Consider the following 42,601-nt stretch of genomic DNA (forward strand, 5'->3'; position numbering starts at 1 on the left):
CATGAAAGTGTCATAAACTCACACAGTTTCACATCTGCAGCCCTTAATTCTTGGAGTTGTCAGTTGTTGTGGCTAAGTAGCAAAAATGTGCCCGCCAGCGATACGCCAGGCGGACACACTTTTGCTGCCTTCCCCTCCCCCCCTGCTCAGGAACTTTCTGATCTTACGGTTTGTCTACTCCTTGCGCTTCTTGTTCTGGTAGACGATTGCGCCGGCAATGCCGATAAACACGGCGACCACTGCTACAACGGTGCCAATGACCAACGGGCTCATGCCCTCATCTTCCATGTCCGACGAGGATGCGGATGCCTGAGAATCCGTATCCGAGGAGTCAGATTCATTCGACGCATCTTCTGACGAGTCCTTTGACGATTCCTGTTCCGACTCTCCCTTGGCCAGAATCGGCTTATCGGATGGAGTCGGGCCGTTCTTGTCAGTCGGTCGCCAGTCAGGCCCCTTAGTTGGCTTGTTGTCCAGGAGGAATGCGAGCTGGAACGGCTGATCGATGCCACTGACCTCTTCATCCGGGCGATAGTTAGCCATTCGGACAGTCGCGTAGTAGTAGCCGGCGTTGGCTACAGGTCGTCCTCCAACATTAGATTCTCGGTTGTTGTATTCGACCGGACGATCTGTTGACAAGTTCAGGTCCTCGGAATCCTGATAAAAGTGCATTGTTCCATCCGCCACGGAAACCTCGAATGGATTCAACAGCGCAACTCCCATGGAATCGGCATTATCGCGCTCCGAATTTCCAGTGCGGGCAGCAATCACTGGTCGCTGACCCCACTCGACAGGGATCTTGTAGAACTTCTGTTCACCGGGCACGATTGTGTCAGAGATGGTATCCCCAGATTTAACTTCCGGCGCTTGGGCTGCGTTATTGCCACCGTTTACGGGCTTGGCCTCTCCAAAAGTGGCCTTTTTGTAGGCTTTGTCGCCGGCCGAAGAAGACCGCCCCTCATTTAGTTTGTCAGCATCCTGCTTCTTCAGCACTGGCTCAAACTGGACGCTAACCTCGACCTTCACCGGTTCATCACGATAGTCCGCTACTGAATCACCGTCATAGACCCACACGTTATTTGCGACGAGCCACTTGGTTTGATCGCAACTGGATTCGATGCGGTCACTATCCCATGCAAGAATGCTTGCATCAGCCGAAGTTGGAGTCCACGAATCGGCACTAGCTTCGGCGCCAGTCAGCGACCCCATACGACCGTCGTCCTGGCATTTTCCGCCAGTTTCATTGATGATTTCGTCAACTTCAGTTCGGACATCCTGCTGGCCCTTACCCTCAGCATCGATATTCGCTAACACCTTTGAGGTAACAATCGCGTTGTGTCCCTTCGGCACTGCGATTCGGTAGTAGAGCGGGGTGCGATCGTGCTGGGCAACCTCTGGCACCAGCGTCGTCTGGTACTTGCCCTCGCCGAGCCATTTCGCGCCTTCCTTAGTCTCGGAGAACTCGAAAGGAGTACCCGTGGTTTCGTAGCCCTGCACTGACCGCTGAGTCAAGAACTTCATGTGGTCTGCAAGCTGGGTAGCATCGTCCGCAGTCATGCTCTGTCCACCGGATACCTGCGCAACACACTCCAGCTCAGCGCGAGCTTCTTCATCGACCTTGAAGCCCACTGTGTGAATCGTCAGGCCAACACCCTGCCCTGCCAGTTCCTTCGCAACCTCACACACCGGTGGCGGCGCGCAGGTGTCGATACCGTCAGAGACCAAAATAATTGACCGCTCACCGTCTGGGCCAAGCTCATCAGCCGCCTTACGCAGTGCATTGCCGATCGGCGTGTAGCCCTGAGCTTCCAACCCGGCAATCCTGCTCTTCAGGCCTTCTTTGTCGACCTTTTGGACAGGCGACAGCACCTCGATGTCCTGGCAACCACGTTCGCGGTTGGATTCATCACTGGATTCGCGCTGGCCATAAACCAGCATGCCAAGCAGCGCATCATCCGGGAGGGAGTCAATCAGCTCCGTGGATGCGCGCTTTGCCGCATCGAGGCGGGTGCCTCCGGCGTCGTCGGCAAGCATCGAACCAGACAGATCCATGATTAGCTCTGCTTTTGCTTCGCCCGTACCCCCTTCGCCCGTAGGAGCGGGCTGTTCCATCCCGGACGGCGAAGGCGAATCTTGGGCTGCCGCCACCGGAGCCGGAATCGCACTAAACCCAATCGTCCACGCAGCCAACAACAGAGTGACAACGATGGTTACCCTTAGGCGCTTTGAACTACTTGACGAAAAACTATCTTTAAAAAAGTCTTGAACTACCACCATCACAGCGCCTCAAACTGTTTTCCCAACTACAAAAATCAATCGTGTTGGTAGTTTTTCACAGTGACCCCGGTCACGCTAGAGGTGTTTTTAACGACTAAACAAATGCCGTCTGAACAATTCATGAACCATGAGAAAATCGCACAGCCGTTGGGGAGCCAGCAAAGCAAAAACGCAGCCCCTGACCAGCGAATACTAAACAGGGGCTGCGAAAGTACTAATTCTAGTAACCACTATTAAATTTTTCTTAGCCGACCTACGCCGAAACTAAGCCTCAACGAGCTTGTAAATCCAACCGTGGGTATCCTCAACCTCGCCGTGCTGGATACCGGTCAGGCGCTCGCGCAGCTTCATAGTCCACTCGCCCGTCTCGCCGCCGTTGACCTCAAACTCGCCCTCAGCGGACTTCACAAAACCGACCGGGGTGATGACTGCAGCGGTACCGCAGGCGAATGCCTCGCTCATAACACCGGAGGTGGCATCATTCTTCCATTCCTCGGTGGAAATGCGACGCTCCTCGACATTCATGCCCAGATCCTGAGCAGCCTGCAGCAGCGATGCCCGAGTAATGCCCGGCAGCAGCGAACCAGACAGCTCTGGAGTCACCAGCCGAACACCCGCGTCAGCATTCTCATCCGGGTAGATGAACGCCAGGTTCATGCCGCCCATCTCCTCGATGTACTTGCGCTCGACAGCGTCCAGCCACACAACCTGGTCGCAGCCCTTTTCCTCTGCCTGCTGCTGAGCCGCCAGCGAAGCTGCGTAGTTACCTGCGAACTTCGCAGCACCGGTACCGCCCGGCGCGGCACGCACGTACTCGTGGGAGATCCACACGGTCACCGGGTTAATACCACCGGAGAAGTACGCGCCAGCAGGTGAAGCGATGAGCAGGAAGGTGTAAGAGTTCGACGGGTGCACGCCCAGGGTGCTCTCGGTGGAGAACATGATTGGACGCAGGTACAGGGATTCTTCGCCACCAGCTGGCGGCACCCATGCTGCATCGGCTTCAACCAGCAGGCGGATTGCCTCGAGGAAGGTCTCCTCCGGCAGCTGCGGCATTGCAATGCGGTCAGCGGAGCGCTGGAAGCGACGAGCGTTCTGCTCCGGGCGGAAAGTAACAATGGAACCATCCGGCATGCGATACGCCTTCAGTCCCTCAAAAATCGACTGCCCGTAATGCAGGACCGAAGAAGACGGCTGCATTTCAATCGAACCGTATGCCTGCAGCTTGGCGCCATGCCAGCCTTTGTCTGCAGTCCAGTCAATTCGGACCATGTGGTCGGTGAAGTGCTTACCGAAACCAGGGTTGGCCAAAATCTCCTCGCGCTCGGCATCAGAGAGTGGATTCGGGTTACGTTCGATTGCAAATTCCAAAGCAGACATGTCTTTCATCCTAAACCGTCGAGGATCGAGTCGTATCAATACTCGCCCCCGAAAGACCGTGTTAGTCAGGGCAATGTCAGCGTCGCGGGCACTAGGCGCGGGTACATTCCAATAGTCGTGGCGCTGGCTCGTCAGTCCGCTGTCCAGGGGTGAAGGACACGAACCGGCAAATAGGGATACGGTGGTGTACCACATAGTACGACTACAAGGAGATGCAACTACATGTCAGTCCCCGCTAACAATGATTCGGCACAGCTCGGCGCCTCTCGCAACGCCGCTGTTTTGTCCAATTACCTGCCGGCTATCGGCACTCGCGTGGTCATCGCTGCCGACAACTCTCTGCCCGCGGACGCCGACGCGGTTCTCGTCGCGCTTATCGACGGCGAGGATGGCCTCGAGCTGGTCGCACCCGAGGCCATCGGTTCGGTTGCAGAGCAGCTGCTCGCCTCCTTTGAGGCAGTCTCCGCCAGCGCTAAGGCCGAGTCCGTGACCACCATCCCGGCTCCTGCTGGCCTGGATGTCGACAGTGTCACGGGCGTTGGCGTGGGTTCTGAGGACCTGGATGCCGAGGACATCCGCCGTGCCTGCGGCGCCGCTGCGCGCCGTATGACCAAGGCCAAGGTGGTCTTTAACACTCTCGGCGCCATCGATCCGCAGGCTGCAGCCGAGGGCTTTGCGCTGGGCGCTTACGCTTACTCCGGTCAGAAGAGCGACGAAGAAAGCAACGAGGCCACCCAGAAGGTGGTTGTGTTGGGCGCTGATGACGACGTCGTAAAGCGCGCTGCAGCGATTGTGGATGCCGTTGCCACCGCGCGTGACTTCGTCAATACAGCATCGTCGCACCTCTACCCCGAGACGTTTGCTGACGCTGCTGCAGCGCTAGGCCGTGACGCGGGGCTCGAGGTCGAGGTGCTTGACGACGACGCTCTGCGCGCCGGCGGTTTCGGAGGCCTCAATGCCGTGGGTGGTGGATCCTCGCGCGGGCCGCGCCTGGTGCGCCTGATTTGGAAGGGCGATGAGTCGGCAGAGAATTCGCTGGGACTGGTCGGTAAGGGCATCACCTTTGATACCGGCGGTATTTCGCTGAAGCCGGGCGCCAGCATGGAGAACATGATCTCCGATATGGGCGGCGCTGCGGCTGTTATTGCCACAGTCGTCCTGGCTGCTCGCCTAGGCGTATCCACCCCAGTGACCGCAACCGTTCCAATGGCGGAGAACATGCCGGGCGGTAAGGCGTACCGTCCGGGCGATGTCATCACACAGTACGGCGGTAAGACCATTGAGATTCTGAATACCGACGCAGAGGGCCGCCTCGTACTCGCAGATGCCATTGTCCGCGCCTGCGAAGACAATCCGACTCACCTGATTGACACCGCCACCCTGACCGGTGCGCAGCTAGTCGCTCTTGGCGAGCGCACCCCGGGTGTCCTGGGTAACGACGAGTTCCGTGACCGTGTTGCAGAGCTGTCTCAGAGCATTGGTGAAAATGGTTGGGCAATGCCGATTCCAGTTGAGCTAGCAGAGGCCCTGAAGTCGCCGGTAGCTGACCTGCGGAATGTCACGAACTCTCGCTTTGGTGGCATGAGCGTTGCAGCTGCATACCTGCGCGAATTCGTTGGCGAGGATGTTGAATGGGTTCACATCGACGTTGCCGGTCCGGCCTTCAACACCACCGGGGAGTATGGTTATACCCCGAAGCGGGGCACTGGTGTTCCGGTTCGGACGATGTTCTCTGTGATTGAGGATTTGGCAACGAAGTAGCCGGTCATCCGACTGCGTCCCGCCCGGCTGGAATCATGGCTGGAATGAGCTATTCCAAGCACCAGTCGAAAGCGGGCGCAGCCCACGGGGCAAGCAGAGTTTTCAACCTGTAAGCTAATTTGTAATAACCGTCTTAAAACGAGATTTCTTAACTTTTCGAGGAGTGCACAAACATGGCGACCTCTATTGAGATGCCGGAGCTCGGTGAATCAGTTACCGAAGGCACCATTACCACCTGGCTGAAGAAGGTCGGCGACACCGTCGAGGTCGACGAACCGTTGCTCGAGGTTTCCACCGACAAGGTCGACACCGAAATTCCATCTCCGGTCGCCGGTGTTCTCACCGAGATTCTCTTTGAAGAAGACGACACCGTCGATGTTGGCGAGGTCATCGCAAAGGTCGGCGAGCCGGGCGAAGAGCCGGAAGGCGCTGACGATTCCGCTGAGGAGACCGAGGAAGAGGCTCCGAAGGAAGACGCTGAAGAGCCAAAGAAGGAAGCACCGAAGGCTGCCTCCGGTTCCGCTACTGATGTTGAGATGCCGGAGCTCGGCGAGTCCGTCACCGAAGGCACGATTACCACTTGGCTGAAGAAGGTCGGCGACACCGTCGAGGTCGACGAACCGTTGCTCGAGGTTTCCACCGACAAGGTCGACACCGAAATTCCTTCCCCGGTCGCAGGCACCCTGCTCGAGGTCCTCTACGACGAAGACGACACCGTTGACGTCGGCGAAGTCATCGCTCGCGTTGGCGATGCAGACGCTGCTCCGGCTGCCAAGGAAGAGGCTGAAGAGGCATCTGCCGCAGTCGAGAAGGACGAGGAGCCAGTAAAGGCTAACGAGGAGACTGAGGAAGACTCCACCGACGTTGACGCTGGCGACGCAACTGACGTTGAGATGCCGGAGCTCGGCGAATCCGTCACCGAAGGCACCATCACCACCTGGCTGAAGAAGGTCGGCGACACCGTCGAGGTCGACGAACCGTTGCTCGAGGTTTCCACCGACAAGGTCGACACCGAAATTCCTTCCCCGGTCGCAGGCACCCTGCTCGAGGTCCTCTACGACGAAGACGACACCGTTGACGTCGGCGAGGTCATCGCTCGCGTTGGCAGTGGCCAGCCAAAGAAGGCTGCACCGAAGAAGGAAGCTCCAAAGGCTGAATCCAAGCCGGAGCCGAAGAAGGAAGAGCCGAAGGCAGAGTCCAAGCCGGAGCCAAAGAAGGAAGAGCCGAAGAAGGAGACTCCGAAGGCTGAGGCTCCGAAGGCTGAATCCAAGCCTTCCGCTAACAAGGACGTTCCTTACGTCACCCCGCTGGTCCGCAAGCTGGCTGACAAGCACGGCGTTGACCTGACTAAGGTCGAGGGCTCTGGAATCGGCGGCCGCATTCGTAAGCAGGATGTTCTGCGCGCTGCCGAGGGCGGCCAGGAGACTACTGCTGAGTCCGGCTCCAACTGGTCCACCAAGGGCGTTCGCCCTGAGCTCGCTGAGCTGCGCGGCACCACCCAGCGTGTCAACCGCATCCGCGAGATCACCGCTGCCAAGACCCTCGAGTCTCTGCAGACTTCCGCACAGCTGACCCAGGTCCACGAGGCCGATATGACTGCCATCTGGGATCTGCGCGCTACTAAGAAGGCTGAGTTCGAGAAGAAGCACGGCGCAAAGCTGACCTTCCTGCCATTCTTTGCAAAGGCAATCGTTGAGGCTCTGGTCAGCCACCCGAACGTCAACGCTTCCTGGAACGAAGAGACCAAGGAGATTACCTACCACGAACAGGTCAACCTGGGTATCGCTGTCGATACCGAGCGTGGTTTGCTCTCCCCTGTCATCCACAACGCTCAGGATATGTCCCTGCCGGAGCTGGCTGCTGCTATTGCGGACATCGCAGACCGCGCTCGCAACAACAAGCTGACCCCGAACGACCTGTCCGGCGGCACCTTCACCATTACCAACATCGGCTCCGAGGGCGCTCTGACCGACACTCCGATTCTGGTTCCGCCGCAGGCCGCAATGGTCGGCACCGGCGCGATTAAGAAGCGCGCAGTAGTCGTCACCGAGAATGAGGCAGATGCCATTGGTATTCGCGCCATGGTCTTCCTGCCAATTACCTACGATCACCGCCTGATCGACGGCGCTGATGCAGGTCGCTTCATGACGACCGTTGTTGATCGCCTCGAGGTTGCTAACTTCGAATCGGATCTGCAGCTCTAAGCAGCTTGCTCCCCTCCTGGGGTAGTAGCGCCGCGGGAATCTAGCTGGCTTGCTAACAGGAGGTTCTGCCTCTTCCCTGCCCGCGTTAGTCGCACTTTGCGGCTGACGCGGGTATTTCTTTTGCCGCATTCGTCCCGCAGTTGAACCTAATCAGCGATTCCTTCAAATGCGCAGGCCCCCTATTCTTGGCTAGTGCTCAGATTTCACGTAGCCACACATAGCTAGCAAAGGCTCCATCAGCACAAAGAATTAACGTGCTGTTATTGCGCCGTTAAGCCATTAGCAGACAGCGGGAGGGTCGAACCGAAAGCAAAGCTGCAAGTAGCAAATGTGCATACTTTTTGTCCTGCCGAAATGCGAGAACACCACACACCCCCGCACACAGTTCCGGCTATCGCTTTCAGCTACACCGACGAGAGCTGAAGATAGCGATAATTAAATTCATTATTTGTTAACCTCGCCGTCACCTAGTTAGCAATTAGCCTTTACCAATCTAAGAAATCATTAGACAGCAGGCTTCTTTGGCGTGCCTATTTTTGCTCTCTGTACGTAACTTAGAAAGGTGGAGCATGTCCTCGGCTCCAGCGAATACTAGTTCGTCGACCGGGACCACATCATCTGAGCAATCGAGCTCCTCAGATAAGTGGTGGCACCTCTTCTTCGGCGGGCTTCTCGCAATCAACATCGTAATTTTTGTCTTCTGGGCTTATGACTTTGTGGGCCCGCAGGCAAATACGGCAATCCTTCTGATTACCATCGCGTTCGCCGTCTTCATGGCGTTCAACATCGGCGGTAACGACGTTGCTAACTCCTTCGGTACTTCAGTCGGTGCCGGCACCCTGAGCATGAAGCAGGCGCTTGTTGTCGCTTCAGTCTTTGAGGTTTCGGGCGCCGTCCTCGCTGGTGGCGAGGTTACTGACACCGTCCGTTCCGGCATTGTGGACCTGAACGCAATCCACGGTTTGGACCCGATGGAGTTCGCCTTCATCATGATGTCCGCGCTTCTCGGCGCGGCAGTGTGGCTCCTCGTTGCCACCCGCATGGGTTGGCCAGTCTCCACTACCCACTCCATCGTCGGCGGTATCGTCGGTGCCGCACTGACGGTCGGTTTCATCACCGGCAAGGGTGGCTGGAGCATGGTCCAGTGGGATCAGATTGGTCAGATCGCCGTTTCCTGGGTCCTCTCTCCGCTCCTCGGCGGTTTGGTCGCGTTCCTCCTGTTCGGCGGCATTAAGAACTCGATTCTCGTCTACAACGACAAGGCTTCCAAGCAGCTGCAGGCCATCCACCAGGAAAAGGCGGACCTCAAGGCGCAGCACCGCGACGACTTCGAAAAGCTCCCTGAGCACGATCAGATCTCGTACACCAACGCGATGCTTCGCGACGCGACGACGATGCGTGACAACGACTGGACTCCGGATGACCTGGAGTCTGAGTACTTCCGCAAGCTCGTCCACATCGAATCCAAGGTTGATGATGTCCGCGCTCACCGTGCGCTGGAAGCTTGGGTTCCGGGTCTAGCAGCCCTGGGCTCTATTGTCATCTCCGCGATGATGCTGTTCAAGGGTCTGAAGAACCTTCACCTAGGGCTTTCCAGCCTGGACAACTTCCTGATTATGGGCATGATCGCCACCGCAGTGTGGCTTGCCGTTTACATCTTCGCGCGTACTTTGAAGCGTCAGGATTTGGATCGTTCCACCTTCCTGCTGTTCAGCTGGATGCAGGTCTTCACCGCTGCTGCGTTCGCTTTCTCCCACGGCTCGAACGACATCGCTAACGCGCTTGGCCCGTTCGTGGCAATTCTGGATGTTCTCCGTACCAACGAGATCTCTTCCGAGTCCGGCGTCCCGCTGGCAGTCATGACCACCATGGGTGTCGCTCTCATCTCCGGTCTGTGGTTTATCGGCCGCTTCGTTATCAAGACCGTCGGATCCGGCCTGACTGAGATCCACCCAGCATCGGGTTTTGCCGCAGAGCTTTCCGCTGCTGTAGTCGTTATGATTGCTTCCCTGCTGGGTCTGCCGGTTTCCTCCACCCACATTCTGATTGGTGCCGTTCTCGGTGTCGGTATCGTTAACCGTGCCGCTAACTGGAACCTGATGAAGCCGATTGGTTTGGCCTGGGTTATTACCCTTCCGGCCGCTGCAGGTATCTCGGCAATCACCGTTTCCATCCTCCGCGTCGTCTTCGGCTAAGCCCACAAAAGCACGCCACTTTTACCCCGGCGGTCACTTTCTAGTGACCACCGGGGTATTTTTACGTCTGGCGCTATCCAAGTAAGTTTGGCGCTATCCAAGTAACAAGTAATCTGAGGCCTACAGAATTTCGGCGTATCCTATAGGCCACCATGACTGCCCCAAGAAAACCTTTTACTCGCGCAGATAAATCCATTCGGGAATCAAGCTCCGACATCGAGATTCAACATCTCGGCCTTGTCGACTACGAAGAGACCTGGCACCTACAGGCAGACCTTGCTGCCAAGCGTGCGAAAGACCTAATTCCAGATCAGGTTCTCGTGCTTGAGCACCCGAGTCTTTACACAGCAGGAAAGCGCACCCAGCCGGAGGACCGTCCTACCAATGGGTTGCCGGTCGTCGATGTCGACCGCGGTGGCCGCATCACCTGGCACGGCCCGGGCCAGCTTGTGATGTATCCCATCATCAAGCTCGCTCAGCCGGTCGATGTGGTGGACTACGTCCGCAGACTGGAAGAAGCCCTCATTCAAACCGTTCGCCGAGCCGGCATCGCGGCTGCTGGCCGCATCGATGGCCGCTCGGGGGTATGGGTTCCCGCATCAAACGGACTGAGCGACCGAAAGATTGCGGCACTGGGAATCCGCGTGACCCATGGTGTAACCATGCACGGACTCAGTCTGAACTGCGACAACTCTATGGAGTTCTACAACTACATCATCCCGTGTGGCATCTCCGATGCTGGAGTGACCACCCTATCCCGGGAGCTTGACCGAAATGTTAGCGTGTCAGAGATGACAGAGTCGCTTCTGGCAGATTTGCAAGATGCTTTGGAAGGCCGTTTGACCGTTGCCGACCATTCCTTCGGCTCCGCGCCCGACCCCACGAAGGACCTGCCACACCGGGTGAAGCACAACTCCACCACCGGCATATTCGAGTACTCATCAACAAAAGAGTAGGATGAAACTGTGACTGTTAAGCCAGAAGGACGTAAGTTACTGCGCGTCGAGGCACGAAATGCCGAGACCCCTATCGAGAACAAGCCCCGGTGGATTCGCAACCAGGTTCGTCCGGGCCCCAGCTACAAGGACATGAAAAACCGTGTCTCGGGTGCCTCTTTGCACACGGTCTGTCAGGAGGCCGGCTGCCCGAACATTCACGAATGTTGGGAAGACCGCGAGGCCACCTTCCTCATCGGCGGCGATAAGTGCACCCGCCGCTGCGACTTCTGCCAGATTAACTCAGCCAAGCCCGACCCATTGGATAAGGATGAGCCGCGTCGTGTTGCGGAATCCGTCCGCGAGATGGGTCTTCGTTACGCCACTATCACCGGTGTCGCCCGCGACGATCTGCCCGACGGTGCATCCTGGCTCTACGCTGAGACCTGCCGCCAGATCCACGAACTCAACCCGAATACCGGAGTCGAGCTCCTTGTCGATGACTTCCGTGGCGACGAATCTGCAGCACAGCAGGTCTTCGATGCCAAGCCTGAGGTTTTCGCCCACAACGTGGAGACGGTGCCTCGTATCTTCAAGCGCATCCGCCCCGCATTCCGCTACGAGCGTTCCTTGGAACTCATCACTCGCGCTCGCGAAGCTGGACTGGTTACCAAGTCCAACCTCATCCTGGGCATGGGCGAAACCTATGACGAGATCATCTCCGCTATGCAGGATTTGCACGATGCCGGCTGCGATATTCTGACGATTACTCAATACCTCCGCCCCACTCCACTGCACCATCCAATTGAACGTTGGGTTAAGCCGGAGGAGTTCGTCAAGCTCTCCAAGACCGCTGAAGAGATGGGCTTTGCCGGCGTCATGTCCGGCCCGCTGGTCCGCTCTTCCTACCGCGCTGGACGGCTCTACGCCCGCGCACTGGCGCACCGCGGTCAGGAACTGCCGGCGCATCTGTCCGCGCTTGCCGACGACAACGACAACAACCTCGCACTTCAGGAAGCCTCGACTCTGCTCGACCGCTATGGCGCATCGGAGGATACGCCAGTCACTTCGGCTATTCCGGCTTCCTAGAGGCTGACGGCCGCAGCGCCGTCGTAAAGCGAAACGGCGCTACGGCGCGGTCTATTGCCTAAAACTACATCGCATGCCCTAAAGTTGGTGATTATGGCGACCAATGATGCGAAAGAAATGAAGAAGGCGAACCGCGCCGCCAAGCGCGCTCAGCGTAAGCAGACTCGTAGCCAGATGTGGCAGGCGTTTAAGCTGCAGCGCTCGCGGGACAACAAGCTCGTGCCTTACATGGCACTGGGCTTCTTCGGTCCGATCATCCTGCTGTTACTGCTTGGTCTGCTCATTGGTGGAGTCTGGCCCTGGATTCTGACGATTATTGGTATTTCGATCGGCTTTATGGTCGCGATGTACATCTTCTCCAAGCGTCTTGAGGCCTCCTTCTACACAGAGGCGGAAGGCCAGGCCGGCGCTGCAGCGTGGACGCTGGACAATATGCGTCAGGGCGTTGGCTATGTCTGGCACGTCAAGACCGGTGTTGTCGCTAATCAGCACATGGATGCTGTTCACCGTGTTATTGGTAACGCCGGTGTTGTGCTGGTCGGTGAAGGTGATCCGAACCGCGTCAAGCAGATGATTGCTCGTGAGAAGAAGTCGCTGGCACGCATTGCGGGCGAAGCGCCGATTTACGACATGATTGCTGGTAGCGACGAGGGCCAGGTCCCGCCGAAGAAGCTGCAGCGCGAACTCATGCGTTTGCCGCGCAACCTGAATAAGGATCAGGCCAACGCTCTGAATGAGCGCATCCAGTCGATGGACCGTATTCGCGATGCGCGCGCGAACATGCCCAAGGGTCCAATGCCGAAGGGCGCTAACCCACAGGCCGGCATGAACCGTCGTGCGCGCCGTGCCGCCAATCGCGGCAAGAAGCACTAGAGGTTTTAGCTAGGTTTCACCAGGGTCGGTTGCTCGGGCAACCCGCCGAGGGAAAACCTAGGTTGAAGCAGAAAAAAGGGGCTTTCGGGCCCCTTTTTGTGCTCTAACGCTTTAAAACGAAGCCTAAAGCCATGCCTTCAAACACAGTTATTGATGTCTTGTTGAAGTGATTGCTCTCACTTATCACGCTGTCAGCAAAGGTCGTATCCTTGCTGGAAACAATGCTTAATGAAGATTACTGCTAGTTGTGCCACCATGGGATATGTGCAACTCTTGGCTGAAAATGAACTCTTAGCGCTTCTAGTGATTTTGTTTCTTGGCCTGGCAATTGGCCAGATCAAGATCTTCGGCTTCAAGCTTGGCGTGGCTGCCGTCCTCTTCGTCGGCCTTATCCTCGCGACTATTGAGCCGGAAATTCAAATCTCCCCGTTGATTTACATCGTGGGCCTGGCATTATTCGTCTACACCATCGGGCTGGAGGCGGGCCCCGAGTTCTTCAGCTCGTTACGCTCGCGCGGCATCAAGCACAACCTGTTCGGCATTGGTGTGCTCGCAGTTGTCACCATCGAGTCTTTCCTGCTGATCAAGTTTTTGCCTATCGATCCGGTGGAAGGCGCAGGCGCCTTCACAGGCGCCCTGACCAACACCCCGGCTATGGCAGCAATCGTCGATGCTCTTCCTAGCCTCATTTCGGATAAGGGCGAGCTGGCCGCTGCGCACGATATGCCGGTGATTGGTTACTCCCTGGCCTACCCAATCGGCGTGCTGGCAGTGATTGCCTCTATCGGTATTATGTCGAAGGTCTTCCGCGTCGATCACGACCAGGAAGCTATTGACGCAGGTGTCGCCGCGCTTCCGCTACATACTCGGGACATCAAGATTCTCAAGGACGACCTGCCTTCCATCACTGACCTTCCGTCGAAGTTCGGTTTGGACATCACGGTTTCGCGCATTGAGTACAAGGGCCACCTCTACATTCCGTCTCCGGGTGACACTGTCTCCGTCGGCGATATTATTTCCGTCGTCGGTACAGAGGAAGAAATTGCTCGTGCCGCCGAGTACATTGGCGAGCTTATGCCGGGTGATCCGACACACGACGGTCGCCTGGACTTCCGCCGCATCTTCGTCTCTGCATCTGACGTGGTTGGCGTACCCATCGCGGAGCTTCAGACTCGCATGGATGGCATGATCATTACGCGTATCCGCCGCGGCGACCACGACATCGTCGCGGAACCAAACATGCGCCTAGAGCTTGGTGATCGCGTCCGCGTAGTTGCACCGCCAGAGAAAATCAAGGACGCAACAAAGTTCTTCGGCGACTCTTACAAGAAGCTTTCCGACGTCAACCTCTTGCCACTCACCCTTGGGCTTACGCTGGGTGTCTTGGTGGGTCTCATCAAGATTCCGCTTCCGGGCGGCAGCTCGTTAGCCCTGGGATCCGCTGGTGGTCCACTGGTTGTGGCGCTGATTCTGGGTGCTGTCGGCCGCACTGGCCCGTTGGTTTGGCCTATCCCCTACTCGGCCAACCTGGCGTTCCGCACCATGGGTCTAGCACTGTTCCTGGCTGGTATCGGCACCACTGCTGGTAAGGGATTCCAGGCTGCGTTGTCTGACCCGGCATCACTGACAGTTCTGGGTCTTGCCGCCATCATCGCGTTTAGCTCCGCACTGTTGACCCTCATTGTCGGTCACCGTGTGCTGAAGATTCCATTCGGCCAAACTGCGGGTATCCTCTCGGGCTTGCAGACTCACCCGGCAGTGCTCTCATACGTCAACGACCAGGCCAAGAACGAGTTGCCGGCAATGGGATACACAACGGTGTATCCAATGGCCATGATCATGAAGATTATTCTCGCCCAGGTCCTGGTCGTGTTGGTGCTATAGCGCTAACCCAAAATGACGGCCGTGCCAGTGGCACGGTCGTGCATGCCGCGCATATCCGAGTCGGTGATTGCTGGCGGCAGCAAGAAAAGAGTAAGCAAGCTGCGGAAGAAGGCACGAACAAAGCCAACTCGCTCGCCGGGCTTGTCCACGCGAGCGACACCCATCTTCATCATCCACTGGCCCGGAGTGCGGGCGAACAGCCAAACCGACACCGTGCCAATAATGAGGAAGACAACTGGCGAATAGGTCGCAAGGAATGACTGCCAGGCGATAAACGAATCCCCGAACTGGTCAATCTGCGCCTCGCTCGGGCCGAAGAACATCGAAAAAGCGCCGGCAATCATCAAGGAAATAATCCAGTCAATGAGAATGCCGCCGACGCGACGCATCAACGTCGCTTGCGATCCTGGGCCATCGGGGGCAAGACCCAATGCCTGGCCGGGATAGTCCGAGAGCTTGTCCGGATTATCGAACTCTCCCGGAATCTGAGGGCCATCTAGCCAACTGTGCTTTTCTTCCATGGGTTCATAGTCTAATGCAGCAATCCGGCTATCAAATCACGGGCTGGGACAGCCATTCAGCGCGTGCGGGGGTAATCCGGGGGCGATGTTGCGTCGCCTTTTCCATTTTCTTATCAGCATGGGAGCTAAAGGCTCGTCGTAAAGCGTGCGTAAAGCGAATGCGCAGGGTATTGCCTCGTTTCCATAAACAGATAACCCGCTCCCTATTTGCGTAACCCATTCCGTATTGGCGAATTTCTCACGCGCCATGCCAGAAATTCGTGGTTCTAATTCCAGAATGAATGCGTGGTTCGTTAAGCTTGAAGGCGTCAACCGGCCAGTCCTTGACAGCGCGGCAGGTGCACGAAACAGCGTGCAAGAATTCCCTGCTGCGTACTAAACAAGGCCAACTAAGGAGACCGCACATGTCCTTCAAAACTCCCGAGGAAGTAGTCGCGTATATCAAGGAAGAGGGCGTCGAGTTCGTAGACGTCCGCTTCACGGATGTTCCCGGCATCGAGCAGCACTTCACCATCCCGGCATCCGCATTTGACGAGGACGCGATGGCCGAAGGCCTGGCATTCGACGGTTCCTCGATTCGTGGTTTCACTTCCATCGACGAGTCCGACATGGCACTGCTGCCCGACCTGAGCACCGCGCGCATTGACCCGTTCCGCAAGGCAAAGACTCTGAACGTCAAGTTCTTCGTCCACGATCCGTTTACCCTCGAGCCGTTCTCCCGCGACCCGCGTAACGTCGCGAAGAAGGCGGAGGAATACCTCATCTCTACCGGCATCGCCGACACCTGCTTCTTCGGCGCTGAGGCGGAGTTTTACATCTTCGACAACGTCAAGTTCGAGACCGACACCAACCGCGGCTTCTACGAAGTTGATTCCATCGAAGGCTGGTGGAACCGCGGCAAGGACCAGAACCCGGACGGCTCTGCAAACCTGGGTTACAAGACCCGTCTGAAGGGCGGCTACTTCCCTACCGCTCCGTACGACCACTACCAGGACCTGCGCGACAAGATGTGCCTGAAGCTCGCTGACGCCGGCTTCGACCTGGAGCGCGCCCACCACGAGGTCGGCACTGGTGGCCAGCAGGAGATCAACTACAAGTTCAACACGATGTTGCACGCTGCAGACGACCTGCAGACCTTCAAGTACATCATCAAGAACACCGCCTGGGAAGAGGGCAAGTCCGTCACCTTTATGCCGAAGCCGCTGGCTGGCGACAACGGCTCGGGCATGCACGCTCACCAGTCGCTATGGAAGGACGGCAAGCCGCTGTTCCACGATGAGGCCGGTTACGCAGGCCTGTCGGACATCGCTCGCTGGTACATCGGCGGCATCCTGCACCACGCAGGTGCGGTACTGGCCTTCACCAACCCGACCCTGAACTCCTACCACCGCCTGGTCAAGGGCTTCGAGGCTCCGATCAACCTGGTCTACTCGCAGCGCAATCGCTCTGCCGCTGTTCGCATTCCGATCACCGGCTCCAACCCGAAGGCAAAGCGCATCGAGTTCCGCGCCCCGGACCCGTCGGGCAACCCGTACCTTGGCTTCGCTGCCATGATGATGGCCGGACTGGACGGCGTGAAGAACCGCATCGAGCCGCACGCTCCGGTCGACAAGGATCTCTACGAGCTCCCGCCGGAGGAAGCTGCCGACATCCCGCAGGCTCCGACCTCTCTCGAGGCCGCACTCGAGGCCCTGCGCAATGACCACGAGTTCCTGCTCGAGGGCGATGTCTTCACCGAGGACCTCATCCAGACCTACATCGACTACAAGTACGAAAACGAGATCGAGCCGGTTCGCCTGCGCCCGACTCCGCAGGAATACGAAATGTACTACGACTGCTAAAGTTTTCGCTTCACGACGGCCACAGCAAGCAGCACCCATTGCTCCTAGTGGCCGCCTAGCTGCTTGAAGTCAATAGCCAAAACCGTCTGACCACAGTAAATGTGGCCAGGCGGTTTTTCGTTGCGGCCATGCTGGCTGCGGGTGCCTGGGCCCTCATACGCGCGCGTATGTGAGCACGAATTTGTGCGCGGTTGCGGGCCACTTCCCTGAACAGGGCCATACACCACCACAAAAGGGCCGCGACTCCTGCACGAGTAGAGTTGCACACTCTCCGCCCCAGTCTTATCGATGCAGTATTCACTTGTCGATGCGCTATAGCGTGGCCATAAGTGAACAGCGCATCGACAAGTGACAGGGTGGGGAGGATACCGTGCGCATAAGTGCCGGAAAGTCGTCGATAAGTGATGAAAAATCGTCGATAAGTGAAGGAAAATCATCGATAGTGCCAGAAAACTGGCCATAAGTGCGAGGGGCGCTAGGGACAACACGAGGGACGGATGCGAGGGACACCGCAAGGGGGCGGACACCAAGAGCGGATGGGGCATGCTGCGAAGGTAGAATGCCAGGCAATCACGCCCGTTGAACCAGAAATGTGTCGCAACTTAATGACATGTGACAAAGTTCATAAACGTTGATGCGTGGGAGGATAATTCACTCATCTGTAATCGTTCTCAAAAAGTATCAATTGTGCATGTCGAAGTAGTTATTACGGGCAACTTATTGACGGAAATTGGGCTCTGTCGCTGTGACCGTCGTAAAGCAGAAATGGCGTGATGAAAACTGCGTAAACGCCCCCTACGCTGTGGTTTTTCCGTATGGTGGTACGACATACCCCTCGGAAATGGCGCCTCGAGAGCCCGCGCCGAGGCGTTTTGATTGATTCTGGAGAGCATGCATCTGGAATTTCTTAGCTTCGCTCCAGAAGGCTGTCAATTGGATTAAGAACGAGTTCCCACAGCTTGAAGAGGTCCGTATCGTCGAGACCGAAGAAGAGGCCATCCGCGACTTCTCACATCCGTGCCAGTGAAGCACTCATATGCTCTCTTGGCAGGGGCTTTCTCGTCCCCGGAGGATAATCAAAGTCGCCCACTCTATACACGCTCGGGCCACGCCATTTTCTGTAATCAAGCGCGCTGTGTGTTCCAGATCCCCGCGCACTTATGCGCCTTATACTCGGGTGAAAGTGCTACAGAATCGGAAGAGAAATTGGCTAAATTTAAGTCCTTGTCGAAGACGACCATTCCAGACTTAACCATCATCGCAGGTGTCGGCTCCCTCGGTGGGAGTCCGTCTGAAGTAAGTGACGATCTCAGGTTGATTCGATCAGGCCTCCTGTACGCAGACCACATTTCAGTTCTTTCGCTGGGAACTACCCTTTTGCATCAATTCTTGAGGCTCAATGACTTGGACGACACCATGCTCATTGCATTTTTCTTCAACCAAATGTTTGAGGCTGGTGCTCTGTCTGCCGAACAAATGGAACAGTTTGAACGTGTGTTTGACGTGTTGGAGCAAATCGAAAGCCAAAAAGAAAGTGTGAATAGAAAAACTTGGAGGAAGGGGCCCCAATTCGCTGAACAGCGCAAAGTGTGGAATCAACTTCATCCAATTCTTCGTGAAATGACCGAAGGCGTTCGTAGAAACTTCAACGACATGTGGAAGTCCGCGGGTGGCGAAGAAATCGACGCTGCCGAAAAAGCGGGCATCCTGACATTTGATGACGAATGGACGAACGAGCTTTATCAACTGTTCGAGTCTGACAACCTAAAAACCAAAGCGGAATTTCTTGCAAAATCCCTCAACACATCGGGTTCAGCGATCCTTATGGACCCCATGATGCACGATTTATACAAAGCAATGCACAACGAGGGGCATCTAAACATTCCCAAGTTCAGGAAGGACAACATCAGAACCACCAAGCTGGGAACTCAAATGACTATCTCTCTGCCAAACCTGTCGGAGGCACCAGTGCCCGTCATTCTCGACGTGCGAAATCAAATTGAACCTCGCCTTCATCAGTACCGACAAAGCGTGAAGAGTCTGAATACAAAGCTCCACGAAGAGATTTTCAGCGAAAACCTTGATGAAGAAATCGAACAACTGTGGTTCGACGATGTTTTACCGCATGTGCAGGAGCTGGAAATGGCGGTTTACGACAGTAGACTAGGTGCCGTCAAAGATGGAGTCATCGCAGCTTCCAAGGGGGCTGCGGGACTCGCTGCAAATGGTGCGTTGATGTTCACAGTCGCAAACATTGAACAATTGACAAGTTCACCACTCATGCAGGGCGCTAGTCTCCTTGGCAGTGCAGTAGCAGGACTCCCTCTTACCAAGAAGGGGATGGATTCTGGGATAAAGAGCTTCCAGGAACGACAAAACCGGAAGAAGGAAGCCAAAAAAGACGGCCTCTTCTATTTAGCCAATATTAACCGGGTTGGTGCCAATTTAAACTAGGTTGATTCTTGTCCTTCAAGTTAGCCATCGCAAGGGGCTTCGATTCAGTTTGGCGATGAGCGATCTAACGTGGCACAGGCCGCGGAAGACGGCCTTGAGTTCCGTAGCGGGTCGCAGATTAGGCTACGACTGGCTTGGGGCGATGCCCCACCGCGGGGTAGCAAACTTGATGCTACGGGGTAGGTTCCTGGAGGGGCTGCGCAGGTAGAGGTCAGAGAGTTTACTGCCCCCTGCGCCCACCCTCGCCAACCCCCACGCCTCCTAAACTTGTCTCCCATGACCACTAACTCTTTCCCTCCCGCGACACTCACCGCACTAGCCAAGGCCATTGGACACACTGAGCACGGACTCACGGGTAGTGAAATCGGACATCTACTCCAACAGCTCAACATGTTCGACCCCGGTGAAATCACGAAGTGGAAACGCCTGGAAGCCTCTTTTACCCACTCCCAAAACACCCGAAGAAACGCTGACCGCATAGTCACGTTTCTCACTCATGCTTTCGACCCCGCCCGCTACGTGAGTGACCCGGAACTGTTCGACACGCGACGCAGACTCGTTCGCCCCGTACTCGTGCTCCACGGCCTCAAAGTAGGCGCCTCTGGCAAGGTTGTGCGGACCAAGGGCGCGTCGTCGCTGTCGGACGTACAGCGGCTAACTAATACCGTGCGCGAAGAACTCACCCGTCGCGGCACCCACGAAAAAGTCCTCGCCCACTGCGAGGAGGAGATTCTTCGCCACGGATTTCTACACGCGATCCTGGAAGCGTCAAAGTCCGTCTTCCAGCGACTACGGGACATGGTGGGACTCGACTGTGACGGTGCCGAACTGGCCGAGAAGGCATTGTCCGTCAAGAGCGGGGTGCTCGCCATCAATGGCCTCAGCAACCCCACCGAGCGCAACGAGCAGACAGGGCTATGCACCCTCGTCACCGCGATAGGTGGCCTGTACCGCAACCCTGCCGCCCACCAACCGAGGCTCAACCGAACCGTCACCGAAACGGAATTGTACGAGGCGCTTTCGCTGCTGTCGTATGTTCACCGACGACTCGACGACGCTGTTCCACGGGACTGACGGGAGGCTTGGATGGTGGTGGCGTGGGAATTGGCGACAAGGTTTCTTGGGAAATGCTGACCTGCGGATTTACGTTCGTTCAGGTCAGGGAGTTGTTCAGATGTGCCCGCGCCCAGTAAAACTCGCTTGACGACGCCCACACCACTACCCCACCTAACCGTATTGCGGTAGCGGTGTTTTTAGCTGGGACACGCTGTTTTTAGTCGACACATTTAGTAGAGCTAGCACCACTGCGAACTAAACGAATCGGGGCTAACCTTGATAAGTATGAACAACAAGTCACTGACCCGTTCCACCAATAACAAAATGGTTGCAGGTGTGCTCGGTGGATTCGCTGAGTATTTCAACTGGGATGCGACTTTGCTGCGCGTTATATTTGTCGCGTCTTTCCTGATGCCTGGTCCGCAGTTTCTTCTCTACCTCGCAGCATGGATTATCATGCCGAAGGAAACTTACGTATAAGCGCGGTCGACCGAAAAATGCCTAAATAGCCATACCTTGGAGTTTTTATCTAATGAGCGACGCCGCTCCCGAAAAGTCCACCAAGAAAATTTACCGCTCGCGTAATGACCGCCTCCTCGGTGGCGTCCTCGCAGGAATCGCGGAAAGCCAAGGCTGGGATATCACTTTCACACGAATGGTCTACATCATCCTTCCCTGCGTTGGATCGATGCTTGGCTGGAAGATTGGCGCTGGATTCCTAGCTCTTTACCTCTTAGCCTGGTTCGTCCTGCCAGATGGCGAGTACACGCTTGACGACGATGCCCGCGGCTCCAACCACGCAGAGAAAGAAAATAAGCAATAAACGTCAAGCTTAATAAGATTGATACCTTTCCGTTACTCGCAACGCCCTCACCAGCACTATTCCAATTTCGCAATCACGCAAATTCGGTAACAAATAGAGCATAGAGTGCACAGACTCGCGCCATTTGACTTGCACAGGCCCCAGAATTACCTAGTGTTCTTTCTGTACGGCTTTGAAGCCACACCATCTTCGAATGTCCGATATTCAAAAGAATTGTCAATTTCTCTTTGAATTTAATTCGGACAAATAGTGGAAGATGCCAATAATTGAATAGGTAACTTAGTTAGCTCTCAAGAAAGTGGTTTTGAAATGCAGAACAAGAAGATGACCCGTATCGCTACCGCAATCGTTGGCTCCGCCGCCCTACTCGGCGGCCTGGCTGCATGTTCTTCCGATGATGCACAGGATGCTGCTAACAACGCCAAGGATCAGGCTGGCCAGGTAGCAACCGACGCCACTGATAAGGCTGGCGACGCTATGGACGGCGCTAAGGACAAGGCCGGCGACGCAGCTGATGGCGCTAAGGACAAGGCTGGCGAGGCTGCTGATGGCGCTAAGGACAAGGCCGGCGAGGCTATGAACGGTCTGGGTCTGGGCGACGCTGCTGGCGAGGATGTGGCAGAGGCTGACCTGCCTGAGTCCATCACCGAGGCAGCTTCTTCCTTCACCTCCCCGTACGATGCTGAGGCTGGCGAGTTCAAGTCCGCTAAGAAGGTCGGCGACGCAGTTGCCGCTGAATACGAGAACGTCACCTTCGTTGAGTCCCCGGAGACCAACGGTGCACAGCCGCTGATCGGTAAGATTCGCGAGACCTGGGTTGCCAACGGTGCACTGGAAAACGAGATTGGTCTGCCGACCGCACCGGAGTCGGAGATTGAAAACGGCTGGGAGCAGCCGTTCACTAAGGACACCATGAAGTGGACCTCTGAGGACGGCCAGAACTACTCCGACTCCTACGAGAACAAGTAGTTCTACACGAACCGAAAGATTTTGAGCGTGCCGGGTGGCACGCTCTTTTTCTTTCCCCCTAGCTAGTTAAATCCCCCTTTCCCCTAGCCAAAAACGCCAGAGGCACCGCGCCGATGTGCGCCAACAATGTTGATATCGACAATCCCCACGGCAGCCATTGATGCAAAGACCGTGGTGGGGCCTACGAACTTAAAACCAGCTTTCTTCAATGCCTTGGCAAGCGCCTTGGACTCCTCGGAGTAGCTGGGCACCTCTTCGATTGAACGTGGCTCGGGAGACTTCTCCGGTTTAAACGACCACATCAACTCGGCTAAGCCGCCGTTTTCACGCAGAGCAATCGTCGCCGCGGCGTTATTGATTACCGCGGTAATCTTCCTGTGATTCCGAATGATTCGTTCATCATTCATCAATCTTTCGACATCTTCGTCATCGAAATCAGCAACCGCATCGGGGTCGAAGTTCGCGAAGGCTTCCTGAAACGCGGGCCGCTTCTTCAGCACTGTCTCCCACGACAACCCCGCCTGAAATACCTCCAGGCTGAGCCGTTCGAATAGTCCTTGCTCATCGCGCACCGGCATCCCCCACTCGGTGTCGTAGTACTCTCTCAGCAGCTCACTGTGAGCGGCCCATGCCGGTCGAGCCAATCCATCCTCACCGATGATGAGCCCATTGTTTTCCGTGTAGTCCGATCCAATTTTCATCAGTCTTTCCAATCCCCCAATTCCGGTTTGACTTAGCTGAGCACCGCAGCTCTTAATTCTTATGCTTGTGTTGACGCCCAACCAGAGCGCCATACACCAGATCCAGCGTCGGCGTTTCCACTTTCGCCTTCTGCCCCATCCGGCGGATTGCGCCAATCTGGGCATCGAGCTCATTGGTAAGTCCCGCGGTGTAGTCGCGCTGCATCGACGAGGTGTTGTCGTACCCTTGATCATCAGTAAAGGCCAAGGTCCGCGACACGATGTCCTCTGGCAGCGCAACGCCGCAGGCTCGACCGACTGCCTCGGTTTCTTCAAACATCCGCGTCAAGCTGTCGCGCATTTCCGAACGCAAGTAACCAATCGGACTATCAGCCAGGGCACCTAGGGCACCGAGGTTAGCCACGAACATCGCTTTTGCCCAGATATCGACCCAGATATCCGGGAGCTGTTCGCCACCGAGCCCAGCCATGTGCAATGCCTCGATAACTGCCCCGACCAGGTCATTAGTGGAGTCATCGAATGTGCCGATGTTCAGGCTCATCGGTCCTGGTCGGAAGGTGACTTCTGCCGGGCCAGTGTGGATAAAGAAACCGCGGATAACACCCGGGAACACCTTGTCCTCACCGAACCGCCCCGCTGCCAAATAAGGGATTTCCACCGAGTTATGGGTGGTCACCACTGCTGCACCAGCCGGAACTTGCGGGAAAGGATCGTTGCCCGGCAGCGCCTTGGTTGCCGCAATCACAACATCGACGTCGACGCCATCGGCAGTGAGTTCACCCCAATTGTCGGCTGCTTTGACGGGGATAATGCTGCGTTCCCCGTGCTCGTCGATAAGCGTGAGCCCCACCTCACGAAGACGTGTCAGGGTCTCGCCGCGGGCGAGAAAGACGACATCATAACCCGCTTGCACGAGGCGACCGCCAAACCAGCCGCCGACAGCTCCTACACCTAAAACTCCAATCCTCATAGCTGCCACCTTACGACTTCCGCACTGAGCGCGAAATAGGTTGCATGCGGTTGTCCACAGGCAATCCAGGCTATCCCCAAATGTGAAATTTGAGCTTGATTTACTACCTTGTCAAAACTATGTAAAGCGGAGTAGGGTCGAAGTTAATAGATATCAACCCAGGGTTGTTACTCTTTTGAGGCAAGACCTGAGGCCCACAGTTTGTGGCGCCTCGGGTCTTTTTGCGTTTAACGGCCCTGCTTACTGTGAAGGAAGGTCACGATGGGGTCGTCAAAAGATTCCAGCGCGAGGGCAATAGTTGAAAACCTCGGTGGACCCGGAAACATCACAAGCATGACGCACTGTGCGACGCGTCTGCGTTTTGAACTCGGTGATGTCTCCAAGATCAACGAGGACAAGATTGACAAGGTGCCGGGCGTACTCGGTGTCGTTCACCAGGGCGATAACCGCTACCAGGTCATCTGTGGCGGTGGCGTCGAATCGATGTACACGGCAATTAAGCATCTACCGGAAATGAAGGGCGCCGGCGCAGTCGCCACTAAGTCCGACGCAGACGTTAAGGCAGAAGCTCGCTCGAAGGCACGCGGCAAGTACTCCTGGTTGGACAACTTCTTCGAGTACCTCTCGGATTCCTTCCGCCCAATCCTGGGCGTGCTGTTGGGTGCATCGCTGATTATCGCGATTGCGGCTGTACTCGACGGCCTGAACATCGTCGACTTCCGCGCTGAGGATAAGTCCGCCACCTGGATTTTCGTCGATGCCATGTGGCGCAGCGTCTTCTACTTCCTGCCAATCATGGTCGCCTACAACGCAGCGAAGAAGCTGCGGGTAGATCCATGGCTGGGCGCAGCCATCATGGCTGCCCTAATGACGCCGGAGTTTATGAGTCTGCAGGATACCGATCGCTTCTCGGACACCATCAAGACAGTCAACGAGGAACTCGGTACCGAAACTTTCACCGCCAACATCTTCGGCCTGCCAATGCAGCTCAATGACTACGGCGGACAGGTCTTTGTACCGCTGATCATGGTCGCCATCCTGGCAGTGGTCTACCACGGTTTGAAGAAGATCTTCCCGGAGAATGTGCAGATGGTCTTCGTGCCGTTTATCTCCATGCTGATCATGATTCCGCTAACGGCCTTCCTCATCGGCCCGCTGGGCATCTGGCTTGGTAACGGCATCGGCTCCGGCCTGGCATGGATGAACTCGAACGCACCGTTTGTGTTCGCAATTCTCATCCCGATGCTCTACCCGTTCCTCGTACCGCTTGGCCTGCACTGGCCACTGAATGCGCTGATGCTGGTCAATATCCAGACTCTCGGCTACGACTTCATCCAAGGCCCGATGGGTGCCTGGAACTTCGCCTGCTTCGGAGCAACTGCCGGTGTGCTGGTTCTTTCCATGCGCGACCACGACACTCAGATGCGCCAAACTGCAACGGGTGCACTCGCTGCCGGTCTCTTCGGTGGTATCTCCGAGCCGTCCCTCTACGGTATTCACCTGCGCTTCAAGCGGATTTACCCGCGCATGCTGCTCGGCTGTTTCGCCGGCGGTCTGACTATCGCCATCCTGTCGGCTCCGTTCGGTGGTGTGACAACCAACGCCTTCGTCTTCACCTCCCTCATCACCACTGTCGTGTTCAAACCGATGTGGGTCTACCTGATTTCCGTCGCCGTGGCATTCTTCGTCGCCATGTTCGCCATCATTCTCACCGACTACCGCACGCCGGAAGAGAAGGCTGAGGCCGAGGCCGCACGCGCCGCAGAGCTTGACGACGAACCCAGCGACGCCACCCCACACGCTGCCACCAGTGGCTCCGATTCGGCTCCAGCTGAGGCTTCCGGTGACGCTGGTACCAACGCCGAGGCTGCCGCACCGGCTGCTGCGGCAGCTGGCGCCGGTGGTGTCGCAACTGCCGTTGATACCAAGCCTGTACAGGTGCAGGCCCCGGTTGCCGGTGAGGTTGTCAGCCTTGCCGAGGCCGGCGACGCGGTCTTTGCCTCCGGTGCTCTCGGTGACGGTGTCGGTATCAAGCCGACCAGTTCTACCGTGGTCGCACCCGTATCGGGCACGTTGATGACTGTGGCAAAGACCGGTCACGCCTTCGGTATTAAGACCGATGACGGTGTAGAGGTACTCGTCCACGTCGGTATCGACACGGTCAAGATGGCCGGTGAAGGCTTCGATGTCCAGGTTTCCAAGAAGCAGCACGTCGAGGCCGGCGATGTACTTGCCGAGGTCGATTTCGACAAGGTCAAGGAAGCTGGTTACCCAACCACGACACTGATGACCATCACCAATACCAAGAAGCTGACCAAGGTTTCCCCGGTCACCGGCATCTCCGTCCAAGCCGGCGACACGGTCATCGAAGTTCAGCCATAATTGATTTCTAGAAGGCATACCGGCCTGAAATCCCTCAACTTATGGAGGAGTTCACGGTTACCGACATGGAAATCCTGAGAGTATTCAATAACAACGTGGTCCTGGCCAAGGACGCGACCGGCGAGAAAATCATCACCGGCCGCGGCATTGGCTTCAAGGCCCGCCCGGGGCAGCCGGTTGATTCGAGCAAAGTTGTTCGCATCTTTGTCCCAGCGGAAGGCCGTGATCCGGACCATATTGCCACGATGCTCACAGAAATTCCGCTGGCTCACATGACTCTTGTGACCGATGCGGTAACCGCAGCCGGCCTGCCGGAATCGATGACGAAGAACGCTTCCCTCCTTGTGGCGTTGGCCGATCACATTGGTTTCGCCATCATGAGGGCAGCTAACGGGCAGCGAGCAGATTACCCGCTGCTCGCGGAAGTCAGCCAACTTTATAGTGAAGAATACGCGCAGGCGCAGGCGATTTTGTCGCATATCAATCGCGCTCTCAATGACCGTCGTATAGCACCATTGCCCCGTTCCGAAGCAGTGGCTATTACGTTGCACCTGGTCAACGCCGGGTTTGCCACGGGTGATTTGAGCTTCACCTACACCATGACGGGCGTCCTGCAGCAGCTGCTCACAATCATTGAAAGTGATTTTGGCATCACGCTGGAGCCAGAGACTGTCAATGTGGGGCGCTTCATCACACACCTGCGCTACCTGTTCGTCCGGATTGCCAAGCATGAGCAGTTGAAAGATCACTCCTCCGCTATTGGCCAGGCCATCCGTGACTCCGCCCCAGAGGCGTTTCGCTGCGCACAGCGTATTTCCGCAGTCATTGAACTGCGTCTGGGGTCGGGGTTGACGGAAGACGAAGTTTCCTACCTCACCCTGCACATTGCACGCATTGTGCAGGCAGCGGCTGTATCTCCCACCGCCTCCAGGGCTTCCCGGAGCGTGCGCGACGTTGATGACAAGCAAGCACCAGCGGTGAGGTGTACAGGCACTGTGCCTGAGTCAGAAAATTTCACATATTCGACCCGAAAGGATTCAACCATGATTACTCGTACCGCTACCATCGGTTCCTCCGTAGGCCTGCACGCTCGCCCGGCTTCCCTGTTCACTCAGGCTGCTGCTGAGTACGACTACGACATTGTCATTTCCCTTGACGACGAAGAGGCCGATGCCGCCTCGATCCTGGAGGTCATGACCCTCGGCGCTAAGCACGGCGACGAAGTCACGCTGAGCTGCGAGGACGACTCCGCAGCTGCAGCTCTGGACGAGCTTGCAGCCATGCTCGAGCGCGACCTTGATGCCGAGTAAGCCCAGCTAGAACGCTCCTGGATAACACCACGGCACACCACGACCGACGAGTATCCCCGCAGAGGTCCCGAAAAGGAGATCGGAAGCAATGAACGAGCAGCACACTGTCATCTATGGCATCGGTGTCTCGACCGGTACGGCCAGCGCTGAAGTAGTAAAGGTACTCCCCGCCCCGGGAGTTGATACTCAAGAACCGTCGTCGACCGATCCCGTCGCCGATGGTGAGCGCGTCCGCGAAGCGATGGCCAACGTCGCAGAGTCGCTGAAGAAGCAGGCTGAGCACTCCAGCCCGCAGGCACGTCCGATTCTGGAGGCCACTGCGCAACTGGCTTCCGATAGGGCGCTCGCCAAGGCCGTGGTGAAGAAACTCAAGGCAGGCTCCGGCGTCACCCAGGCCGTTCACGATGCCGTTGAGGACTACGCGCAGCTCCTAACCAGTCTCGGTGGCTACATGGCTGAACGTGTCACCGACCTCTACGATGTTCGCGACCGCACAATTTGCGAGCTGCGTGGCCTGCCAAAACCGGGCGTCCCGGATGTCTCCACCCCAACTATTCTGCTTGCCGACGATCTCGCGCCCGCCGAAACCGTGGGTCTTGACCCCGAGTTGGTCGTAGGCATTGCCACCGCTGGTGGCGGGCCGACCAGTCACACGGCTATCCTCGCAGCACAGCTGGGCATTCCAGCCGTCGTTAAGGCGAAGGGCGTCATGGAACTCGAGGCCGGAACCTTCGTCGCCATTGACGGCGGCGCCGGTGAGGTGATTGCGAATCCGACCGCCGATGAGGTCGCCGCGTTGGAAGAGCGCGCTCGACGCCGGGAAGCAGCCCTAGCGCAGTCTGTGGGCGCAGGCAAGACCGCTGATGGTTACCCGGTGAATCTGCTGGCCAACATTGGTACCGCGGAAGATGGTGAGTCTGCGGCAGCGCAGGATAATGAGGGCACCGGCCTGTTCCGTACTGAGTTCCTTTTCCTCGACCGCGACAAGGCTCCGAGTTTGGAAGAACAAACGGAAACCTACACTCGTGTGCTGAAGGCATTCGGTGAGCGACGCGTGGTTGTGCGCACGCTGGATGCGGGTGCGGATAAGCCGCTGAGCTTTGCCGACCTAGGCGAGGAAGAAAACCCGGCGCTGGGTCGCCGCGGACTGCGCCTGTCGCAGGCTCGGGAAGATTTGCTGGATACGCAGCTGGATGCACTCGCCGCTGCGTTTGACGCCACCGGGCGCAAGGCTGACCTACGGGTTATGGCTCCGATGATCGCAACGGTCGAAGAAACAAAGTGGTTTGCGGACAAAGCGCGTGAGCGTGGCCTGCCGAAGGTCGGCATCATGATTGAGGTCCCCGCAGCAGCGATTCGTGCGAAGCAGCTGCTGTCCATTGTGGACTTTGCCTCCATTGGTACTAACGACTTGTCGCAGTACACTATGGCGGCCGACCGTATGCAGGGGGCTCTGGCGGATCTCCTATCTCCATGGCAGCCGGCTGTGCTGCAAATGATTAAGTCCGCATGCAAGGGCGGCAATGCTACCGGCAAGCCCATTAGTGTCTGCGGTGAAGCCGGCGGTGACCCGCTGCTGGCACTGGTCCTGGTGGGCCTCGGCGTGAGCTCGCTGTCCATGGCTTCCAAGAAGGTGCCGGCCGTCCGCGCCGCTCTCCGCCTCCACGACCGCGCTACCTGCCAGCAGATGGCAGCATACGCTGTCGATGCCGAAACTGCGGCCGATGCGAAGGCCGCAGTGACCGCGCTGGTGGATCCGAAGGTGAAGGATCTGCTGTAGAGCGACGGAATTAGCACTAAGCCTGGCGTACACACGCTGTCAGCGTAAACGTGTGCGCCAGGCTCTTTCTCTTATGTTCGCTGCCCCATCACAGGCAGCAAATTTTCTGGGAAATTTCTTGATTTTCCCTCTCTCGAACGCCCCATTAGGATAAATAGAGTGCCTTCGTCGGCACCACCAACGCCGTCGAAGCCCCTTAATAATTCAAATAAAGACGGATCATACAAGCCGCAACTTAATTCACGCATCAGGCTCCACCCAGCCCGTGAAAATTCACAATTTCACATTAAGAGTGTCAGTTTTCGACATCGTGGCCTTTCATCTACATGGGCACACGAACTGCAATTGCGCTGCTGTAACGGGCGTTTGCGCCACCGCAGCACCGGCAACAATGGCATCGCCACAGCAGCTTGCAGCATCGCCCTTGACCTTACGGGCGACACTAATTTAGAAAGAACACAATTCTCATGACCAAGTCGAGCGGAGTGGAGTCCCCGAAGTCTTTCGCTTCCATTATCGTTGTTACAGCTCTCATGCTGTTTTCGATGTTCTTCGGCGCGGGCAACCTCATCTTCCCGCCGAAGCTCGGAGTGGATTCCGGTACCAATTTTGGCCCCTCAATCACCGGCTTTTTGCTCACCGGTGTGGCGTTGCCAGTTCTGGCCATCATCGCTATCGCCATTTCAGGCAACAACCTGCGTGACCTAGCGTTCCGCGCGGGCCGCATCTTTTCCTTGGGCTTCCCGGTAATCGCATACCTTTCCATCGGTGCTTTCTACGCTCTGCCGCGTACCGGTGCCGTGTCGTACGAAACCGGTGTCCAGCCGATTTTCGGCAGTGATTCACTGGCCGTCGCTGCGGCCTTCTACTTTGTTTTCTTCGGTATCGCCTTAGCACTTGCGTGGAATCCGAATGAAATTGTGTCCAAACTGGGCAAGATTCTCACCCCGGCTTTGCTGATTCTCTTGGTTGTATTGGTTGGAATGTCGGCATTCAAATTCGATGCCGCTCCGGCTGCGCCAATTGAGAAGTACTCCTCTACCCCATTTGCCTCCGGCCTGGTCGAGGGCTACCTCACCATGGACTCCATCGCCGGCCTGGCATTCGGCATTATTGTGATTTCCGCCCTGCGCGTCAGCGGTGTCCCAGAAGGCAAGCGCATGGTTCGCGGAACCATGACCGCAGGACTGTTCGCCGGCATTTTGCTCGCCATCATCTACTTGGGTCTGGGCTATGTCGGCCAGGTGCTGCCGAATGCCGCCTCCTTCGATAACGGCTCGGGCATTCTCGCAGAGGCTTCCAAGCTGGCCATGGGCCAGGTCGGACAGATTGTCTTCGGCCTCATCGTTCTGCTCGCATGTATGACCACGGCTGTCGGCCTAATTGCCGCCACCAGTGAGTTCTTCAACCTGCTGCTTCCGGGCATCAGTTACAAGGCCTGGGCCATTATCTTCACGGTCATGTCCTTCGTAATGGCAACACAGGGGCTGTCTCAGGTACTGGCGATTGCCGCGCCGATCATCACCTTTATTTACCCGCCGGCTATCACTCTGATTGCACTGACTCTTCTCGACCCGGTCATTTCCTACTCCTTCAAGCTGCATTACACCTACCGCCTGGGCGTCTGGGTTGCCACCATCTGGTCGGGTATCTCAGTACTCTCCGGTTTGGGTGTCGGTGGTTCTGCTTTGGCGGACTTCCTCAGTCTCGTACCTGGTCAGACCATCGAGTTCGGATGGTTCCTGCCGACTCTGGCAGCGACGGTGATCGGATACGCAATTGACGTCGTCACGCGAAAGCAGCGCGCAAATCGCCCGGCGAGTGTGCTTGCCGACGAGACCGTTGCAGAAGAGGTAGCCGAAAAGGCGTAAAACCACACCCGGTTATTTGCGTTGCATAACGTAAATACCGCACGCTAGAGAAGTAAATTCCATCCGAACAAGGATTGACTATGAGTACCCGAATGCGTTTTACGCAAACGCTCCTTTTCCGCGTTATTGTCGCGATTATTCTGGGCATTGTCTGCAGCTTTTTCTTCCCGGACTGGCTGGCTCGAATTTTTGTCACTTTCAATGGCCTCTTTGGTAACTTCCTGGGCTTCTTTATCCCGGTGCTGATTTTTGCCCTCATCACGCCGGCGATTGCTAGCCTGGGCCGCGGCGCCGGAAAGTGGCTGGGTATTACCACTGCTATCGCCTACGGCTCGACGGTGTTTTCGGGTCTATTGGCCTACGCCGCCACCCAGGGGCTCTACCCTTGGCTGCTCGGCGCTGATCAGGCCGGCACATCGGTGGATATTGATGAGGGCGCGCTGGAGAGCTTCTTCAATGTAGAGATGCCACCACCGTTTGACGTCATGACCGCCCTGCTGCTGGCTTTCACGGTCGGTGTGGCGATGACCACCGTGAAGTCGGACTCGCTCTACCGCGGTGCGACGCAGCTGCGCGACGTGATTATGAAGATCATCTCGGCATTTATCATCCCACTGCTGCCGATTTACATCTTCGGCATGTTCCTGTCTATGGGCATGAACGGCAACCTGACCACGACGCTGTCGATGTTCTTCAAGGTGCTGCTGCTGGCAGTCATCGGCACCGTGCTCCTGTTGGCAATCCAGTTCTCCATCGCTGGCGCCATCGCTGGCCGCAGCCCGTGGACGTCCCTGAAGAACATGCTGCCGGCTTACGCCACCGCACTCGGTACCTCCTCCTCGGCCGCTACCATTCCGGTGACTTACAAGGCCGCGCTGAAGAATGGTGTCTCGGAGAAGGTCGCAGGCTTTACCGTGCCGCTGTGCGCGACCATTCACCTGGCCGGTTCGATGATGAAGATCACCCTGTTCGCGTTTGCTGTGATGTTTATGGCGGACAAGCCGCTTTCGCCGGGCATGGCCATCGGCTTCATTCTCACTTTGGGTATCACCATGATCGCGGCTCCGGGCGTTCCGGGTGGCGCAATTATGGCCGCGGTCGGAGTGCTGCAGTCCATGCTCGGCTTCGATCAGGAGCAGGTCGCTTTGATGATTGCCGCCTACATCGCCATCGACTCCTTCGGTACCGCATGTAATGTCACTGGTGACGGTGCAATTGCCATGATTGTTAACCGCTTTGCCAAGGATGATGTCATCGACCGTTCCGAAGAGCTCAGCTTCGACGCTGAAGAGGCCAATTCCGCATCTTCCACAACCGAGGCCTAACTGGCTTCGGTGCATATGTAAAAATTAAAGAAAACATCCACCGGTCAACCCCGTCGCAATCTTTCAAAAGGCCTTCTTATGGGCCGATGCGGCGGGTGTTGGCATACATGTAAGGGGCCCGCCTTGGACTTCATTTCGACTCGCGACCCAGAGCGCACGCCGCACAAGTTCTCAGACATTCTCCTGGGAGGTCTCGCTAACGACGGTGGCCTCTACCTGCCGGTCGAGTACCCACAGGTTGACGATGCCACTTTGATGCGTTGGCGCTCCGTGCTTGTCGACGACGGTTACGCAGCCTTGGCTGCAGAGGTCGTCAGCCTTTTTGTGGACGACATTCCACTGGAGGATTTGCGCGGTATCTGTGCACGGGCGTACACCTACCCGAAGTTCTCCGATCCGGATATTGTGCCGGTGACGAAGCTGGAAGATCAGCTCTACATCGGTCACTTGTCCATGGGCCCCACAGCGGCATTCAAGGATATGGCGATGCAGCTGCTCGGTGAGTTCTTCGAGTATGAGCTGGCTCGTCGTGGCGAGACCCTGAACATCCTCGGCGCCACCTCTGGTGACACGGGTTCCTCGGCCGAGTATGCAATGCGCGGCCGTGAGGGAATCAGCGTGTTCATGCTAACTCCGGCTGGTCGAATGACCGCCTTCCAGCAGGCTCAGATGTTTGGTCTGCAGGATGCCAACATTCACAACGTCGCCCTCGACGGTGTCTTCGACGATTGCCAGGACATCGTTAAGGCGGTCTCCGGTGACTTGGAGTACAAGGCCAGCCGCCACATTGGCGCAGTCAACTCCATCAACTGGGCTCGCCTGATGGCTCAGATCGTGTACTACGTCTCCTCGTGGATTCGTGTCACTGGCGGCAACGGTGCTGAGGCGAACAACGCGCAGAAGGTCAGCTTCAGTGTGCCGACCGGCAACTTCGGTGATATTTGCGCCGGTCATATTGCGCGCCAGATGGGTGTGCCAATTGACCGCCTGATTGTGGCTACCAATGAAAACGATGTCTTGGATGAGTTCTTCCGCACGGGTGCCTACCGCGTGCGCAGCGCTGCGGAGACGCAGGCTACCTCTTCCCCATCGATGGATATCTCCCGCGCGTCTAACTTCGAGCGTTTCATCTTCGATCTGCTGGGACGCGATGCTGAGCGCACTGCAGACCTCTTTGGTGTCAAGGTCAAGGAGGGCGGCTTCTCGCTTACTGCTGATCCAATCTTCCCAGAGGCTTCTGCCCAGTACGGTTTCCTCTCCGGTCGCTCGACTCACGCTGACCGCGTCGAGACCATCAAGGACTGCTGGGAGCGCCTAGAGGTCATGGTCGATCCGCACACCGCTGACGGTATTCACGTCGCCCGCGGCCTGGTAGACCAGGTATCCACCCCAATCGTCTGCCTGGAGACCGCCCTGCCGGTAAAGTTCTCCGAGACCATCCTGGAGGCCACCGGACGCGAGCCGGATTGCCCGGAGCGTTTCGCGGACATCATGAATGCCCCGCGCCGCGTTACCGAGCTGCCGAATGATGTCGATGTGGTGAAGAAGTTCATCGACGACAACGTGGCTTAAAACCGGGCATAGCCCAACGTCACCCCCATCCGCGCAGCAGCGATGTGGAATAGTGCCCTCTTTTTTAAGGGCAAACGGCATTATCTTGGGCTATAGGGCTGTTATTACCCCCGTGATTACCTCACAATTGTTCACATGAGTTTCACTCGAGTTAATAGCCGTCCTATGCCCCACGCGCCCGCATCTTCCCCGCAGGAAGGTTCCCAAAAGACGACCACGGTCTCGCGGGCGCTGGCCGACACACTGGCCCAGCACTGCGACCACTGCTTCGGTCTCATCGGCAACGCGAACTCCCACTTCACGTCAGCCCTTACTGAATCGGGATTCGGCTACTCCTCCGTCCGACACGAATCGGCTGCTGTCGGGGCCGCCGATGCCTTCCACCGCGCAGGCGGTGGGCTTGCTATCGCGACCGCCACTTGCGGCGCAGGATTCACCAATGCGCTAACCACTCTGGCCGAGGCTCGGGTAGCCCGTATTCCGCTGATTTTTGTCGTCGGCACGCACCCGGAACGCCCACGTCCCTTTGACCTCAATCAAGCGGCGCTCCTCGACGCCCTCGACGTCTGTCATCGCACCGTTACTCCCGAGTCCGCGCTTGACGACGCAAACTTTGCGGTCCAGCACGCACTGAGCTCTCGGCAGCCTGTCGTACTGCTGCTCCCCTATGACATCCAAGAAGCACCGATAACGGCATCTGCGTCTGAAACACAGTCGACTAATCAGGAGCATCTGCACACCGGCCGACCAGAATGGTTGGAGTCAACTGTCGCGTCGCTGGCCGAGGAACTGCAGACTGCCCGTCGCCCACTCATTATTGCTGGTAGAGGTGTGTTGCTCTCTGGTACCGCAGATCTAGTCCGCCGCATCGGGGACGGTGCGGGGGCACTGTTTATGCACTCAGCGATGGCTCGTCATGTGCTTTCCAGTCCGTGGCAGATTGGCACCGTGGGCGGTTTTGCGCATGCGTGGCAGGTGGAGCTAGCTCGACAGGCCGATGTGGTGCTGTTCCTGGGAGCAAGCTTCAACGCTTTCCAAAACCGTGGCGGCAACATGTTTGCACCGGACGCGAAGATTATCCAGGTTGTCGACGAGCCCCATCCCGCTGCTCAGCCGTCGGTGACACCGCTATTGGCTAAGTTGGAGGAACTTCTGCCCGTACTGGCAGAGCAGCTGGAGAAGCCCCGGGCGTCGTCAAGCACATGGCGTGCAGAGTTGAAGACACTGCCGACGACAGCGGAGGTCGAGTCGCTGACGTGCGCGGATGGCCGGTTGGATCCGCGGGCGTGCCTGCAGTATCTGAATCGTATCCTGCCCAATCAGCGCGCTGTGTGTACTGACGGTGGCCATTTCCTGGGGTGGGTTCCGAAATTTCTCGATGTGCCTGGTCCGCAGCAGCAAGTGATTGTGGGCACGGCGATTCAGTCAATTGGTTTGGGCATGGGGTCACTTGTCGGCCTCGCGGCGGCACGCCCCAAGGACTATTGCGTGCTAGTCGCCGGTGACGGTGGCGGCACGATGGGTATTGCGGATTTACCTGCAGCGATTGAGCAGCTGCGGCGTGGTCGTGGCGGTTGCGTGGTGTTCATTAACGATGCTGCCTATGGCGCGGAGCTGCACCAGTTTGGCGATGTCGGGTTGGACACCTCGTCCATGGAGATTGCCGACTACGACTTCGCCGCAGTCGGACGTGCCTATGGCGCTCACGGTTTCAGTGTCGGCAAACCTGAGGACTTTGCCCAACTCGACGCCTACTTCCATGACGTTTCCAACTCCGATGAGGCTTCCGTTGCCGTAATTGATTTCAAGGTCTCACGGCTGGTGGTCGCGGACTTCGTGAAGGAAGTTCTGGCTAAGGCACAAAGGTAGTTTGCCGCAGGCATGATCGGGGCCATCTAGACCCCGGTGCGACCCCTCTTCAGGCCGGTTGGTTGATGGGGTCTACAATGTGGCGAGTGGTAAAGCAGCGTAACGGTAAAGATCAGATTTCATCAACAGATCAGCCCGCCACCGCAGTGGCAAAGGACCCGCGCGAGCATGTCACTGGTCGCGCGATTGCCGTCTGGCTGGCGGCGCTGATTACCTACATCGTTGCCATCGTCGGCCGCACCTCCATGGGTGTCGCTGGCGTCGAGGCGCTCGATCGCTTCCATATCAACGCCTCCCAACTCGCGCTGTTCACCGCCGTGCAGGTTGGCGTCTACGCCCTGGCGCAGATTCCGACGGGCATCATCATTGACCGCGTCGGCGCCAAGAAAACGATGGTCGTGGGCGCACTGATCATGGCGCTGGGCCAGGTCATCATCGCGTTTACGACATCGTATCCGCTGGCTGTCATCGCTCGTGTGTTCATCGGCGCCGGCGATGCCACCGCCTTCCTCGGTGCGATGCGACTGCTTCCCGCGTGGTTCCCACTGCGCGTCACTCCGCTGTTCACTCAGCTCACGGCTGGTCTTGGCCAGCTCGGCCAGTTCATCTCTGCGGTCCCGTTCCTCGCGATTCTGCACGCCGCGGGGTGGGTGCCCGCGTTCCTGTCGCTGAGCACCGCGGGTCTTCTCATCGCTATCGTAGGCATGATCGCGCTTGCCGACGTCCCGGAGAACTCCTCCACGGTAAAGATGTCACTTCGTGAACGCCGCGCTGCCAAAAAGGCCGCGAAAACGGCTGCTGATGGCGGAGCCACTGCCGCAGCCGACGAGAAACTGACTATCGGCCAGACTCTGAAGATTGTGACCACTCACCCGGTGTGCTGGCAGGGTTTCTTCACTCACTGGACTGGTTTGATGCATCAGTGCATCTTCACATTGCTGTGGGGCATGCCTCTGATGATGCTGGGTATGGGTCTTAAGCCCTCCGAGGCCAGTGTGGTGCTGGTCGTTAACACGCTGTCAGTAATTATCGCTGGGCCGTTGATGGGCATGGTCTCGGCACGCACCGGCCGCGACCGTATCAAGGTTGTTGTCGCAATCGCGTTTATCAACATGGCCGTCTGGATTGTGTTCCTGGCACCGAGCAACCCACCAGCGTACTGGGCAATTATCGTAGTCAACATCCTAATGGCCGGTCTTGGTGCAATGTCCAACTTCGGCTTTGACTCAGTGCGCGAAGAGGTCGATCGCAAGGTACTTGCCACCGGCACTGGGTTGGCGAATATGGGCGGTTTTGTGGCCACCATGCTCGCTGCACAAGGTGTCGGCTTCCTGCTGGATATTGCAGCTCCCGATGGAAACTACACCTGGGAGACCTTCCGCATTGGCTGGTTGGCTGTCGTCGGTGTGTGGGTGATTGGTTTCGTTGGCCTGCTGGTGGCAAAGCGTGCGGCGGCACGCTTTGTCGCCCAGCAGAGCCGTTTTGAGCTGGAACCTACGGAGTAGGAACTACAGGAAGTCGAGAGACGGAGCGGCTAGAACAGCGAAAGCTGCTCTGGTCCTTCCAGTCCCTCCGAGTCATCCGAGTCCTCCGATTGCCCAGAGGAGTCTGCGCGGCCGCTATCCGCCGTGCGTTCGCTGCCATCGGTCTGAGCACCATGGGAAACGCGCTCACCGGTGTCAGTTTCGGAGGATGCGTTCTCCGGGACGTCGTCAAGCGAAGGCGTTGGTGCTACGGCCTCACGCTCATACATTTCCTGCAGCTTCTCGGTCTTGGTAATGCGGACTAGCTCGGCGTAGATGACCAGCTTCATAGAACTATTGACCAGTGGCCCCAGCTGGGAAAACAGGACATCGACGTCGCCGTCAACCGCGAGGCAAGCGCGACGCAGGCTCTCCTCTGAAATAATCCAGCGAGAAGTTTCCGCGCAGGTTTCGCGGTCGCCGATGAAGTCCAACGCGAGGGCAACCTGGTTGCTGGCGACGCCATCCAATGTGGCAGCCAGGCGCTCGTTAGGTGCGGCATCCTTGAACAGGCGGGCAATCTGGACTGCCTCCGCCGTCGGCACCTGACCAGCGGCATACTCAGCGATGAGTTCGGCCATGCGCTGAGCACCGACGTGCTGATCAGTCAGCCAAATGTCGTGCAAGGCATACATGATAGCCATGGCCTGCCAGGAGGAGTGCCCATGGTAGAGAATGCCCAAGATGCCGGCCTGCTCCAGCAGCCAACCGACCATCGCTTCCCCATCGGCGCCGTTGCGAGCGCAGAGGTTGTCGACATTCCAAGCCATATGCCCTTCGACGCAGCAGCCATAGAACTTCTGATCTTCCTCCAGCTGCGCGGCCAGTGACACTACTTCACGCGCGGCATACGGGTAGCCGTAGGCAAGGGTGGCATGCGACAGATCATCGACACCCATGGTCACCCACGGAAACTCGCCGTGCCACGGACCGCGACCAACGAGGAAGCCCGCCGCGAGATACGCCCATCGGGTCGAGGCATCAGCGTTGTACCAGTACTGCAGTGCGCGCGGCGTCGGATGCCCGCTGTCAGCGTGAATCAATCCCGCGTTGACCAGCATCTCCACAATCCAGGGCGCCGCGAAAGCACTCGCCCCTATTGACGCTGCGAAGTCCTGAATCCACAGCAGGCTCGATTCCTCATACATGTGCAACGGGTCCTTCAGGCGCCCGTCGCCGCTGCCCGCAGCATCCATAAACGCCGAAGCAAACGCCACCGCAGCCACCGAAGCTTCGGTCAATTCCTTTGACTCCAGCGTTGCCGGGAAAGACTCCGTCGGATGCGGCTTACGAATCGACCACATGTCGCCCTTGAGCGCCAACGCGACTGCGCCCACCAGGCGGGCAACCACTGTCGATTCGTTGCGTGCTTCCGATTCTTGCTCAAATGTCGGTATCGCCGGTTCTTCTAGCACAGTCAGCAGCAGACGCTCTTCGGCCCAGCGCACCGCGTCGGCACGTAGTTCAGACCACATATAGGAGGGCAAGTACTTCTCGTCGGTTGCCATCCAGCGCAGCTCATTGCGAATATCCACCGGAGCTGTCATCACCAGAGCCCGCACCTTCACCGGATCGCAGAGGAAGCCTGCAATGTGCTCCACCTGGCGAGCCTGCAAATTTCGCACCGTTAAATCGCTGGCGTTCAGAGCTCGCGGTGCGCCCTCTCCCGGCGCGTTATCCGGCTCCAGCCCCATGCGCTCCATTCGGCGACTCAGCACATCCGCTGGCATATTCGCCACTAAGTCGGCGACGCGGAAGCTAAGGCTCGGTTCCGCCGGGAACACCTCCGAAATATGCGGCGGCACATGCCACACGCCCGCCGGCTCCTCCCACACGAGCCCCTGACGCTGGCCACGGCGTAGCACATGCTCAAGCTGCTGCTTGCCGACGCGACGACGCTTGCGGTCCACACCCTTCGGCGTATCGTGCGCCATCACGTCCGCATCCGATGCCCAATAAGCCACTTCCGTGAGGGTATCCAGCGATGCGGAATCCTCCAGGACATGAACTAAGTGAGCCACATCGAGAACATCGGGATCACAAAAAGACAGCGCTGTATGCGCTGAATCCTGTGACATCAGCAATTCCACCGCCTCTTGCCCAGCAGCTGAGGTGTCAGCTGCTGGGCACGTGCGGCTCAATAAAAAACGCAGGTCAGTGCCATCGAGGTTGAGAATGAAATCCTCATACCTAGGGCGTACCGAGTAATCGACGTTGCGTTCCATAGCCCACCATTATGCCCGGTCGCCGTGCTAAGACAAAGGCTGCACCCCACTGCCACATAATGAGCCTCGCAGCGAGGTTCGGCAGACCTCTGCCCGGTCTACTCGTGGTCGGGGTTCTCCTCACCCCAAAACACACGATTGACGACACGGCTGGAGTGACGAGTCAGACGCAAATAGTGCTCAATAAAACCGTTGGAATCCGATGCTTCCCACCCCGCCGCACCTGCGACCTGAGTCAGCTGACGCCCCGGCTGTGGCAGCTGATCCGTGCGCTTACCACGGGTGAGCACCAGCGCGTTACGAGCATTCGTCGCCATCAGCCAGGCATCCCGAAGTGCGTCGGTATCCTCCGCATCTAGAATTCCGCGGTCTTTCAGCACTTCCAGACACTCCAACGTCGACGTGTTGTGCAACTCCGGCACCTCGTGGGCATGCAGCATGGTTAGCAGCTGCACAGTCCATTCAATATCGGTCAGTGCACCGGAACCGAGTTTGGTGTGGGTACGGCGATCGGCTCCGCGAGGCAGCCGCTCGGAATCAACACGCGCTTTCATACGACGGACATCGCGGACCATCTTGGCATCAGCTCCGCCCTGTGGGTACCTCAGCGGATCGATGGCCTTAAGGAAGCGGGTGCCCAGGTCTTTGTCGCCGGCAATCCAGGTAGCCCGTAGCAGTGCCTGAATCTCCCAGGTTTCACTCCAGCGCTCGTAGTAGGTCACATAGGAATCCAGGGTCCTGACGATCGGGCCCGAGCGTCCTTCTGGGCGCAGGTCCACGTCGACCTCCAATGGCGGGTCCTGGCTTGGCTTTGCCAGCCGACGACGCAACGAGTCACAAATCCTAGTTGCCCACTTGACCGCCTCGGAATCGTCGACAAGCGGCGCTCCATCGGCGTCCTTGCGGGGCTCACAGATGAACATCACGTCGGCATCGGAGCCGTAACCCAGTTCAGCACCGCCGAGTCGCCCCATACCGATTACGGAGATAACGCCCGGGACCTCCGAGTCAGGATGCTCCAGCGACCACGCACGGATTTCGGCGGCGAGGGCAGCTTCGAGTACGTTGTCCCACACCATCGACAGAGAGTGACAGACCTCTTGCACATCCATCAGCCCGAAAAGATCCGCGGAGGCAATGCGCGCGAGCTCTGCACGGCGCAACGCACGTGCCACACCAATGGCCTTAGCTGGACTGTTGTGACGAGCAGCCGCTGCGACCAGCGCACGCCCGACTGCATCGGAGTCGGTATTCAGTAGCTTCGGCCCGGACGCGCCGTCGCCGAACCGTTTAATTACGTCCGGCGCACTCATAATCAGATCAGACGCGTACGGCGAAGAACCGAGCACACGCATCAACCGCTGGCCGACGACGCCCTCATCGCGCAGCGTACGCAGGAACCACGTTTCGTCGTGGAGCTTCTCAGAGAGCTTGCGATAATTGAGCAGACCCGCGTCGGGGTCTGGCGTCGACGATAGCCACTCCATCAGCGTCGGTAGCAGCATCGCCTGAATACGCGACTTGCGCGAGGTGCCCGCCGCCAGCGCAGAAAGATGCTCGTAGGCGCGATCCGGGTACTGATAGCCCAGCGCGGCCAGCTGGCGCTTTGCCGCATCGGCCGATAGCTGCAGGGTTCCAATGTCCTGCTCCACCACGGAGTTCAGCAGTGGACGGTAGAAAAGCTTGTTGTGCAGGGAGCGGATCTGTGAGCTGGCCAGTCGAACCTGCTTGGCCAGCGGTTTGCTGGCATCGGTGCCGCCCTCACCGACGATGCCAGAGGCGCGACCGAGCCACTGAAGAGCTTCGGTGTCGTCGTCGGCAGGCAACAAATGCGTCCGCCGCATCTTTTGCAGCTGCAGGCGGTGCTCCAGCAGACGGACGAACTCGTAGGCGTTAATCAGCGCGGCACCGTCTTCGCGACCGATATAGCCAGCCTCGACAAGTGCGTCGAGTGCCATCACAGTTGGCAGCACGCGGAGGCTATCGTCATAGCGACCATGGACCAGCTGCAGCAGCTGCACCGCGAACTCGACATCACGCAGACCACCGCGACCGAGCTTGAGCTCTCGGTAGCGAAGCTCTTCGGGGACGTTTTGGACCACACGGGCGCGCATGCGTTGAACATCATCGACGAAGGATTCCCGCTGAGAGGCGGTCCACACCATCGGAGCTAGAGCATCGATGTATTCGCGGCCCAGCTCGATATCGCCTGTCATCGGCCGCGCCTTCAGTAACGCCTGGAACTCCCAGGTTTCAGCCCACCGCTTGTAGTAGGCGACGTGGGAATCCACGGTGCGTACGAGTGCACCCGACTTACCCTCCGGTCGGAGATTCGCGTCGGCCTCAAAGAAGCAGTGGCAAGAAATCCGGATAAATTCGCTGGCCAAACGGGTGGCTCGGGCATCCGCCGGCTCTGCGACGAAAATGACATCCACATCGGAGATGTAGTTCAGCTCTTCCGCACCGCACTTGCCCATGGCGATTACGGCCAGGCGTGTTGAGACCGGCGACGAAGGAAAGACCTGTTGCACCGCGACAGAGAGTGCAGCCGTCAACGCCGCATCAGCCAGATCACTGAGTGCCTCCGAGACCTGACGGAATGGGACTTGTGGCTGTCCCGGACGGCGAGGGCCCCGTGGGTATGTGCCAGCCAAGTCGTAGCACGCAATACGCATAATCAAATCGCGGTAGGCGCACTGCATCGCAACTTCGGCCTCACGGCCGGTTAGCTTCGCACGGTACAAACCGGGGCCTTCAAGCGTGGCGGGCGCAACGACGGGCTTGCGATACTCCGGATCCTCCTGCTTTTCC

General features: G+C 57.6%; 28 protein-coding genes and 1 pseudogene. 22 read left to right on the forward strand and 7 right to left on the reverse strand.

What is annotated here, in order from left to right:
• Nucleotides 1-174: 174 nt before the first annotated feature.
• Both HMPREF2857_RS09885 and HMPREF2857_RS09890 read right to left on the reverse strand, forming a co-directional pair.
• Nucleotides 175-2,052 carry a vWA domain-containing protein gene (locus tag HMPREF2857_RS09885; RefSeq protein WP_070644075.1) on the reverse strand — a complete coding sequence of 626 codons (1,878 nt, stop codon included), beginning with the start codon at nucleotides 2,050-2,052 and terminating at the stop codon, nucleotides 175-177.
• A gap of 489 nt (nucleotides 2,053-2,541) precedes the next feature.
• On the reverse strand, nucleotides 2,542-3,657 hold the full coding sequence (locus HMPREF2857_RS09890) for a branched-chain amino acid aminotransferase (RefSeq protein WP_070595626.1): 1,116 nt from the start codon (nucleotides 3,655-3,657) through the stop codon (nucleotides 2,542-2,544).
• Nucleotides 3,658-3,879: 222 nt separating this feature from the next.
• Here HMPREF2857_RS09890 and HMPREF2857_RS09895 point away from each other — a divergent pair, with 222 nt between their 5' ends.
• From HMPREF2857_RS09895 to HMPREF2857_RS09925, 7 genes are all read left to right on the forward strand, one after another.
• The gene (locus HMPREF2857_RS09895; protein WP_083310555.1) at nucleotides 3,880-5,418 is read left to right on the forward strand and encodes a leucyl aminopeptidase; all 1,539 of its coding nucleotides are present in this window, start codon (nucleotides 3,880-3,882) and stop codon (nucleotides 5,416-5,418) included.
• A 173-nt stretch (nucleotides 5,419-5,591) separates the two neighbouring features.
• Nucleotides 5,592-7,622, forward strand: a complete 2,031-nt coding sequence (sucB, locus tag HMPREF2857_RS09900; RefSeq protein ID WP_016423041.1) for a 2-oxoglutarate dehydrogenase, E2 component, dihydrolipoamide succinyltransferase — start codon at nucleotides 5,592-5,594, stop codon at nucleotides 7,620-7,622.
• Nucleotides 7,623-8,191: 569 nt separating this feature from the next.
• Nucleotides 8,192-9,817, forward strand: a complete 1,626-nt coding sequence (locus HMPREF2857_RS09905) for an inorganic phosphate transporter (protein ID WP_016423042.1) — start codon at nucleotides 8,192-8,194, stop codon at nucleotides 9,815-9,817.
• Between the two features lie 152 nt (nucleotides 9,818-9,969).
• A complete protein-coding gene (lipB, locus tag HMPREF2857_RS09910; RefSeq protein ID WP_070644077.1) occupies nucleotides 9,970-10,773 on the forward strand; it encodes a lipoyl(octanoyl) transferase LipB in 804 nt (267 codons plus the stop codon).
• Nucleotides 10,774-10,782: 9 nt separating this feature from the next.
• The gene (gene lipA / locus HMPREF2857_RS09915) at nucleotides 10,783-11,841 is read left to right on the forward strand and encodes a lipoyl synthase (RefSeq protein ID WP_049192902.1); all 1,059 of its coding nucleotides are present in this window, start codon (nucleotides 10,783-10,785) and stop codon (nucleotides 11,839-11,841) included.
• A gap of 93 nt (nucleotides 11,842-11,934) precedes the next feature.
• Entirely contained in the window at nucleotides 11,935-12,714 is a 780-nt protein-coding gene (locus HMPREF2857_RS09920; RefSeq protein WP_069359204.1) for a DUF4191 domain-containing protein, read from the forward strand.
• Between the two features lie 264 nt (nucleotides 12,715-12,978).
• Nucleotides 12,979-14,598 carry an aspartate:alanine exchanger family transporter gene (locus HMPREF2857_RS09925; RefSeq protein WP_172620275.1) on the forward strand — a complete coding sequence of 540 codons (1,620 nt, stop codon included), beginning with the start codon at nucleotides 12,979-12,981 and terminating at the stop codon, nucleotides 14,596-14,598.
• A 2-nt stretch (nucleotides 14,599-14,600) separates the two neighbouring features.
• Here HMPREF2857_RS09925 and HMPREF2857_RS09930 read toward each other — a convergent pair whose 3' ends face one another.
• Nucleotides 14,601-15,119, reverse strand: coding sequence for an RDD family protein (locus HMPREF2857_RS09930; protein WP_016423046.1), 519 nt, complete (start codon nucleotides 15,117-15,119; stop codon nucleotides 14,601-14,603).
• Between the two features lie 404 nt (nucleotides 15,120-15,523).
• Here HMPREF2857_RS09930 and glnA point away from each other — a divergent pair, with 404 nt between their 5' ends.
• From glnA to HMPREF2857_RS09960, 6 genes are all read left to right on the forward strand, one after another.
• Nucleotides 15,524-16,960, forward strand: coding sequence for a type I glutamate--ammonia ligase (glnA, locus tag HMPREF2857_RS09935; protein WP_048732575.1), 1,437 nt, complete (start codon nucleotides 15,524-15,526; stop codon nucleotides 16,958-16,960).
• Between the two features lie 1,224 nt (nucleotides 16,961-18,184).
• On the forward strand, nucleotides 18,185-19,414 hold the full coding sequence (locus HMPREF2857_RS09940; RefSeq protein WP_141739576.1) for a hypothetical protein: 1,230 nt from the start codon (nucleotides 18,185-18,187) through the stop codon (nucleotides 19,412-19,414).
• Nucleotides 19,415-19,690: 276 nt separating this feature from the next.
• Complete coding sequence (locus tag HMPREF2857_RS09945) at nucleotides 19,691-20,488, forward strand: TIGR02391 family protein (protein WP_070438598.1); 798 nt, start codon at nucleotides 19,691-19,693, stop codon at nucleotides 20,486-20,488.
• A gap of 267 nt (nucleotides 20,489-20,755) precedes the next feature.
• Nucleotides 20,756-20,950 carry a PspC domain-containing protein gene (locus HMPREF2857_RS09950; RefSeq protein WP_048732581.1) on the forward strand — a complete coding sequence of 65 codons (195 nt, stop codon included), beginning with the start codon at nucleotides 20,756-20,758 and terminating at the stop codon, nucleotides 20,948-20,950.
• A 52-nt stretch (nucleotides 20,951-21,002) separates the two neighbouring features.
• Nucleotides 21,003-21,293, forward strand: a complete 291-nt coding sequence (locus HMPREF2857_RS09955; RefSeq protein WP_070438601.1) for a PspC domain-containing protein — start codon at nucleotides 21,003-21,005, stop codon at nucleotides 21,291-21,293.
• Nucleotides 21,294-21,602: 309 nt separating this feature from the next.
• The gene (locus HMPREF2857_RS09960; protein ID WP_048732586.1) at nucleotides 21,603-22,262 is read left to right on the forward strand and encodes a hypothetical protein; all 660 of its coding nucleotides are present in this window, start codon (nucleotides 21,603-21,605) and stop codon (nucleotides 22,260-22,262) included.
• A gap of 83 nt (nucleotides 22,263-22,345) precedes the next feature.
• Here HMPREF2857_RS09960 and HMPREF2857_RS09965 read toward each other — a convergent pair whose 3' ends face one another.
• Nucleotides 22,346-22,963 (reverse strand): DNA-3-methyladenine glycosylase I, encoded by a 618-nt coding sequence (locus tag HMPREF2857_RS09965; protein ID WP_049189582.1) that lies wholly within the window; start codon nucleotides 22,961-22,963, stop codon nucleotides 22,346-22,348.
• A gap of 52 nt (nucleotides 22,964-23,015) precedes the next feature.
• Nucleotides 23,016-23,933, reverse strand: a complete 918-nt coding sequence (locus HMPREF2857_RS09970; RefSeq protein WP_048732590.1) for a 2-dehydropantoate 2-reductase — start codon at nucleotides 23,931-23,933, stop codon at nucleotides 23,016-23,018.
• A 261-nt stretch (nucleotides 23,934-24,194) separates the two neighbouring features.
• Here HMPREF2857_RS09970 and HMPREF2857_RS09975 point away from each other — a divergent pair, with 261 nt between their 5' ends.
• The 9 genes and pseudogenes from HMPREF2857_RS09975 (at nucleotide 24,195) to HMPREF2857_RS10010 (ending at nucleotide 37,547) form a co-directional block, all read left to right on the forward strand.
• Nucleotides 24,195-26,315, forward strand: a complete 2,121-nt coding sequence (locus tag HMPREF2857_RS09975) for a glucose PTS transporter subunit IIA (RefSeq protein ID WP_049189584.1) — start codon at nucleotides 24,195-24,197, stop codon at nucleotides 26,313-26,315.
• Between the two features lie 65 nt (nucleotides 26,316-26,380).
• Nucleotides 26,381-27,196: pseudogene (locus tag HMPREF2857_RS11340) on the forward strand (PRD domain-containing protein); the annotation flags it as partial.
• Nucleotides 27,197-27,358: 162 nt separating this feature from the next.
• A complete protein-coding gene (locus tag HMPREF2857_RS11345) occupies nucleotides 27,359-27,625 on the forward strand; it encodes an HPr family phosphocarrier protein (RefSeq protein ID WP_224433282.1) in 267 nt (88 codons plus the stop codon).
• An 88-nt stretch (nucleotides 27,626-27,713) separates the two neighbouring features.
• On the forward strand, nucleotides 27,714-29,405 hold the full coding sequence (ptsP, locus tag HMPREF2857_RS09985; protein ID WP_016423057.1) for a phosphoenolpyruvate--protein phosphotransferase: 1,692 nt from the start codon (nucleotides 27,714-27,716) through the stop codon (nucleotides 29,403-29,405).
• Nucleotides 29,406-29,872: 467 nt separating this feature from the next.
• Nucleotides 29,873-31,276 carry a branched-chain amino acid transport system II carrier protein gene (gene brnQ, locus HMPREF2857_RS09990; protein ID WP_049170188.1) on the forward strand — a complete coding sequence of 468 codons (1,404 nt, stop codon included), beginning with the start codon at nucleotides 29,873-29,875 and terminating at the stop codon, nucleotides 31,274-31,276.
• 80 nt (nucleotides 31,277-31,356) lie between these two features.
• Nucleotides 31,357-32,601, forward strand: a complete 1,245-nt coding sequence (locus HMPREF2857_RS09995; protein WP_070438613.1) for a dicarboxylate/amino acid:cation symporter — start codon at nucleotides 31,357-31,359, stop codon at nucleotides 32,599-32,601.
• A 123-nt stretch (nucleotides 32,602-32,724) separates the two neighbouring features.
• Nucleotides 32,725-34,173 (forward strand): threonine synthase, encoded by a 1,449-nt coding sequence (gene thrC / locus HMPREF2857_RS10000; RefSeq protein ID WP_070644082.1) that lies wholly within the window; start codon nucleotides 32,725-32,727, stop codon nucleotides 34,171-34,173.
• A gap of 135 nt (nucleotides 34,174-34,308) precedes the next feature.
• Entirely contained in the window at nucleotides 34,309-36,042 is a 1,734-nt protein-coding gene (locus HMPREF2857_RS10005) for a thiamine pyrophosphate-binding protein (protein ID WP_246819693.1), read from the forward strand.
• Between the two features lie 77 nt (nucleotides 36,043-36,119).
• Complete coding sequence (locus HMPREF2857_RS10010) at nucleotides 36,120-37,547, forward strand: MFS transporter (protein ID WP_070644087.1); 1,428 nt, start codon at nucleotides 36,120-36,122, stop codon at nucleotides 37,545-37,547.
• Nucleotides 37,548-37,576: 29 nt separating this feature from the next.
• Here HMPREF2857_RS10010 and HMPREF2857_RS10015 read toward each other — a convergent pair whose 3' ends face one another.
• Both HMPREF2857_RS10015 and HMPREF2857_RS10020 read right to left on the reverse strand, forming a co-directional pair.
• Nucleotides 37,577-39,790: a hypothetical protein gene (locus HMPREF2857_RS10015; protein WP_070644090.1), complete on the reverse strand. Its 2,214-nt coding sequence runs from the start codon at nucleotides 39,788-39,790 to the stop codon at nucleotides 37,577-37,579.
• A gap of 98 nt (nucleotides 39,791-39,888) precedes the next feature.
• The coding region (locus HMPREF2857_RS10020) for a bifunctional [glutamine synthetase] adenylyltransferase/[glutamine synthetase]-adenylyl-L-tyrosine phosphorylase (RefSeq protein WP_246819694.1) at nucleotides 39,889-42,601 on the reverse strand (2,713 nt) is incomplete at its 5' end.

The sequence above is a fragment of the Corynebacterium sp. HMSC076C10 genome (assembly GCF_001812455.1).
GTDB classification, from domain to species: Bacteria; Actinomycetota; Actinomycetes; order Mycobacteriales; family Mycobacteriaceae; genus Corynebacterium; species Corynebacterium jeikeium_D.

Bases quoted from the DNA above. Each gene is read 5' to 3' on its own strand.
- brnQ (WP_049170188.1), top strand. From the start codon at position 29,873: ATGACCAAGTCGAGCGGAGTGGAGTCCCCGAAGTCTTTCGCTTCCATT.
- HMPREF2857_RS09950 (WP_048732581.1), top strand. From the start codon at position 20,756: ATGAACAACAAGTCACTGACCCGTTCCACCAATAACAAAATGGTTGCA.
- HMPREF2857_RS09930 (WP_016423046.1), bottom strand. From the start codon at position 15,119: ATGGAAGAAAAGCACAGTTGGCTAGATGGCCCTCAGATTCCGGGAGAG.
- HMPREF2857_RS09945 (WP_070438598.1), top strand. From the start codon at position 19,691: ATGACCACTAACTCTTTCCCTCCCGCGACACTCACCGCACTAGCCAAG.
- HMPREF2857_RS09970 (WP_048732590.1), bottom strand. From the start codon at position 23,933: ATGAGGATTGGAGTTTTAGGTGTAGGAGCTGTCGGCGGCTGGTTTGGC.
- HMPREF2857_RS11345 (WP_224433282.1), top strand. From the start codon at position 27,359: ATGATTACTCGTACCGCTACCATCGGTTCCTCCGTAGGCCTGCACGCT.
- HMPREF2857_RS09885 (WP_070644075.1), bottom strand. From the start codon at position 2,052: ATGGATCTGTCTGGTTCGATGCTTGCCGACGACGCCGGAGGCACCCGC.
- HMPREF2857_RS09955 (WP_070438601.1), top strand. From the start codon at position 21,003: ATGAGCGACGCCGCTCCCGAAAAGTCCACCAAGAAAATTTACCGCTCG.
- HMPREF2857_RS09960 (WP_048732586.1), top strand. From the start codon at position 21,603: ATGCAGAACAAGAAGATGACCCGTATCGCTACCGCAATCGTTGGCTCC.
- HMPREF2857_RS09905 (WP_016423042.1), top strand. From the start codon at position 8,192: ATGTCCTCGGCTCCAGCGAATACTAGTTCGTCGACCGGGACCACATCA.
- ptsP (WP_016423057.1), top strand. From the start codon at position 27,714: ATGAACGAGCAGCACACTGTCATCTATGGCATCGGTGTCTCGACCGGT.
- lipB (WP_070644077.1), top strand. From the start codon at position 9,970: ATGACTGCCCCAAGAAAACCTTTTACTCGCGCAGATAAATCCATTCGG.
- HMPREF2857_RS09895 (WP_083310555.1), top strand. From the start codon at position 3,880: ATGTCAGTCCCCGCTAACAATGATTCGGCACAGCTCGGCGCCTCTCGC.
- HMPREF2857_RS09890 (WP_070595626.1), bottom strand. From the start codon at position 3,657: ATGTCTGCTTTGGAATTTGCAATCGAACGTAACCCGAATCCACTCTCT.
- HMPREF2857_RS09920 (WP_069359204.1), top strand. From the start codon at position 11,935: ATGGCGACCAATGATGCGAAAGAAATGAAGAAGGCGAACCGCGCCGCC.
- HMPREF2857_RS10010 (WP_070644087.1), top strand. From the start codon at position 36,120: ATGTGGCGAGTGGTAAAGCAGCGTAACGGTAAAGATCAGATTTCATCA.
- HMPREF2857_RS09995 (WP_070438613.1), top strand. From the start codon at position 31,357: ATGAGTACCCGAATGCGTTTTACGCAAACGCTCCTTTTCCGCGTTATT.
- HMPREF2857_RS10015 (WP_070644090.1), bottom strand. From the start codon at position 39,790: ATGGAACGCAACGTCGATTACTCGGTACGCCCTAGGTATGAGGATTTC.
- glnA (WP_048732575.1), top strand. From the start codon at position 15,524: ATGTCCTTCAAAACTCCCGAGGAAGTAGTCGCGTATATCAAGGAAGAG.
- HMPREF2857_RS09975 (WP_049189584.1), top strand. From the start codon at position 24,195: ATGGGGTCGTCAAAAGATTCCAGCGCGAGGGCAATAGTTGAAAACCTC.
- sucB (WP_016423041.1), top strand. From the start codon at position 5,592: ATGGCGACCTCTATTGAGATGCCGGAGCTCGGTGAATCAGTTACCGAA.
- HMPREF2857_RS10005 (WP_246819693.1), top strand. From the start codon at position 34,309: ATGAGTTTCACTCGAGTTAATAGCCGTCCTATGCCCCACGCGCCCGCA.
- HMPREF2857_RS09965 (WP_049189582.1), bottom strand. From the start codon at position 22,963: ATGAAAATTGGATCGGACTACACGGAAAACAATGGGCTCATCATCGGT.